Origin of the sequence: Paenibacillus rhizophilus (genome assembly GCF_003854965.1) — a bacterium.
Classification (GTDB): domain Bacteria; phylum Bacillota; class Bacilli; order Paenibacillales; family Paenibacillaceae; genus Paenibacillus_AQ; species Paenibacillus_AQ rhizophilus.
Map to the genome: position 1 here is coordinate 230,687 of NZ_RQPI01000005.1, position 57,671 is coordinate 288,357.

48 protein-coding genes and 1 other annotated feature (2 of these 49 running past the window's edge) are annotated in these 57,671 nt (G+C 52.9%); of the genes, 13 read left to right on the forward strand and 35 right to left on the reverse strand.

What is annotated here, in order from left to right; genetic code table 11:
* From grpE to gpr, 9 genes are all read right to left on the reverse strand, one after another.
* Positions 1-59: the beginning of a nucleotide exchange factor GrpE gene (gene grpE, locus EH198_RS11845; RefSeq protein WP_124695746.1), read on the reverse strand. It extends 532 nt beyond the left edge of the window; only the first 59 of its 591 coding nucleotides appear in the window; the start codon lies at positions 57-59; its stop codon lies beyond the left edge, outside the window.
* Between the two features lie 48 nt (positions 60-107).
* Positions 108-1,139, reverse strand: a complete 1,032-nt coding sequence (gene hrcA / locus EH198_RS11850) for a heat-inducible transcriptional repressor HrcA (protein ID WP_124695747.1) — start codon at positions 1,137-1,139, stop codon at positions 108-110.
* Between the two features lie 257 nt (positions 1,140-1,396).
* Positions 1,397-1,903 carry an N-acetyltransferase gene (locus EH198_RS11855; RefSeq protein WP_124695748.1) on the reverse strand — a complete coding sequence of 169 codons (507 nt, stop codon included), beginning with the start codon at positions 1,901-1,903 and terminating at the stop codon, positions 1,397-1,399.
* 77 nt (positions 1,904-1,980) lie between these two features.
* Positions 1,981-3,162 (reverse strand): radical SAM family heme chaperone HemW, encoded by a 1,182-nt coding sequence (gene hemW, locus EH198_RS11860; protein WP_124695749.1) that lies wholly within the window; start codon positions 3,160-3,162, stop codon positions 1,981-1,983.
* Positions 3,163-3,236: 74 nt separating this feature from the next.
* Positions 3,237-5,051 (reverse strand): translation elongation factor 4, encoded by a 1,815-nt coding sequence (gene lepA, locus EH198_RS11865; RefSeq protein WP_124695750.1) that lies wholly within the window; start codon positions 5,049-5,051, stop codon positions 3,237-3,239.
* Positions 5,052-5,239: 188 nt separating this feature from the next.
* Entirely contained in the window at positions 5,240-5,731 is a 492-nt protein-coding gene (locus EH198_RS11870; RefSeq protein WP_124695751.1) for a hypothetical protein, read from the reverse strand.
* 57 nt (positions 5,732-5,788) lie between these two features.
* Entirely contained in the window at positions 5,789-7,069 is a 1,281-nt protein-coding gene (locus EH198_RS11875; RefSeq protein WP_124695752.1) for a stage II sporulation protein P, read from the reverse strand.
* A gap of 171 nt (positions 7,070-7,240) precedes the next feature.
* Positions 7,241-7,756, reverse strand: a complete 516-nt coding sequence (locus EH198_RS11880) for a hypothetical protein (protein WP_124695753.1) — start codon at positions 7,754-7,756, stop codon at positions 7,241-7,243.
* Between the two features lie 155 nt (positions 7,757-7,911).
* Complete coding sequence (gene gpr / locus EH198_RS11885; protein ID WP_124695754.1) at positions 7,912-8,913, reverse strand: GPR endopeptidase; 1,002 nt, start codon at positions 8,911-8,913, stop codon at positions 7,912-7,914.
* Between the two features lie 178 nt (positions 8,914-9,091).
* Here gpr and rpsT point away from each other — a divergent pair, with 178 nt between their 5' ends.
* The 3 genes from rpsT (at position 9,092) to EH198_RS11900 (ending at position 10,918) form a co-directional block, all read left to right on the forward strand.
* Positions 9,092-9,364, forward strand: a complete 273-nt coding sequence (gene rpsT / locus EH198_RS11890) for a 30S ribosomal protein S20 (RefSeq protein WP_124695755.1) — start codon at positions 9,092-9,094, stop codon at positions 9,362-9,364.
* A 184-nt stretch (positions 9,365-9,548) separates the two neighbouring features.
* On the forward strand, positions 9,549-10,142 hold the full coding sequence (locus EH198_RS11895) for a TetR/AcrR family transcriptional regulator (RefSeq protein ID WP_221621516.1): 594 nt from the start codon (positions 9,549-9,551) through the stop codon (positions 10,140-10,142).
* Between the two features lie 14 nt (positions 10,143-10,156).
* Positions 10,157-10,918: a glycosyltransferase gene (locus EH198_RS11900; protein WP_124695756.1), complete on the forward strand. Its 762-nt coding sequence runs from the start codon at positions 10,157-10,159 to the stop codon at positions 10,916-10,918.
* 25 nt (positions 10,919-10,943) lie between these two features.
* Here the strand turns inward: EH198_RS11900 and holA are convergent, their stop codons facing one another.
* Positions 10,944-11,975 (reverse strand): DNA polymerase III subunit delta, encoded by a 1,032-nt coding sequence (gene holA / locus EH198_RS11905; protein ID WP_124695757.1) that lies wholly within the window; start codon positions 11,973-11,975, stop codon positions 10,944-10,946.
* A 216-nt stretch (positions 11,976-12,191) separates the two neighbouring features.
* Here holA and EH198_RS11910 point away from each other — a divergent pair, with 216 nt between their 5' ends.
* Positions 12,192-14,894: a tetratricopeptide repeat protein gene (locus EH198_RS11910; RefSeq protein WP_185702852.1), complete on the forward strand. Its 2,703-nt coding sequence runs from the start codon at positions 12,192-12,194 to the stop codon at positions 14,892-14,894.
* A gap of 88 nt (positions 14,895-14,982) precedes the next feature.
* On the opposite strand, the gene EH198_RS24360 is transcribed toward EH198_RS11910, so the two are convergent.
* The 3 genes from EH198_RS24360 to EH198_RS11920 are packed head-to-tail and all read right to left on the reverse strand — an operon-like array spanning position 14,983 to position 17,032.
* Positions 14,983-15,210: a hypothetical protein gene (locus EH198_RS24360; protein ID WP_148091500.1), complete on the reverse strand. Its 228-nt coding sequence runs from the start codon at positions 15,208-15,210 to the stop codon at positions 14,983-14,985.
* Between the two features lie 44 nt (positions 15,211-15,254).
* On the reverse strand, positions 15,255-16,487 hold the full coding sequence (locus tag EH198_RS11915; RefSeq protein WP_124695759.1) for an anti-sigma factor family protein: 1,233 nt from the start codon (positions 16,485-16,487) through the stop codon (positions 15,255-15,257).
* Complete coding sequence (locus tag EH198_RS11920; RefSeq protein WP_124695760.1) at positions 16,484-17,032, reverse strand: RNA polymerase sigma factor; 549 nt, start codon at positions 17,030-17,032, stop codon at positions 16,484-16,486. The genes EH198_RS11915 and EH198_RS11920 overlap by 4 nt, the downstream gene beginning before the upstream one ends.
* Before the next feature lie 987 nt (positions 17,033-18,019).
* Between EH198_RS11920 and EH198_RS11925 the strand changes: the two genes are divergently transcribed.
* Positions 18,020-18,973, forward strand: coding sequence for a sugar kinase (locus tag EH198_RS11925; RefSeq protein WP_124695761.1), 954 nt, complete (start codon positions 18,020-18,022; stop codon positions 18,971-18,973).
* 123 nt (positions 18,974-19,096) lie between these two features.
* Here the strand turns inward: EH198_RS11925 and EH198_RS11930 are convergent, their stop codons facing one another.
* On the reverse strand, positions 19,097-20,119 hold the full coding sequence (locus EH198_RS11930; protein ID WP_124695762.1) for a LacI family DNA-binding transcriptional regulator: 1,023 nt from the start codon (positions 20,117-20,119) through the stop codon (positions 19,097-19,099).
* A 282-nt stretch (positions 20,120-20,401) separates the two neighbouring features.
* On the opposite strand from EH198_RS11930, the gene EH198_RS11935 reads away from it, so the two are divergent.
* Genes EH198_RS11935 through EH198_RS11945 form a run of 3 tightly spaced genes read left to right on the forward strand, consistent with a single transcriptional unit; the run spans position 20,402 to position 24,909 of the window.
* Positions 20,402-21,391, forward strand: a complete 990-nt coding sequence (locus EH198_RS11935; protein WP_124695763.1) for a LacI family DNA-binding transcriptional regulator — start codon at positions 20,402-20,404, stop codon at positions 21,389-21,391.
* Positions 21,392-21,413: 22 nt separating this feature from the next.
* Entirely contained in the window at positions 21,414-23,153 is a 1,740-nt protein-coding gene (locus tag EH198_RS11940; protein WP_124695764.1) for an ABC transporter ATP-binding protein, read from the forward strand.
* Positions 23,107-24,909 (forward strand): ABC transporter ATP-binding protein, encoded by a 1,803-nt coding sequence (locus tag EH198_RS11945; protein ID WP_124695765.1) that lies wholly within the window; start codon positions 23,107-23,109, stop codon positions 24,907-24,909. Before EH198_RS11940 ends, EH198_RS11945 begins: the two co-directional genes overlap by 47 nt.
* A 101-nt stretch (positions 24,910-25,010) precedes the next feature.
* Here the strand turns inward: EH198_RS11945 and EH198_RS11950 are convergent, their stop codons facing one another.
* The 3 genes from EH198_RS11950 to EH198_RS11960 all read right to left on the reverse strand — a co-directional run bounded on the left by EH198_RS11950 (position 25,011) and on the right by EH198_RS11960 (position 29,095).
* Positions 25,011-27,713 (reverse strand): ComEC/Rec2 family competence protein, encoded by a 2,703-nt coding sequence (locus tag EH198_RS11950; protein ID WP_124695766.1) that lies wholly within the window; start codon positions 27,711-27,713, stop codon positions 25,011-25,013.
* Between the two features lie 162 nt (positions 27,714-27,875).
* Positions 27,876-28,394, reverse strand: coding sequence for a deoxycytidylate deaminase (locus EH198_RS11955; protein ID WP_124695767.1), 519 nt, complete (start codon positions 28,392-28,394; stop codon positions 27,876-27,878).
* 104 nt (positions 28,395-28,498) lie between these two features.
* Positions 28,499-29,095, reverse strand: coding sequence for a ComEA family DNA-binding protein (locus EH198_RS11960; protein ID WP_124695768.1), 597 nt, complete (start codon positions 29,093-29,095; stop codon positions 28,499-28,501).
* Positions 29,096-29,249: 154 nt separating this feature from the next.
* Here EH198_RS11960 and comER point away from each other — a divergent pair, with 154 nt between their 5' ends.
* Positions 29,250-30,092: a late competence protein ComER gene (comER, locus tag EH198_RS11965; protein WP_124695769.1), complete on the forward strand. Its 843-nt coding sequence runs from the start codon at positions 29,250-29,252 to the stop codon at positions 30,090-30,092.
* 228 nt (positions 30,093-30,320) lie between these two features.
* Here the strand turns inward: comER and leuS are convergent, their stop codons facing one another.
* The 7 genes from leuS to EH198_RS12000 all read right to left on the reverse strand — a co-directional run bounded on the left by leuS (position 30,321) and on the right by EH198_RS12000 (position 39,757).
* Positions 30,321-32,768: a leucine--tRNA ligase gene (gene leuS / locus EH198_RS11970; RefSeq protein WP_124695770.1), complete on the reverse strand. Its 2,448-nt coding sequence runs from the start codon at positions 32,766-32,768 to the stop codon at positions 30,321-30,323.
* Between the two features lie 67 nt (positions 32,769-32,835).
* Positions 32,836-33,125: a binding site (T-box leader), on the reverse strand.
* 62 nt (positions 33,126-33,187) lie between these two features.
* Positions 33,188-34,255: an AI-2E family transporter gene (locus EH198_RS11975; RefSeq protein WP_124695771.1), complete on the reverse strand. Its 1,068-nt coding sequence runs from the start codon at positions 34,253-34,255 to the stop codon at positions 33,188-33,190.
* A gap of 189 nt (positions 34,256-34,444) precedes the next feature.
* The gene (locus EH198_RS11980; protein ID WP_124695772.1) at positions 34,445-34,654 is read right to left on the reverse strand and encodes a hypothetical protein; all 210 of its coding nucleotides are present in this window, start codon (positions 34,652-34,654) and stop codon (positions 34,445-34,447) included.
* 13 nt (positions 34,655-34,667) lie between these two features.
* On the reverse strand, positions 34,668-35,189 hold the full coding sequence (locus EH198_RS11985; RefSeq protein WP_124695773.1) for a PRC-barrel domain-containing protein: 522 nt from the start codon (positions 35,187-35,189) through the stop codon (positions 34,668-34,670).
* Between the two features lie 107 nt (positions 35,190-35,296).
* Positions 35,297-36,442 carry a cysteine desulfurase family protein gene (locus tag EH198_RS11990; protein WP_124695774.1) on the reverse strand — a complete coding sequence of 382 codons (1,146 nt, stop codon included), beginning with the start codon at positions 36,440-36,442 and terminating at the stop codon, positions 35,297-35,299.
* Positions 36,443-36,655: 213 nt separating this feature from the next.
* Positions 36,656-38,344, reverse strand: a complete 1,689-nt coding sequence (locus tag EH198_RS11995; RefSeq protein WP_124695775.1) for a glycoside hydrolase family 13 protein — start codon at positions 38,342-38,344, stop codon at positions 36,656-36,658.
* Positions 38,345-38,371: 27 nt separating this feature from the next.
* Entirely contained in the window at positions 38,372-39,757 is a 1,386-nt protein-coding gene (locus tag EH198_RS12000; protein ID WP_124695776.1) for an MFS transporter, read from the reverse strand.
* Between the two features lie 328 nt (positions 39,758-40,085).
* Here EH198_RS12000 and EH198_RS12005 point away from each other — a divergent pair, with 328 nt between their 5' ends.
* The 3 genes from EH198_RS12005 (at position 40,086) to EH198_RS12015 (ending at position 43,715) form a co-directional block, all read left to right on the forward strand.
* Entirely contained in the window at positions 40,086-41,099 is a 1,014-nt protein-coding gene (locus tag EH198_RS12005; protein WP_124695777.1) for a LacI family DNA-binding transcriptional regulator, read from the forward strand.
* 151 nt (positions 41,100-41,250) lie between these two features.
* Positions 41,251-42,135, forward strand: coding sequence for a glycosyltransferase family 2 protein (locus EH198_RS12010; RefSeq protein WP_124695778.1), 885 nt, complete (start codon positions 41,251-41,253; stop codon positions 42,133-42,135).
* Positions 42,136-42,359: 224 nt separating this feature from the next.
* Positions 42,360-43,715, forward strand: a complete 1,356-nt coding sequence (locus EH198_RS12015; protein ID WP_124695779.1) for an RNA-guided endonuclease TnpB family protein — start codon at positions 42,360-42,362, stop codon at positions 43,713-43,715.
* A gap of 292 nt (positions 43,716-44,007) precedes the next feature.
* Here EH198_RS12015 and cymR read toward each other — a convergent pair whose 3' ends face one another.
* The gene (cymR, locus tag EH198_RS12020; RefSeq protein WP_124695780.1) at positions 44,008-44,427 is read right to left on the reverse strand and encodes a cysteine metabolism transcriptional regulator CymR; all 420 of its coding nucleotides are present in this window, start codon (positions 44,425-44,427) and stop codon (positions 44,008-44,010) included.
* A 280-nt stretch (positions 44,428-44,707) separates the two neighbouring features.
* On the opposite strand from cymR, the gene mnmA reads away from it, so the two are divergent.
* Complete coding sequence (gene mnmA / locus EH198_RS12025) at positions 44,708-45,826, forward strand: tRNA 2-thiouridine(34) synthase MnmA (protein ID WP_124695781.1); 1,119 nt, start codon at positions 44,708-44,710, stop codon at positions 45,824-45,826.
* A 129-nt stretch (positions 45,827-45,955) separates the two neighbouring features.
* Here the strand turns inward: mnmA and EH198_RS12030 are convergent, their stop codons facing one another.
* From EH198_RS12030 to dtd, 10 genes are all read right to left on the reverse strand, one after another.
* Positions 45,956-47,260, reverse strand: a complete 1,305-nt coding sequence (locus tag EH198_RS12030; RefSeq protein ID WP_124695782.1) for a replication-associated recombination protein A — start codon at positions 47,258-47,260, stop codon at positions 45,956-45,958.
* Positions 47,261-47,454: 194 nt separating this feature from the next.
* Positions 47,455-49,644, reverse strand: a complete 2,190-nt coding sequence (locus tag EH198_RS12035) for a HelD family protein (RefSeq protein ID WP_124695783.1) — start codon at positions 49,642-49,644, stop codon at positions 47,455-47,457.
* Between the two features lie 170 nt (positions 49,645-49,814).
* The gene (locus EH198_RS12040) at positions 49,815-51,113 is read right to left on the reverse strand and encodes an NCS2 family permease (protein ID WP_124695784.1); all 1,299 of its coding nucleotides are present in this window, start codon (positions 51,111-51,113) and stop codon (positions 49,815-49,817) included.
* A gap of 121 nt (positions 51,114-51,234) precedes the next feature.
* Positions 51,235-51,990 carry a tRNA threonylcarbamoyladenosine dehydratase gene (locus EH198_RS12045; protein WP_124695785.1) on the reverse strand — a complete coding sequence of 252 codons (756 nt, stop codon included), beginning with the start codon at positions 51,988-51,990 and terminating at the stop codon, positions 51,235-51,237.
* Positions 51,991-52,002: 12 nt separating this feature from the next.
* Positions 52,003-53,778 (reverse strand): aspartate--tRNA ligase, encoded by a 1,776-nt coding sequence (gene aspS, locus EH198_RS12050; RefSeq protein ID WP_124695786.1) that lies wholly within the window; start codon positions 53,776-53,778, stop codon positions 52,003-52,005.
* A gap of 63 nt (positions 53,779-53,841) precedes the next feature.
* Positions 53,842-55,104 carry a histidine--tRNA ligase gene (gene hisS / locus EH198_RS12055; RefSeq protein ID WP_124695787.1) on the reverse strand — a complete coding sequence of 421 codons (1,263 nt, stop codon included), beginning with the start codon at positions 55,102-55,104 and terminating at the stop codon, positions 53,842-53,844.
* A 712-nt stretch (positions 55,105-55,816) separates the two neighbouring features.
* Positions 55,817-56,245 (reverse strand): hypothetical protein, encoded by a 429-nt coding sequence (locus EH198_RS12060; protein WP_124695788.1) that lies wholly within the window; start codon positions 56,243-56,245, stop codon positions 55,817-55,819.
* A gap of 39 nt (positions 56,246-56,284) precedes the next feature.
* A complete protein-coding gene (locus tag EH198_RS12065) occupies positions 56,285-56,809 on the reverse strand; it encodes a type 1 glutamine amidotransferase domain-containing protein (RefSeq protein WP_124695789.1) in 525 nt (174 codons plus the stop codon).
* Between the two features lie 226 nt (positions 56,810-57,035).
* Complete coding sequence (locus EH198_RS24630; RefSeq protein WP_185702853.1) at positions 57,036-57,188, reverse strand: hypothetical protein; 153 nt, start codon at positions 57,186-57,188, stop codon at positions 57,036-57,038.
* A gap of 189 nt (positions 57,189-57,377) precedes the next feature.
* On the reverse strand, positions 57,378-57,671 hold the 3' portion of the coding sequence (gene dtd, locus EH198_RS12070; protein WP_124695790.1) for a D-aminoacyl-tRNA deacylase. 150 nt of this gene lie beyond the right edge of the window; 294 of the gene's 444 nt are visible here — the last part of the coding sequence; the start codon falls outside the window, past its right edge — the gene reads right to left on this strand; the stop codon is at positions 57,378-57,380.

The window sequence follows — 57,671 nt, forward strand, 5'->3', positions numbered from 1 at the left end:
TCCTCGTTGATGGCGTTATCTTCGGTCACACCTGATTCTTGAACCTGTTCCTCTTTCAAGTATGTTCACCTCCTTAAGATTATCACGGTAATCGTTTTGCACTAAACTCACTTATACCAGTGACCCAGCAGCGCTGTCAAATCCCGGGACAAAACGCCCAGAATGCCCATCACTTTCGCATATTCCATTCGGGTCGGCCCCAATATGCCTATGCTTCCCAGCGCTTCACCGTCAACCGCATAAGTTGCTGTAATCAAGCTGCAGTCCGAAAAAGCTTCATGCTTATTCTCGGTGCCGATGCGCACCTGAATGCCCGTTCCGCCGGCGGCCGGCGCCAGCATTTTGAGCAGGGTGGGCGTCTCTTCAAGCAGATCAAGGATATCCTTGACCTTGTCGACATCCCGGAATTCCGGCTGGGTCAGCATGTTCGTCGCGCCGCTGAGATAAATGCGCTGTTCCGGGTCACTTTCGAGCGCCGCATCAAGCACATGCATCAGTTCCTCATAATGGGAAATATGACGCTGCATTTCCTGTCCGAGTTCGGAATAGAGTCTGGTCTTCAATTTGTATAGCGGCACATTGACCAGCTTGCTGTTGAGCAGATTGACAACCTTCTCCATTTCCGAGACCGAAATCTCCGGCGGAATGCTGACTTTCCGGTTCTCAACCTGTCCGGTGCTGGTGACGATAATCGCCACGGCGGTTCGATCATCCAACGGCAGCAGCTGAAAATGGCGCAGTGAAGTATGAAAAACCTCCGGTCCCAAAAGGATGGAAGTATAATTCGTCATCGTCGATAAAATCATGGCCGCATGTTGAATCAACTGCTCCATCGCATTCAGCTTCTCGGCGAAAAAAGCGCGGATCGTTTCCGTTTCGGTCGATCCTTCTGAATTCCACGGCACAAGATGATCCACATAGTAACGGTAGCCTTTATGGGACGGAATCCGGCCTGCCGACGTATGCGGCTGCTCCAAGAATCCCAGGTCCTCCAGGTCGGCCATTTCATTGCGTATCGTCGCGGGACTGTATTTGACATCTCCCCGTTTGGATATGCTGCGCGATCCTACCGGCTCGGCCGAACGGATATAGTCATCCACAATGGCATTCAATATCATTCTCTGGCGTTCGGTTAACATGTCATCCCCTCCTGTCCGCCTGTGGAATTCGTTCGTTAGCACTCATCTACATAGAGTGCTAATCACTAATACAAAAATACCAAACCGAACTTAACATTGTCAAGTCAGTCGGCAATGCAGAGCAGGCCATTTTGTGTACGGATATGCTGCCCCGCGGTCACATTCATGGTTCAAAACCCAAAAAGTCAAACAACCACTCCCCGCCGGGTTGGACAAGCATCCGGCAGGCGAGTGGTCGGTTTATGAAAGCAATTAGATTAGTTCAGCATTTTGAGAACGGCGATTTCGTCGCAGGCATGTTGCTTGGAGCAGTTGACGCAGTCGGTCCATACCTTTTCGGGGAAAATCTCCTTGTTAACGACCTGAAATCCGTTCTTCAAGAAGAAGTTGACGGCATAGGTAAGAGCCATAATCTTCGGAATCTTTTGGCGTCTCGCTTCCTTGGTCAGTTCCTCCACGATCATGGAACCGATGCCTTGGCCCTTGCACTCATCGCGCAGGCCGAGCGAGCGAACCTCGACAAGATCGTTACCAAGACGGCACAATGAACCGCAGCCTACAACCCTACCGTTGATTTCCGCTACGACGAACTGATCTATCTGCCTCTCCAGCACCTTCCGGGAACGGGGCAGCATGATCCCGCGCTGCGCATACTCTTCTATCATTAAATACAGCGGCTCGACATCTTCCAAAGTAGCGCTTCTGCAAATGGCAGCGGTTGTTGGTTCCGGCTCTGCGGGTTTCAGTTTCGGCTTGGCTAGCACTGTGCTTCACTCCTCCATCAATAACTATGAATAAATATACAACACAGTGAATTAGGATTCAATAGTTATTTTAAAAATTAACCTTCTGTCAACGCTCCGACAAATTCTCCGAACACATCATTTCCGAACAAAATCCCCTGACGGCTTAACCGGTAGTTTCCGCCTTCCCGCTCAAGCAGGCCTGCGTTCAGCATCTTTTGCAGCGGCTTGCCGAACACGTCCTCCAGCTGCCGGTCGAACTGCTCCCGGAAAGCCTTATCGTTGATTCCCTCCCGCATCCTCAGTCCCACCATCATGAAATCTTCCATGGCCTCTTCCTTCGACACAGGATAAGCATTCAGCCGGGGCAGGCCGGTCTTTGTCGCTTCGATGTACGGACTCACGCCCTTCACATTCATATGCCGCATACGCCGCGCATATCCGTGCGCTCCGGCGCCGAGCCCGTAGTAATCCTGATTGCGCCAGTAAGTGATATTATGACGGCTCTCCATTCCGGGCTTGGCGAAATTGCTGATTTCATACTGCCTGTAGCCCGCCTCTTCCATGGAAGACATCAACAGCAGGTACATGGCCAGTTCGTCCTCTTCGGCGGGAAGCGGAAGCTGGTTCTTGTTAAAAAGTGTATGGAACAGCGTGTTCTCCTCAACCTTGAGGCTGTAGATGGAATAGTGGGGCAGGCCTAGGTCAAGCGCCCGCTTGATACTTTCGGCCAGCATATCGACCGTCTGGTTCGGCAGACCGAACATCAGGTCGATGGACAGGTTGGACAGCCCAGCTGCGCGGGCATTGTCAAGGCTGCGGTAAACATCATCGGTGTTGTGTATGCGGCCGATCCCGCTTAGCAGCTCATTCTGGAACGCCTGAACTCCAAAGCTGACGCGGTTCACGCCGCCCGCCTTCATAACCGCCAGCTTGTCCGGATCAGTCGTACCGGGATTCGCCTCCATCGAGAACTCGATATCCTCTGCCCAGTTCGGGAAGTAGGTGCGCACCGTCTTCAGAAAATACTCCATTTCATCCGGTTTCAGCACCGTAGGCGTGCCTCCGCCCACAAATATGCTTTGGATGACGCCCGGCGGATTGTCGCGAACGGTGAGTTCCATCTCCCGCTCCAGCGCGCGAAGATAGTCCATTACGGGCTGATCCTTCAGCACATAAGAATTGAAATCGCAATAAAAGCACTTGTTCGTGCAGAAAGGAATATGAATGTATACCGCCTCGGGCGGACGGCTCCCTTGCAAGCCTGAATGGTTAGTCATCAAGCTGTCCTCCTTAGAATGAAAAGGGAAGCCGGAAGGCTTCCCTGAATAAGCTGCGATATTTGCCTGAATGTCTACTCGTCGATCTTGAGCACCGCCATAAACGCTTCCTGCGGCACTTCGACGCTGCCGACCTGCTTCATGCGCTTCTTGCCTTCCTTCTGCTTCTCCAGCAGCTTCCGCTTCCGTGAAATGTCGCCGCCGTAGCATTTCGCAAGAACGTTCTTGCGCATCGCCTTCACCGTCTCGCGGGCAACGACTTTGGTTCCGACGGAAGCCTGAATCGGCACCTCGAACATCTGGCGCGGAATGATGCCGCGCAGCTTCTCGCAAATGATGCGGCCGCGGTTATAGGCGCGGTCGCGGTGCACGATGAACGACAGGGCGTCGACCTGTTCGCCGTTAAGCAGAATGTCCATCTTCACCAGGTTCGACTGGCGGTAACCGGACAGTTCATAATCGAAGGACGCATAGCCCTTCGTCCCCGATTTCAGCTGGTCGAAGAAATCATAGACGATTTCCGACAGCGGAATCTGATAAGTGATCGTCACCCGGTTCGCGTCCAGGTATTCCATGTTCACGAATTCACCGCGCTTGTTCTGGCACAGCTCCATGACCGTCCCGACGAAATCGTTGGGCACGATAACGGCAGCCTTGACGTAAGGCTCCTCGACATAATCGATCTTGCCGATCTCCGGATAGTTCGACGGGTTGTCAATCTGAATCATTTCACCGCTCGTCAGCATAATGCGATAAATAACGCTCGGCGCCGTCGTAATGAGCGGCAGGTTGAACTCCCGCTCGATCCGTTCCTGGATGATCTCCATATGCAGCAGGCCGAGAAATCCGCAGCGGAAGCCGAAGCCGAGCGCGCTGGACGTCTCGGGCTCGAAGCTCAGCGAAGCGTCGTTGAGCTGCAGCTTCTCCAGAGCCTCGCGCAGATCATTGTAATCCGACGTCTCGATCGGATACAGGCCGCAGTATACCATCGGATTGATCTTCCGGTAGCCGGGCAGCGGCTCGGACGTCGGGCGTTTGGCGTCCGTCACGGTATCGCCGACCCGGGTATCGCCCACATGCTTGATGCCGGCCACGATAAAGCCTACATCGCCTACGTTCAGCTCGTTCACGATGCTCATGCGCGGCATAAATGCGCCGACTTCAATAACCTCGAACGTCTTGTCGGTCGCCATCATCTTGATCTTCGAGCCGGCGCGGATGCTGCCGTCAACAACCCGGACATACACGATTACACCTTTGTACGGGTCGTAATGGGAGTCGAAAATCAGCGCCTTCAGCGGCTGATCGGGATCTCCCGTAGGCGCCGGAACCTGCTTGACTACCTGCTCCAGAATCTCCTTGATGCCGATTCCCGCCTTGGCGGAAGCAAGCACCGCCTCGCTAGCGTCCAGGCCGATGACGTCCTCAATCTCCTGCTTGACCCGTTCCGGGTCGGCGCTCGGCAGATCGATCTTATTGACGACCGGCAGAATTTCCAGATTGTTGTCCAGCGCCAGATACACGTTGGCCAGTGTCTGGGCTTCGATTCCCTGGGCCGCGTCCACGACGAGCAGCGCACCTTCGCATGCCGCGAGACTGCGCGAAACTTCATAAGTGAAATCGACATGCCCCGGCGTGTCGATCAGATTGAGCAGATATTCTTGCCCGTCATCGGCACGATACGTGAGGCGAACGGCCTGCAGCTTGATCGTAATGCCCCGCTCGCGCTCAAGATCCATCTGGTCGAGCACCTGTTCCTGCATTTCACGCGAGCTGAGCGCCCCGGTGTATTCCAGAATCCGGTCGGCAAGCGTCGACTTCCCGTGGTCTATATGTGCAATTATCGAGAAATTGCGGATTTGTTCTTGTCTTTTCTTAACGTCAGTCATTCCTTACCCCCACAAACAGCCTGTTGTTAATCATCTTATTATAGCAGTACATGTTCTCACCAGCAATCCGGCTCCTGCATTCGAGCGCATTATATTTTAAAATAGAAGGTTTTGGCTGCGGAAACGGATACCGCCCCCTGAAGGGCGGAGAAGCCGTTCCTTCAGGGGGCGGGAACAAGATAAAGCGTTTATTCGGAGGAGTCAAACAGCGAGACTACCCAGCGGATTCCTTTTTGCGACGCATGCTGGAGCAGGCCCGCCGTCTTGTCCGCCAGTGCGTCCACCGTGGATTTATGCTCTCCGGGAATGAGAATCTGACCCGGCGTAAGCGTAGTGTTGTTTGGGACAGTCTGCTGCGGAAGGCTAGCCGGGGACGAAGGGGTACCTGCAGCAGGCTGTCCCGCAGCCGGAGTCTGGACTTGCGGGGCGGACGAGGGAGCCAGCGTTACGGGGACGTAGATGTATCCCCCTTTCCCGTCGCTCTGCACCTGAAGCCCGGTAACCGCCCCGGACTGGGGCTGGGACACAGGCGCTGCGTTCTGAACGCCGCCGGAAATTACGCTCCAGCCCGGAACGGGCGAGGCGGTGGTTTCGCCGCTCCCGCCGAACTGCATACCCACCAGCACGCCGATGCCGGCCCAAATGCCGACAGCCACCATCTTTTTTCCGAATCGAGACATGGATACCCACCCTTTCTTTCCATTCTTGCAGCGGCCCCCGCAGGGGAGCGCACGATATTATTGGGCAGCCGGTTCCGTGCCCGTTCCGCTATTGGCCGTTCCAGCCTCGGCGTTTGCTTTTTCTGCCCCATGACTGCTCCAATATAAATCCGCGATGGCGTCCGCCAGCACATCGGAGGTTGCCTTCAGTTCGGCTTCGGTGCTGTCTATTCCGCCCACCTCGATCAGGACGCTGTTCGGCGATATCGACTGGTTGTACTCCCCGTTATTGCCTTTGCCCGACGATTTGCCCCAGATGCCGCGGGAAACACCCGGATACCGTTTCTCCAGAAGCTGATGAATTTTATTTGCGAATTCCTCATTCTTTTTCCAGTCCTTGTTTGAACGCCCGAGAATAAAATACACCTGAGCGTAGCTTTTTCCGCCGATAACCGTAGTCGTCTTGTCATGCCGCTGAGAGTCGCGGTGGATGTCGATCAATTCGGTCATTTCCTCATTCTCGGTCATCGCCGCCTTGACGGTCACCCGGGAATATTTATAGGAAAAGTTCCAGTTATAATCGGCGACTTTAGTAGCATAGTCCACTTCCGAGTGGAGGGTGCCGATGCCCCGTTTCTCCAGCCGCTGGGCGATGAAGGACCCCACCCGCATGACATTTTTGGAAGGATCGGCGGAGCTTGGATTGTCGCTCTTCGCGGAGAGCAGCGGATTATACGCTTCGCGCGGATGGGAATGGTAGATCATAATCCGCTTCATGTCCGTGTCCGAAGGTTCCGTATCCTTTGCGGGAGCGGAGGACGGCGCCGGAGCGTCGCTGTTCTCCGGCAGCTGCGACTCTTGCACGCCGCCGCTTCCCCCTGAAGTCGGCGCCGGCGTCGCCAGCTCGTCCGTTCCGGGATGATAGTCGACCGGGGCGCCCTCCACTCCGCCGGAACCTTTGCGGAGCAGCACGGCGTCGTCGGCGGCCATTCCCGGCACCTCGCGGGACAGCAGGCTTTTTGGGTCCCCCGGGTTCACGCTGGTCAGAAGCTGAAAGACAAAGCTTGTGACTTTCCCTCCCGACAGCGCGGACGCTTCCGTGGTCTTGGGCAGATGTGGAACCTCCATCCCGAGAAGCTCCTTGAATAGTCCGCCGGAGAGGGAAGCCGCAAGACCTTTCATCGAAGGAAGCGGCGAATTATCCAGTTTCTCTCCCGCCATGCCTCCGGTTCCCAGCAGGATGAAGAAGACCAGGGAACCGCAGGCGAGCAGCAGCATCGTCCTGCCGAGCGCCAAAGCGTCAAGCGCTTTTGAACGCAAACGGCCGATGTTCCACAGATGAAACCATTTTCTGTTCATTATTGTTATGTCCTCCTCAAGCTCTCTGTAATCTCTTATACTTCAAATCTATGAGAGGAAGAGAGACGGTAGAACGAAAGGAAGACAAAATCTCCCACAATATCCGGTCAAGGCTTATTTTCCAAAAAAAGAGCCGACCCAGTAAGGCCCGCCCAATTGAAACACATTCACCTAATGATTCCCGGATGTTACCCTGATCTTGAATACGCAAGAAGTATCGCCCGTGGAATACAAACCATCCTCCGTCTTCCAAAAAGCCGAAACTCCGTAGTAGTATACGCCGTCTTCGAGAGGTGCTGTAAAAAAATTACCGATCATAGCAATCTGCGTTTGTCCATCCCCGGTGAACCGGACGAGGTTCATTTGAACAGGCTGCTGCTGATACGGAAAAACAACCGAGATTTGTTCCCCGGGGCGGATAAGAGCAGGCGGCGTCTCCTCCATTCCCTGCATCCCCCCTATATAATCGGCGCAGCCCAGCTTTCCCCAGCAGTAGGACCGCTGTTCCGACGGAATTTCGTCTCCGCTGCCTTCGGCGGTAATTATGGGAGTCGGCACTTTGTCATCGGTAACGGATGGATAAGCGGTTTTCCCGGAGTCTGCGGATAACGTCCGTGTTCTGTCGCAGCCATTCAACAATACTGCTATCACAATGAACAATATAGCTGAAGTTAAAACCTTGCTCATGCGTTTCCCTCCTTTTTCTATTAGACGGTTCGTAGAACAAGGCGGTTGCAGGAGAAGCGCGATTTCATTAAAAAAAGGGAACCGGCAGGAGGAAATGTCCCTCGCCGATTCCCACTCGTATATTCATAATCCGCACCTGCTGCGCGCGGTACAGGTCAGTGAGTATAAGCGCCGACGTTGCCGGGATCGACGGCGTCATGCAGCGCCGCATTCAGTCCGGTTGCCACAACGTTGGCGATATCTTCAATAAATTCGTCAATTTCCTTCGGCGTTACAATCAGATCATGGCCGAGCGGCTCAAGAACCTCCTTAACCAGAGCCAGCCGCTCCTGTTCGGAAATGCTGTCCAGCAGCCCCATAATTTCCTTGGTGCGTCCGTCCGCCCCGCCGAAGTGGCTTCTCATCATTTCCAGTACATTGCCCACAATGGTGGAGGCATAGCATACCGTCGGAACGCCGATGGCGATACAAGGGACGCCCAGCACCTCATGCGTCAGCCCGCGCCGCTTGTTGCCGATGCCGGAGCCGGGGTGGATGCCGATATCGGCAATTTGAATCGTCGTGTTGACCCTCTCCAGCGAACGGGAGGCCAGGGCATCGATGGCGATAATGGCATCCGGCTTCGTTCGGTCGACAATCCCCTGGACGATCTCGCTCGATTCGATTCCGGTCAGTCCCAGCACGCCGGGAGCTACCGCGCTGACATTGCGGTAGCCTGGAGATACCTGGTCCGGCATCAGCTCATAAAACTGGCGGGTAATCAGGGCGTTCTCCACTACAAGCGGCCCCAGCGAGTCCGGAGTCACGTTCCAGTTGCCGAGCCCGACAATGAGCACGGAAGAGTTTTTGCCGATTCCGATCCGTGACATAAAGCCTTCGAACTCGCGGGCGAAAGCTTCGGACACTTTTTGCTGAAGTCCCGTATCTCCGCCCCGCAGTCCCGGAATTTCCAGAGTGACATAATTGCCGATCGCGCGCCCGATTCTCTGGGAGCCGGCATCATTGCTCACGGCAAGCCGCGTAATTTTGATCCCGTCCGATTCCTCCACTTCCTCGCTCACCCCGGGAATCGGCATGTTGTTCAAGCCCTGGGCCATTTCCTTGGACTCTACCGCTAAGTCGGTACGCACTGAATAAAGCTGCAGATCCAGTTCCATACGTTATTCGCCTCCTATCCTTTTATTCACTAGTGTGCGGGAGGAGAGGCAGGATTATACAAAAAGGAATAGGGAATTTACACGGTTTCTTGTTGCATTTTGCTGATCTGCATGCTAAACTATTTTAAGTTGTGAATCATTTTGATGATTTCCGAATGCCTTACAGGAGGTGAATGCAATGCCAAACATTAAATCCGCGGTAAAACGCGTTAAGACAACGGAAAAACGCCGCGCGCTGAACGTTTCCCAAAAGTCCGCGCTTCGTACAGCTGTTAAAGCTGCCGACCTCGCGCTGGAAGGTACGGAAGTAGAAACTGCCAAAGCCGCTTTCCAAGTTGCTTCTCAGAAGCTGGACAAGGCCGTAACGAAAGGTCTGGTTCATAAAAATGCGGCTGCCCGTAAGAAATCCCGCTTGGCTAAGAAACTGAACGCTCTTTCCGCTCAAGCGTAAGAGCTTCCATAACAAGCAATTGAAGAACCTGACCGCTCCCGAACGATGCGGTTCAGGTTTTTTTGTTTTTATTTTCCCCCTATCCTTCCATTCACAAACTCTTCACTGGACATATTTCGATGGAAAATATATCCTCTAAACATACCGAGCGTTCGGTATGTCAATGAAAGGAGGCATCCCGGGTTTGACTGCTAAACAACGTGCCTATGATTCGGTTCAGACCAAAGAAACCATACTCCTGCATGCCAAAGCCCTATTTTCGAAAAAAGGATACAAGGGCGTTTCGATCAGCGATATTTGCGCGGCGGCGGGTCTCAGTAAAGGAAGTATCTATCATCATTTCAAGAATAAAGAGGACCTTTTTGTCCAGTTGGCCGAACTATCGTTCGCGGATTCCTGGAAAGATTGGGACAGCCGCTCCGTACGGTTTTCTTCAGCGACCGACAAGCTGTATGCTTACAGCGAGCTTTATGCGGACAACGTAGATCTTTCGCTTACCAAAGCCGGCGAGGATTTTATGGCGACCACCGGGGCCGATTCCGCTGCGTTTCAACAATTTGGCGCCATTCTTACAGACTATGTGCGGCGTTTCGAGGATATTATTCGAGAAGGAATCGAAAACGGAGAATTCAAGCCGGAGGAGCCCGGCGAAATGGCTTTTGCCCTGCTCAGCTCTTATTCCGGGTTGGCGAACAACTCCCGTTATCTGGACAAAGAAAATGTAAGACGGCTATTTCGCAAGATGACGGACATGCTGCTTGACGGCATCCGCAAATAGGAGATGAAATCTTAATGGAAACAATGTTTACCGGGCCGGAGGAAGAAACGGAAGAGATCTTGTTCTCCGTCCTGATTCCCGCGCATAACGAAGAAAAGTATATCGCAAAATGCCTGGACTCCATTGCTGCCGCCTCGGAGAACTGCGTCGGCCGGGTTGAGGTCATTCTTATTCTGAACCGCTGTACCGATAAGACGGAAGAAATCGCAAGCTCGTATAACTGCGTTATTGTACACGACGACCGCAAAAATTTATCGCAAATCCGAAACAGCGGGGCGGCGGCTGCCAGAGGAGAAATTGTCGTGACAATCGACGCGGACAGCCGGATGACGGCCAACATGCTCTCCGAAATCGAGTGGCTTCTTTCCACAGGAAAATACATAGGCGGCGGCACCACCGGGAGATTCGAAAGGATGAGCCTTGGTATCGTCGTATCCGCACTGGCGCTTCTCGTGCCGATGGCCATCAAATACGGAGCGATCTCAGTCGGTATATTCTGGTGCCGCAAGAGCGACTTCGACGCCATCGGCGGCTTCAATGAAGATATGCTGATGTCTGAGGATGCCGACTTTGCCCGGAGGCTCAAAACTCACGGAAAGCGCTGCGGGAAAAAATATGGGACGTTGACCAAAGCCTATATGATTACCTCCTGCCGAAAGTTCGATCGAGAAGGAGACTGGTTTCTTGTCAAGCATCCGAAGCTGATTCTCGCCTACTTGAAGGGTACCGACCTCCGGCATGCGGACCAGGCCTATTACGAGAACCAAGGAAGATAGTCTTCACCGGGAGCGGACCTAAACCCTAAGCCGGTCTTCCGGCACCAAGCCGCAGCATGAACAGCTCCAGCCCCAGCACCTTATCGATTCCGCCCGTCTTCATCTGGTAATCCAAATCGGCCAGGCGGCTCAAAATTTCTCTAAGCTGTTCCCCGCCGAACTTGCGGGCCTGCTCTCCGGCCAGCTTGACGGCATAGGGATGAAGCCCGAGCTGGGAGGCGATTTGCCCCTGGGAATAGCTCTGTGCCGACAAGTCCTTGACCTGCAAAATAATCCGGAACTGCCGCGCGAAGAGCGCGGCGATCTTGATCGGCTCCTCCCGCTGCTTCAGCAGTTCATGCAGCGTTCCCACGGCCTTGTCCAGCCGCAGGTTTGCAATATCCTCCACCAGCGTGAACACATTCTGCTCCGTTCCGCGCGGCACCAAGCTCTCAATAGCCGCCGTATCCACCGTTCCTCCGGAGCCTGCAAACAGGCACAGCTTGTCCATCTCCGCTGTCAGCCCCTGGAGTCCCGTGCCGGCGCTGGCGATGAGCGCCTCCGCCGCGCCGTTTGCGGCTGTGCAGCCGCGGTCGCGGATGCCTTTCTCCACCCAGCGGAGCAGTTCCTCCGCGCCAAGCGGGTTGAAAGACAGCACGGTGCCGGCCGATTTCAGCGCCTTGACGATTTTTTTGCGCTCATCCAGCTTGTCGCTGTTCACCAGAAAGACGACTACGCTGAATTCGGCGGGACGCGTTAAATACTCCTGAAGAACATCGACGCGGTGCTCCAGCTTGGCGTTATCCTTGCCCGCCGTAAACAACGAGGCGTCCCGAACCACCAGCAGCTTGCGGGGCACCATAAACGGCACGGTCTCCGCCTCTTCCACTACCGACTGCACCGGCGTCTCGGATAGGTCGAACGGAATCACTGCGAAATCGCGGTCCTCCTTCGCAATCAGCTCGCTCTCCAAAAAAGCCGCAAATTCGTTCATGCGGAATTTTTCGCTTCCATATAAACAATAGACGGGGGAGAAATTCCCCTGCTTGATTTCCTTGGCCGCCGTTTTGGCATCCATGCTGCGCCACTTCCTTCTTCATATCTGCCGTAATCTAGAGGTTCTATTGTGACCATACCCTTCTATTATACTTAATAACCCTTCTGCATGTACATGGCGGCGAATGCGACAGACAGATATGTCACAGCCACAAAAATATAGTGAATCTCTTCGGAAAGAATGGTACTATATTCAAAATATGCAGCCTACTATTACCTGGAAATTGAGGAGATTTTATTGAGTATTGACCAGAAAATATTAGAGAAGATAAACGAAATATTTTATACCGACCTGGAAAAATGCCTGAAAAAGCTCAATAAGCGCATTCACCTGAAGCTGTTCACCCTTGTGCATGACGGAAATGGAGGCATCGCCACGCGGATCCGCGTCAAGAAAACGGTCTCGCTAAACGATGACAAAAACAGGTACTCGATAATCCAGCATAACTTCCCCAGCTTGGAAGATGTCTGCGAGGAACTGCAAATTGCACCGCTTGCCACCGAGCATATTTCCAGTCCGGACGGATTAAAGGATTACTTTGAACAAAGACCTCATTTTGCTTTTAGGGGCATTAAAGAAAAAAAAGATTCAGGAACGAATATGGACGGGGATGTAGTACCCGCGACTTTAACTAATCGGGAGAACTGCATTTTGTACTCCAACCATCTAAGCCTCAATTCCAATGGTAAATCCACTGAGATATCATACATTCTGGAAATATGGAATGTGGATCCCGTGTCCCGCAGCTTGTTCTATGAGAACCCCGACTATTCCTATCTGCGCATGACTTTGGACTATTTCTGCCAAGACTATTTCGCCGTTGACGTCCTCTTGAGAACCGGTACAGACCCCGACAGTGGTTTGAACAGCAAATATAATGAGAATCCGGTATTGTTCAATAGAAGAATTGCCCGGCTGTTCTTTGGGAAAATGCAGCAACGTCTACTTGAAGCCGAGGGAAGCGAATCAACCGATTATGAAAACGGCCAACCTTTCAGCCACACTTACTACATCAATAATCTACTGGAATATATGGACGACATCTCCGGTTTGACATATGAGAACGCCAACCCATTCGGTTCTATACTGTTCATGCACAGTTCAACAATTCTTCATTCCCGTTTTATTCGTTTCAGCATCCGGTTCAAGGAAAGCGGCCGCATTTCGCTTGAGGATTCCAGACGCATCCGCAAGCTGCTGGAGCTGACAAATGGAGACAGGGATCTTTATCTCATTGCCGATCACAGCCATATTTACGGCCTTGGAGAAGCAAACTGGAATTTCCAAAGAGATGCGCTTGTTCTTCGTCTGGACTTTCGCGGACTGTCCAAGTTCAGACTGTCGTTGATTCGCACAGACGAGGAGCGGTCCAAGAGCGGAGCCTTGATGGTGGAGGACGAGCGGAAATTTTACAGCTACGATCTTGCCCTTATGGAGCACACTCTCCTGTCCGTAACATCCAAAACGCCGAGATTGGGTGAAGAAGGCTACAGTTCGGAGAGGTTTGTCAATCTTTTGCAAAATGTATTTTGGAATAAAGAAATGAATGAAACTGTCAAACTTAAGAGCAAGGTCCTTGATCTCATTGTCCGCAAAGCCCGTGAGCAGAAGCATGGAACCATGGTCGTCATTGCCGAACCGGAAACGGCAAGAAATGAACTGGAAATTTTGCAGAAGCAGTCCACACTGATTGATCCCAACCCGATCAACCCAGAGCACATTCAATTTCTGACCTCCATTGACGGGGCCATCTACTTCGATACCAGCGGTCATTGCCATGCCATCGGAGTCATTCTGGACGGCATTGCCAAAGTGGACATCGGCGATGCCAGCCGAGGCGCCCGGTTCAACTCCGCCCACCGCTATCTTCAAAAACTTAAAGACGACGGTGCCAAGAAGTGCGTGATAGCCATAATATCCGAAGATGGAATGGTCAATTTGATCCCAGAAATTGAAAATGAGGAACAATTGCTGACGATTACCTATGAAATCATTAATTTGATAAACGACAAGAATTCAGATTTCGATAGTTTATCCGAAAAAGAGGACATATTGCTGAATTCCTCAATCGCTGATAGCGAATGGCTGCTTCAGGTAGGAGTGGCTTACAGCCAACTAGAAAATTATGGACGAGCTTTGGTTTTTATGGAACAGGCCTTGGAACAGGCTAAAAACGAGTTTGTCTCCTCTTATCTCTACAATTATTTTGGTTATTGTTTAGTGCAAAATCATTTCGAGGAACAAAATGATGGCTTCAAACTGGAAAAAGCAATAGAAATGTTTGAAAAGGCTGTAAGTACCCCTGATAAAGAAGAAGATATTAATGTTTACTACAGTAACCTTGGAATGACTTGCAGCTTTTTGGCCTCTTACTATAATCAAGGAATACCTAAGAATCTAAAACAAGTGGAAAATTATTCAGAAAAGGGAATTGTTTCTCTGACTGAAGTGATCAAAATAAAAATTCAAGAATCAGTTGCTGTTGAAAGTTACATCTATACCAATAGGGCAAAATGCTTTAGTGATCTAGGAAAGATGAAAGGTAATAAAGAGAAGAAATTAGCTTTATTCCGAAAAGCAATTGCCGATTACAACCTTGCTATAGATGCAGACCCTAACGACGAAGACATTTATTGGGAGTTATCATTGATTCTCATTGATCTGAAAGAATATGTAGATGCCGCCAAAAGATTGATTGAGGCATTGAATATTCAGAACGAACAAAAGTATTGGGACAAACTGCTGCCCCTCTTTGATATAGAACCTAAACTTGTTGCCGAGGCTGTCTCTCATTACAAGGAAATAACCGGAAAAACAGAAGTTCCCGAACAGTTGAAACAACCGTTTGAACTCTATCGCAGCCAACTCGAAACAAACGAATTGGAAAGCGCAACGGCAAAGGAGCAACAGCAAAACCTAGAGAATACAGATACAGACTAATCCAGAATCTTTATTGTAAGGCCATATGTCACTAAGAAAAGGGCTGCACCAGAAGGTGAATTTCTGGGACAGCCCTTTGCCATACAGATCACCAATCCGGCAGCATGTCAAACTGAAGGAATATATCACTGACATTACGGAATCCTTTAAAAAAGCAAAAGCGGAGAAGCCCCGGCACCCATGCCAAAGCCTCTCCGCCCTTACGCGGCTCATCTATATAAACGGCGGGACGGGAAGCCCTAGAAACTTCCTTGCCGCCGGTCATACCGATGTCTTCTGCGGGGAACTGCCGCTCCATGACAATTCCTGTCCTCATACTTCATTGTATTCGGCAACTCCGCAAAACGTGCCAACTTTTCACTATTTTGTTGAAGCTCCCGGCGATGAAGACGGCGATGGAGACGGAGATGCCGGCGCTGCCGAAACCGACGGGGTGGCAGACGGGTCCGGAGTCTCCTGATGTACGGTATAAGCGCTGTGCTGCTCTTTCCCTTCCACTGCCGTTATATAAGAAAACTGCCGGCTGTCCGCCGTCCATTCTCCCGATACCCATGTTCCTTCAAAGGGAATCGTATCAACAGCCTGTCTTCCTTCTGAACCATCACCTGCGGCGCGGTAAATAACCAGTTTCTGCCCGTCGATCACCGCGGTATACAGACCGTTGGGTGACGTCCAGGACGGGGAACCGGGCGGAGTCTCCATAGGAGCTATGCGCATAATCCCCATATCTCCGCCTTTATAGGCAGGCGCTTGCAGCGACATTGCCGGATCGCTTGGACTATCGGCCTTATCGGTCGGACCTGCTTCCTGCGATGCAGGCGTCTTGGCGGATGGTTCAGGAGATGCCATTTTCTTGGAAATCCCACTGCGATTCTTATTTGGCGACACACTCTTCGCAGGCGCGCTTGCCCGGCCGTCCGGCGTTCGTTCGGTTGGAGCGGCTGTGTCCGGCGCAGAGCCGCCGCCCTGTGCAGATTGCCCGCCGTCAGTCGGCGAAGAACTTCCCGGTGCATCCATGGTCGACATTCCGGTATCGACTGGCGTGCTGTTCGCTTCTCCTCCCGACGAGGCTCCGGCTTCAGCGCCAAAAGTTGATCCCGTACCGGCATTTGCTCCGCCGATGTCCGCAGCCGAATCATTGCTCCGCTTTTGCTCCGCACTGCTGTTCATAATATCGTCCACCTGTGCGCCCGGCAGCTTCTCCGGCATATTGAAAAGCGCGATGCCGAGCACCACCGCCGCAGCGGCTGCGCCTATTCCGAAACGGGACGCCAGGGAGGAATTCCGGTTCTTGGCCCGTGACGCCTTACGGCTCATCGGCTGCACCTGCTGTTCTTCTGCGGGCAGGGCTGCCATAACGTCAGCCTCCCGGTCGATGGCCTCAAGCTTTGGTTGAATCGAATCCACCAGACTGAAAGGCGGGCTTACGTCGGGGAGCTGCTCCAGTTCTCTAGAGAGCGCGTTCAACCGTTCGAACAATTCCGCGCAGGAAGGGCAATTGTCGATATGACGGAACATTTCAAGACTCTCATCCCGGCTTAAATCATGATCTAAATAACGGTGCATCCATTCAATCACCTCCGCGCAGTTCATCCCGATACACCACCTTTCTGATACTCCTGAAGTCTGTTTTGCAGCTGCTGCCTCGCCCTGAACAGATAAGATTTCACCGTATTCAGCGGCAGATTCAGGCAGTCCGCAATCTCGTTGTAAGAAAAATCCTGCAGATAGCGCAACACGATAACCGTACGGTGATGCTCGGGCAGCTGGTCGATCGCTTCCCGGATATCCTCCGCCAAATAGGAGGACAGCACTTCCCGTTCGACATTTTGCTTGTCTTTGAATACCAGTTCATGCTCGTCAATGGAAACCGTCGGTTTTGTCTTTCTGAATTTATCAATGCATATATTGGTCACGATCCGCTGAACCCATGTTTTGAACTGGGCCTTCTCCTCATAGGAGCCGATTTTGGTGTATACCCGGATCAATGCCTCCTGCGAGGCGTCCAGCGCATCCTGTTCATTATGCAAAATGTAAAAGGCCGTCTTGTACACCTGGCCTTCAATTTCTCGCAATAGGGTGATTAGAGCGTCGCGATCGCCCGATTGAGCGGCTCTGATGAGTCCCTGCTCCACCACGAAGGTTCCCCCTCTCTATGCAATCTTACTGACGCGCAAGATCGCTTAATTGTTGCAATCTGTAACAACATTTTGGAATACCAGATTTTGATAACTGCGGCATTGGAATAGTAAGCGTTTCAATTAAGAGCCTGTTTTCAAGGCGCACACTTTTCTAAGCATACAAGGAATCCTTAAGGCAATCAAACGTTCCGCAACCCAATTTTATTACAAAAATGACATAATGCGCCGCTTTTGAGCTGCGCGTTTGCCCCTTGTGGAAAGATTCGGATAAGCGCACGTCAAAAAGCCGCCTCCCAAGGAAAGTGGCCCGATCGAAACCGGAATTATTTAACGGAGTTTGCACGCTTCCGACATGCGGAAAGCATCATCGGCATTGTCCGCACGGATGACGGGTTTCGCTATCATAAGTCTTTGGTATTGAAAGACTGAAAATATTTTTTTAAGTCCTGCCTATATAATTCTGTGTAGGTATCACTCGTGTACTCTGTAATCACACTTTGCCAAAAAAGAAGAGCAGGTTGAATAAAAAAAGGATTCCATCGAGGGTCTTGCCAGTAGTGTTCCAAATTAACATATCAATTCGCCTAAAACGGATGATTTCCTTTTCATTTCATTTTTGGATTTTTGTTGAATTAATTAAAAGCTTTTTCAATCGTATACTTTCTCTCGCATTAGAGAAAAAGTTTATAATTCAGATAAAATATTTTATCTGAATTTAGTAATATATTAATGAAATAGACAAATAAAATAGTTATAACAATTACATAAGGAGTCAATTTCTTTTTAAACCGCTCCAGTAGAAAGTATTTAAATCAGGGAAAAATCGTTGATATATAAAGATTTGTTTGACTATTATCATCGTTTCTTCGAATGATTCAGCGAATCCAAAGTTCTTGTCATTGTACAAAACCGATTTATGTGATACCTTCAAAACAAAGCATAACAAATCCAGGATGATTCCCTATACCCTAGGAGGTGCCCGCAATGAATAAACGATTGGACGCAGTGACTTTCGGAGAACCGATGGCAATGTTCTACGCCAATGAGACCGGACCACTGGACGAAGCGATGTCTTTCTCCAAAGCTATGGCCGGAGCGGAGAGCAATGTGGCTGCCGGCTTGTCGCGGCTGGAGCATAAGGTCGGTTATGTAACCAAGCTTGGAGAGGACAGCTTCGGAACATTCATTATGAAAGCGCTAAACAAAGAAGGCATTGATACCTCCAGCGTCACTTACTCAAGCGAAAACCCGACCGGAATATTAATCAAATCGAAGGTAACCACCGGCGACCCCAAGGTGGAGTATTACCGCAAACGCTCGGCGGCTTCCACACTGGGACTTGCCGATTTTGACGAGACCTACTTCGCTTCGGCGGGACATCTGCACGTTACCAGCATTTCCTCGGCACTCTCCCGGGAATGCCACGAGTTCTCGATACACGCCATGGAATTCATGAAGCGCAGCGGCAAAACCGTATCGCTCGATCCCAACCTGCGCCCGTCTCTTTGGTGTGATACCAAGACAATGGTGGACACGATCAACGATCTGGCCGCCCGATGCGACTGGTTCCTCCCGGGCCTCGGCGAAGGCCGGATTCTGACCGGACTTACATCACCGGAGGAAATCGCGTCCTACTATCTGAATCTGGGCGTCTCTCTGGTTGTCATCAAGCTGGGACCGGAAGGCGCGTACTACAAATCCTCCGATTCGGAAGGCTTTGTGCCGGGATTCAAGGTCGATCAGGTCGTTGACACGGTGGGCGCGGGCGACGGCTTTGCCGTCGGTGTGATCAGCGCGCTGGTGGAGAAACTCACCGTGCCGGAAGCGGTGAAACGGGGCAATGCCATCGGTGCTTTGGCGGTCATGTCGCCGGGTGATATGGATGGGCTCCCGACCCGGGAGCGTCTAGAACAGTTCATGAATGCGGGCGCGGTATGACCTGAACGCTTCAATTTGAACGCTCCAACCGAATGATTGGACCTGAATGCTTTAATTTGAACACAAGGACATCTCTCCGTAAGAACGGACGATGTCCTTGGCTTTTTTATATAAACCGTTTTATTAAGATTTTGGCGCGGATTGAACCGAATGCCCCTGCTGAAGGGCCGGGGTAAAACGGTAGGTTATCGGCACGGAAGAGCCAGTGTCTTCTATGCCGGCGAGGATGATTTTGGCGGCTTGCATCCCCATTTCATACGCGGGCTGGCGGATCGTCGTAATCGCTGGGTTGTAGATCGTTGCAAATTCCGCGTCGTCGATGCCGATGACCGATAAGTCCCGCGGAATGGACAAGGCATGTTTATTCGCATACTTCAGCATTTCGGCAAGCGCGATATCGTTGGCCGCCAGCAGGGCGGTCGGAGGCTGCGGCAGAGACAGCAGACGCTCAAGCGCTTCGGACATTCCTTCCCTGTGGGCGCTGCACACATACTCCTCCCGCCATTCCTGCCCCGCTTCCTCGACCGCCTTCCGGTAACCGCTGACCCGTTCCTTACGCGGCGTAATCGCATAGCGTCCGACGGGCAGCGTCAAAAGGGCGATCCGCTCATGACCGTACCGGATAAATTCTTTAAAGGCCGTCTTGACCGCCATCTCATTGTCCAGCAGCAGGCTCTGTGTCGCGATTCCCTCCATAACCCGGTCCAGGAACACCAGCGGATACCGTTCGTCAAGCAGGCGTTGATAAAGAGACGGATTGTCCCCTGTGGGAAAAACGATCAGGCCGTCCACCTGCCGGGCCATCAGTGTTTCGATGTATTTGGTCTCCTTATCCGGATTCTCGTCCGCGTTGCATATAATCACTTGATTTCCGCTGAGCTGAAGCTCGTTCTCAATGGCATGGATGCACTGAATGGACAGTGAATAATTGATATCCCCCACGACGACGCCGACCGTGTTCGTCCGGTTCCGTTTGAGCCCCCGGGCCAGGCCGTTCGGCTGATAATTCAGTTCGTCGATCACCTCGGAGATCCGCTTCCTCGTCGCCTCGCTCATATACTTATAGCGTTTGTTCAAGAACTGCGAGACCGTGCTTTTCGACACGCCCGCCTTCTGCGCCACATCTTCGATTGTAAACTTTTTCATCTTGTTCCGCTCCATACATCGACTTAAATAACAAACCTTTATCAAAAGTATAGCTTTTTTTTAGTAAATTTACTACAAAAGGATCTTCATGAACGCGATGCCTCATTCACAAGATGAACGTGGGTGCGCTACGATATCTTTCTTTTTTTCATATACTTAATTTACGCAAAAAATACATTTGTTTTTCGTTATTTTTTTCGTCAAAATTCCATAAAAAGTGTTATTATAGTAGCTGCACACAGATTATGCACCAGGATACAGCGCACGAAGCGGGGGATTGGATTGAAAAATAAAAAAGTAACGATTACCGATATTGCCGAAGCTATGGGCCTCTCGCCGGTATCGATCAGCCGAGCCTTGTCGGACCAGACTGGCATCAGCGACGAATTGAAACGGAAGGTCGTCCAAAAAGCGGCGGAAATGGGCTATGTCAAATCAAAGAGGAATGTGTCCGCACGCATTCTCGTACTTCATCAAACGCCTTACCGCGAAGATAACAGCAATTTCAGCCACATGATGCAGGGGATCGAGAAGGCGCTGCAAAAGGAAGACGCCGACTACAGCATAGAATTTCTGGATAAGGAAACCCAGAACCGAATGATCCTTCCCTACCGGCTCAGCAAGGGCTTCGTCTTCGACGGCGTCATTTTGATCGGCAGGTTCAACCTGGACTATGCCGCATTGATCAACGAAAAGATACCGAATTTGATTTTTCTTACCGGTTACTCGCCGGCTTACGACTACGACAGTGTGTGGTTCAGCTTCATCAATGCCGGTTACAAGCAGTGCCAGTATTTAATCGACAGGGGCCACACCCGGATCGGCTTTGTCGGCAACCGGAAAGTTTACCGGAATAAGGAGAAACAAAACGGTATTGCCTTCGCGCTCGAAGAGAACGGGCTGCCTGTCGACGAAGCTCTTTTTTGGGAATCGGATGAGGACTGCTCTGCGAAATTGCGAAATCTGGTCGCGGACAAACGGCTGCCGACCGCCTTTATTTGCGATCATGATTTCACCGCTATCGAATTCATCCGTGCGCTTCATCAGCATGATATAAAAGTACCGGACGATGTCTCGATTCTCAGCAGCGGCAATACGGAAGTCTCCGCTCTAGCGCAGCCTCCTCTAACCACGATGGATTTAAATATCGAGTACTCTTGCCGGGTGGTTGTATCCACTCTGCTCAAACGGATTGCCGAACCCGGCAAACCCGCCGAAAACATCGCGGTACTGAGCACTCTCGTGGAAAGGGAATCGGTCCGGCGCATTTGACTTGGCATAAGGTGGGATGATTATGAAGGCTTTTTTTCTGCTGCGGTTCTTCAAGAGCCGCAAATTCAGTTACGCCGCCGGCTTTGCATTTATGTTCGCCGCTTCGTTTATCCAGACGCTTTTTCCCAAAGTGCTCGGCAGCTCCGTTGACCTGATGAAGGAGAGGGGCTTTGCGCTTCACCCGGTGCTGATGAATGTGCTGTGGATGGTGCTGATCGCCTTCGCCGTCTTCGTTTTCACCTTTTTGTGGCGGAATATGATTATCGCGAATGGGCGAAATTTGGAATGCTATATTCGGGAAGAGCTGTTCCGTCATTTATTGACCCTGTCTCCCGCGTTTTATGGAAAGCGCAAAACGGGCGATCTGATCGCCCATGCCATCAACGACATTTCCGCCGTTCGCATGACGTTCGGACCGGCCACGGCGATGTCCTTTAACGGTATCGTGATTTGCATTTCCTCCATTTATTTTATGTTTGCCGCCGTGGATGCCCGGCTTGCTCTTCTGACGCTCGCGCCCCTGCCGTTCATCATCGCTCTGATGCTCTACATTGGCCGCAAGATCCAGAGCCGGTTCCGAATCGTTCAGGATCAGTTCGGGCTCGTATCCGACAAAGTTCAGGAGAATATTTCCGGTATCCGGGTGATCAAAGCGTATGCCCAGGAGCGTTCCGAAATAGAAAAGTTCGGCGCGTTAAGCAGCGGCATGGCCCAGTCGAATGTAAATCTTATCAAGGTATCCGCCGCGCTTCCCCCATTGATCGAATTCGGATTTGCGGTTTGCTTCGTGATCAATCTGTTCTACGGAAGCCGCATGGTGATGCGGGGAGACATAAGCGTCGGAGATTTCGTGGCGTTTAACGGATATTTAAGCCTGATCGTCAGCCCCATCGTGTCCATAGGAAGAGTCGTCACCATTTTCCAGCGCGGCATGGCTTCCCTCGGGAGGCTGTATGACATTATGAGCGTCCAGCCGGACGTCACCGATTCCCCGCACGCTCTGCGGCTTCGCCCGGAAGGCGAGATCGAACTGCGCCATTTAACCTTCTATCATGACGGCGCCCGCGTTCCCGCGCTTTCGGATGTCTCGCTGCGGCTTTCCAAAGGACGTACGCTGGGCATCATCGGACCTACCGGCGCCGGCAAAAGCACGCTGGCCGCTCTGCTGCTGCGGCTGTACAATACGGAGCCGGGGCAAATCCTGCTGGATGGCCGCGATATCGGCGATTATTCGCTTACGTATTTGCGGGAAAGCTATGCTTTTGTGCCGCAGGATACTTTTGTATTTGCTTCCTCAGTCAAAGACAATATCGTATTTTTCAAGGACACTTACGGCGATGAAGAGGTTGAGGCGGCTTCCCGGCTCAGTCTTATCGCGGACAGCATCTCCCGTTTCCCGGACGGTTACGATACCCTTCTTGGAGACCGCGGGGTCAATCTTTCGGGCGGCCAAAAACAGCGGATGGCCATCGCCCGCGCTCTGATCAGGAATCCTGCCGTCCTCATTCTGGACGATGCGCTTTCGGCGGTCGACACCGTCACGGAAGGGCGTATACTGGAAAGCCTGCGCCGGGCGCGCAAAGGCAAAACCAATATTATCATCTCGCACCGGATTTCCGCCTTGATGGAAGCGGACGAAATTATTGTCCTGGATAAAGGCTTCATTCGCGAACGCGGGACACATGAAAAGCTCCTGAAGAAGGGAGGAATGTATTATGATCTCTACACGGCTCAACAGGAAGACGGCCAACCCCAGGCTTGAGAAGAAGACGACGTCCGGTCCGGTAAAAGAACTGCTCCGGCTGTCCGCGCCGTATGCCGCGCCGCTCACAATTGCTTGTCTCTGTGTGGTCATTGTAAACGCAGCTTACCTCGTTCAACCGCTGATTCTTCAGCGGGTAATCGACCACTTCCTGATCGGGCATGCCGCTCCCCGCGGCCTTGATTCCATCGGGGGTATGGCGCTGCTGTATCTTACCGTTTCGGCGGCAGGCGGTGTCTTCTCATACATTCAGTCGCTGCTCGTCGCCAGAGCGGGACAGGGTCTGATTCATAACCTGAGGGTCAAGGTGCTCTCGATTATTCAGCTGCTCCCTCTTTCCTATCTGGACCGGACACTGCCCGGCAGGCTCATTACGCGGGCGACCAACGATACATCAGAAATCAGCGATCTGTACACCGACGTTGTCGTTATGCTGATCAAGGATGTACTGCTCCTTGGGGGAATCGTGTACGTTATGCTTTCGCTCAGCCTGGAGCTAACACTCGTTTCTTTCATCGTTATTCCGGTTATCATCTTCCTGGTCGTCTATATCAAAAACCGGATTCAAAGGAACTTCTTTCATATGAAGCATTTCATCGGCAGAATCAACGGCTTTATCGCGGAGAGCATCTCCGGAATGCGGGTAATCCAGATTTTTCGCGCGGAACGAGAGAAGGAAGCGCAATTTCTCGAACTGAACGGTCAATATTTCGCAACCACACTGACCCAAGTGCGGCTGAACAGCATCTTGAAGCCCGCCTCCGATCTGTTTCAAAACCTTTCCATCGCCATACTGGTCTGGTACGGAGCGGGCAAAATCTTCGGCGGCTCGCTGCAAATCGGCGTCCTATATGCGTTCACTACGTACATTAAGCAGTTTTTCGCGCCGATCTCCGATCTTGCTGACAAATATACTTCGATCCAGTCGGCGCTTGTCTCCACGGAACGGATTTGCGAGCTGTTCCGGGAACAGGACCGGCTAGAAGCTCCTGAGGAGGGACTCCCTGTAGAGAGGCTGGACGGAGCCATCGAATTCAAGCATGTATGGTTTGCATATAACGATGCCGACTGGGTGCTGAAGGACGTAAGCTTTGTTATCAAAAAAGGCCAGACCGCCGCCTTTATCGGCGAGACCGGTGCAGGCAAAACGACGATCATCAGTCTCATTAACGGCTTCTACCGTGTGCAGAAAGGCGAGATTCTGATCGACGGCATCAACGTCAACAATATCCGGCTGACCGACCTTCGGCGGAACGTATCGGTCGTACTCCAGGACGTGTTTCTGTTCTCGGGCAACATCCGCGACAATGTTACGCTTGGCGACGACATCGCAGATGAAGCCGTACGGGACGCTCTGCGGGCGTCATGCGCCGAGACGTTTATCCAAGATCTTCCTGCCGGCATGAACGAGCCCGTCACGGAACGGGGGGGCAGTCTGTCCTCCGGCCAGCGGCAGCTGATCTCCTTTGCCAGGGCGCTTGCGCATGATCCCGCGATCTTCGTGCTGGACGAAGCGACCGCCAATATCGACACGCATACGGAGAAGCTGATCCAGCAGGCGGTCGACAACCTTGCGCGCGGGCGCACCACGCTGATAATCGCCCACCGCCTGTCGACGATCGCAGGCGCCGACATCATCATTGCGATGAAGAACGGCAGGATCGCCGAATCGGGAGACAGCGCGGAACTCTTGAAGCGGGGCGGATATTACGCGAAGCTGCTGGAGGAAAGCCGCAGCCATGCCGCATCCTGCTGAAGGTTTTTTACAAGCGAGGCGGCGGGAATGGGGCGATCCGCCGGGAAGGTTAATCATCCGGCGGGTATGCGGGAATATAGCGGGAAATGCGGCGATCCACTCTAAGGAGCGGGGGATTTTCCTCCCCCCGCTTCGAGCATATGCCTTACCTCAATATCCCCGTGATAGACCCGCATTTGGATCTCCCCCTGCCGGTCGGTTCTGTATGCAACAATGCCCGCGTCTCTGAAACGTTCCAGCGTCTCTTTGCTTGGATGGCCGTACAGATTATTGACACCGGCGGAGACTACGGCGGCGGAAGGCTTCCAGTACTCCAGCCATGCTGCGCCGTTCGAGGATTTGCTGCCATGATGGGCGGCTTTCAGCACATCGACGGGGGAGGCAGTGTCTCCCGATGCCCGGATAGCCGTTATCATGCGGCCCTCACTCTCCGTATCAATATCCCCCGTAAATAAAAAGCTTCTTCCGCTCATGTCGAGGCGAAAGACGACCGAAGCCAGATTCTGTTCCTCCAGAACCGGAATTTCTTTTTCCCCCGGGTTCAGCGGCTCCGGCCACATGAAGGACAGTTTCGTCGAGTCGTCCGGTGACAGAGTCATCCCCCGATGAACGCCGTACAGCTTAACGCCTCGCTCCACCGCCGTCTTCATCAGCTTGATATATTCCTCCCGCTCCGCCAACGTTCCGTTGAACAGCAGCGCCGAGACCGGAATCTCTTCCAGAACGGCCTGAAGGCCGCCAGCGTGGTCCTGATCCGCATGTGTCAAAATCACCGCATCGAGCCGGTGGATGCCGCGCTTTTTGAGCAGGGGAACCAGCGTCTTGGCGCCGACCTCATAAGGACTGCGGCGAATGCGCCACTCCTCCTTGCTGCCGTAACTCACCGTTCCGCCGCCGTCAACGAGAATGTGGGCGCCTTCCGGCGTGGTAACCAGTATGCTATCACCCTGTCCCACATCCAGAAACCTGACGGAGCCCTCGGCTGACAGTTTCTCCGGGCGGTACCCCGTATACAGCAATAATGCGAAGCTCATAGTAAGTGCCACGGCGGTGAGACGCCAGCGAATCGTCGTTCTGGGCGGCTGTACACTGCCAGGATGCGCAGTGCCGTAATGCCGCGTCTTGGAATGCGGGTGCAGACCTTCAAGCGGCCTTGTCTCGTCTTCCGCATACAGCGGCGCATTCCGCATTTCCGCGTAATGCTTTATAACCCGCAGCAGAACGTACAGCAGCGCATAATACAGAGCGATCCATAAAAGAGATGGCGAGCGCCAAATCGTTATTCCCGCATAGCGTCCGGTCCATTCAACGGCATTAAACGTCGCGTCATTCATCATTTCAACGGCATGGGCCAGAGCCTTGGCACAGGACGGCCATATCTTGCCGAGCAGCAGCGCGGCCGTCCCTGCGGGAAGTACAGCAAAGGTGATAAAGGGAACCAGCGCCAGATTAGCCGCAAAAGACAGCAACGCAAACTGGTTAAAATAGTAAATGGTCAGCGGAAAGGAAACAAGCTGCGCAACCAGCGTGACGGCCACCGCGCTTCCGAGCCTGCGGGGCAGAAAAGTAACCAGCGGCGTGGCAAGCGGAACATAGACCATAAGTCCGGCCGTGACGAGAAAAGACAGCTGAAAGCTGACGTTCAGCAAAAAATACGGCTCCCATACAAGCATCAGCAGCGCGGATGCGGCTAAAATATGCATGCCGTCCTTCAGCACACCCATGCGCGCCGCATACAATGCAATCATGCTCATCATCCCCGCCCGGACAACGGACGGGCCCGCGCCGGAAAGAATCACATATGCCGGAACCAGCAGCAGCGTAACGGTCAGCGTCGTCTCTCTGGTGAACCTCAGCCGTGACAGAACAAACAGCAGGAAGCCCGCGTACACCGCGACATGCATTCCGGAAATGGCGAGAATATGCGTTAGCCCGAGCCTGGAAAACTCACGGTACGTCTCCGGATCGAGCTCATCCTGCATCCCGATGATGAGCCCCTTCAAATAGCCTGCGTCTTTCTTGCGGAACAGGGATTCCAATTCAGCGCCCAGCTGCGCTCTAATCTCATCGTTCCAGCGTAGAACCGTCCGAAAACTCCACGAACCGGGAGGCGAGACATCGATTTGCCCGGTCCCGGAAATTTTCAACAGCCAATGAATATGCCGGTTCCGCAAATACCCGCGGTAATCGAAGCCTCCGAAATTCCGTGCGCCGGAAGGAGACGATAGCGTCCCCTCCATTGCTACACGGTCTCCTCTTCTCCAGGAGGCCGCGACGGCGATTTCCTGCTCGGCTTGGAGCTTCAGCTGTACGGCGATTTTTTCCCCATGGGCCGGTTTGGCGCCTTCTTCGACTAGGCCGCTTGTTCCGTCCGGGCTCAGCGGCGGCGCTGACTTCTCCTCTCCACTATCGGACAGAGAACCGTCCTGTACGCCAGATGATCGGATTCCATCAAGTTTAACTGTAAAATCGACCCGATCGCCGTCCCGTTCCACGGTTGAAACAATCGTCCCCTCCGCGTAAACGGCCAGTTCTTCCATCTGAACAGAAGACATTCCAAGCGCCTCTGGGAGGATGCTTGCATTTCGGTGGTCATTCCATTCCCAGTACAATCCGCCCAAGGCAACAGTCATCCACAGCATGATCAGTTGCTTCCGGCTCCATCGGCCGGATATTATGGCCGCCGCCAGCAGCAGCGACACCCCGGCCCAAGCCATAAAAAGCCTTCCTGCGGGCAGCATGCTTGCCGCCGCGTTTCCTGCTACCCAGCAGATGACAACATAAAGCTGCGGTCTTCTTCTCATCGACCTGCCTCCTTTTCCGTCCAATCTAACTACATCGCGGAGCACAATCAGCCCCGAAAAAGGCAAAAAAAGAACCCCTGCAAACGCATAATGCGTTAGACAGAGGTTCTTCCTCCCGTTTCGGTACTTTGTTCTGAATTTCATTGATAAACTGCGTCCGCCTTAGTCGGATACGCTCAGCACCGTCTCACGCGGAGGCTCATACCCTTCCAGCCGGCGGAACTGGATGCCCTTCGAGGCCATCATCAGCCGGACCTTTTCCGTGTCCTTTGGGTAACTGCGAAAATACACGATTTCGACGACGCCGCTGTTCGCCAGCATATTCGCGCAGGTCCAGCATGGCTCGTCAGTTACATATACCGTGCTGCCTTCACGGTCAATTCGGTCCGTAAAGAGCAGCAAATTCTGCTCCGCATGGATCGTCCGGATGCAGCGCTGCTTCTTGACCATTGTCTCCGTCCCATCCACAATCTCCAGTTCATACTGCTCGGAGACCATGCATCCCTCTTCGGAGCAGTCCGGCACCCCCATGGGAGCACCGTTATAAGCCGTGCCAAGCAGCTTCTTGCCCTGGACGAGTACGGCTCCAACATGGCGGCGCGGACAGCGCGAACGGGTCGAAACCATAAAGGCGATGTCCATGAAATAGGTATCCCAATCTTTGCGGTAGGCAGTGGTCATTGTCGTTCCCCATTTTCTCCAAGATCGTTGTTCACTATTGTAGCATATCCCCCCGTCCGCGGACTATAACAACCGTCGCTTACCGAATAAGGCGTCAGGCACCGCTATTTGCTATAAAAAACGTAGGGTTTCAGCTTCTCCAGCATCTTCGGACCGATTCCTTTTACATTCTCCAAATCGGACGCGCTGTGGAAAGCGCCATGCTGCTTGCGGTAATCCAGAATCGCCTGCGCTTTCTTTTCGCCGATGCCGGGCAGGCTTGTCAGTTCGGAGATTCCCGCTGTATTGACATTGACCTTGCCCTTCGCCGAAGCCTGGTCAACCGCCGCCTCGGCTGTTGAGGCAGCCGGCTCACCGGCGCCCTGCCCGCCGCCCTGCACCGCTCTGCCGCCCGCTGTCGCGGCGTTCTCCTCCGGTGCGGTTGCGGCCTCCCAAGCGCCTTGACTGCGGCCCTGCTCCGTGCGATCTGCTGCCGCCGCGGCGTTCTCCGCTGCTGCGTCCTTCCCGGCGGCTTTCCCGCCATCCCTGTCCGGGCTGCCTTCAGCTTCTACCCCCGGCCCGCTTCCAACCGCCTGCGCCACCCGGGCGTTCAGCGTTTCCCAACCCGCTGCCCCTATATCCCGGCCGCTTCCGGCGTTCCAGAGCAGACCGCCTCCGATAATAGCTGCGGCGATTCCGCCGATTAGCTTTGTCTTTTTCATAACCGCTCACCTCGTCCTTCTTGTCTTCTGATAAATCTGTTACCGGTTTCCAGGTTTCACCTAAATATTAGGCATGAGTCCAGGACTACAATGCATACATATAACGAAGAACATTACTGCCAATGAGTAAAGCGCGAAAGGAGGGAACCACAGGATGAAAGTGGGTTTTATCGGAACGGGCAGCATGGGCGGCCTGTTGATCGACGCCTTTCTTTCTTCCGGGGGGCTTCTGGCCGGTGACGTGATTGCGAGCAACCGCAGTCCGCAGAAGTTGGCTCGGCTCGCGCAGCTTCACCCCGGGATCACGCTGGCGGAAAGCAACGGCGAGACTGCGGTCCGAAGCGATATTTTATTTTTATGCGTCAAGCCAATGGAATTTAAAGCGCTGACCGATGAAATCGGCCATTGTCTCCGCAGCGAACAAATCGTCGTCTCCATTACCAGCCCGGTTCAGATCTACCATCTGGAAAGCGCGCTGCCGTCAAAAATTGCCAAGATCATTCCCAGCATCACGCACAGCGTATACAGCGGAACCTCGCTCTGCGTGCTCGGCAGCCGGCTCGGGGAAGAAGATAGGGCGCAGCTGCTTCAGCTGATGTCCCATATCGGCACTCCGGTGGAAATTTTCGAGCATCATACCCGTATCTCTTCCGATTTTTCCAGCTGCGGTCCGGCGTTCCTAAGCTACTTTATCGAACGCTGGATTGAGGCCGCCGCGGAGGCGACCGGAATCGACCAGCTGCTTGCGGGAAAGCTAGCGGGCGAAATGCTGCTTGGAACGGGCAAGCTGCTGACCGAAGGTGAATTTACGCCGCAGGAGCTGCAGGACCGGGTCGCCGTGCCCGGCGGGATTACCGCCGAAGCGCTGAACCACCTGCGGTGCAGTCTGGACGGCGTGTTCGAGCGGCTGATCGCCACGACGCACGGGAAGTACGACGAGGATGTGGCCAAACTCGATTCGCTGTTCGGACGGGACGGGATAACCCATAGGAAATGAGGGACATCCTTGCGACATGATGGCCTTGGCCGCATAGCTTAACCGGGATATTTCGCATAAAAAGCCCAAGAAGAAACGCCTGACGGCGTCCTTGACAAACGCAAGTACGTTTCTCGTAGAAATATAAGGCCTTTTATAAGCGTGAAACTTATAAATTCTTATATTTGCAAAAAAACGCAAAAACCCCGCAGCGGGATAAACTCCCGCCGCGGGGTTTGGCGTGCTTCGCTAACCCGCTACGATATTGACCAGCTTGCCCGGAACCGCAATGACCTTGCGGACGGTCTTGCCTTCGATTGCCGCGCTCACATTCGGAAGTGCCAGCGCATGCGCCTGCATTTCCTCTTGTCCCATGTCCTGCGGAATCAGGCTGCGTTGAACGATTTTGCCGTTCACTTGAACCACGATTTCCACCTCTGCGTCCACAGTCAGCGCCTCGTCGTAACTCGGCCACTCCACATAGGAGATGGTGCCTTCATGTCCGAGCAGCTGCCACAATTCTTCACCAAGATGGGGAGCGAGAGGCGACAGCATCTGCGCGAAGTTCTCCATCGCCTTGACCGGAAGCGTATCCTGCTTGTAGGCGTCGTTGATAAAGATCATCAGTTGGCTGATCGCCGTATTGAAGCGCAGATTTTCGAAATCATCGGTCACTTTCTTGATCGTCTTGTGCCAGGTGCGCTTGAATTCTTCGGTGCCGCCGTTCTCGGTGATTTTGGCGCTCAGACCGCCCTCTTCATTTGCGAACAGACGCCATACACGGGAAAGGAAGCGGTGAATGCCTTCCACGCCGTTTGCGTTCCAAGGCTTGGTTGCCTCCAGCGGACCCATGAACATTTCATACACGCGCAGCGTATCCGCGCCGAATTCGCCCACAATCTCGTCGGGGTTGATGACATTGCCGCGCGATTTGCTCATTTTCTCGTTGTTCGTGCCGAGAATCATGCCCTGGTTGACCAGCTTGTGGAACGGCTCCTTCGTATTAACAACGCCGATATCGTACAGCACCTTATGCCAGAAGCGGGCATACAGCAGGTGAAGCACCGCATGCTCGGCGCCGCCGATGTACAGGTCGACCGGCAGCCATTCCTTCTGCTTCTCGGGTGAGCACAGCTCCTTGTCGTTATGCGGATCGATGTAGCGCAGATAGTACCAGCAGCTGCCAGCCCACTGCGGCATCGTGTTCGTCTCCCGGCGGGCTTTCATGCCGGTCTCCGGGTCGACCGTCTCAACCCAATCCGTCACGTTGGCCAGCGGCGATTCGCCTGTGCCCGAAGGCTTGATTGCGTCGACATCCGGCAGAACCAGCGGCAGCTGGTCTTCCGGGACCGTCTTCATCGTGCCGTCTTCCAGATGCAGAACCGGGATCGGCTCGCCCCAATAGCGCTGGCGGCTGAACAGCCAGTCGCGCAGGCGGTAGGTAACCTTACCCTTACCGAAGCCTTTTTCCTCAAGCCAGGCGATCATGGCAGGGATGGCCGCCGCGTTGTCAAGTCCGTTCAGGAAATCGGAATTGACATGCGGACCGTCGCCGCTGTAGGCTTCCTCTTCCAGATTGCCCCCTTGGACAACCTCAATGATGTCAAGCCCAAACTGCTTGGCGAACTCCCAGTCGCGCGTGTCGTGTCCGGGAACCGCCATGATTGCACCCGTTCCGTATCCGGCCAGGACATAGTCCGCAATCCAGATCGGCAGCTTGGCGCCGTTGACCGGGTTGACCGCATATGCGCCCGTAAACACGCCGGTCTTCTCCTTCGCGAGATCGGTCCGTTCCAAATCGCTCTTGCGCGCAGCCAGTGTCTTGTATTCCTCCACGGCCAAACGCTGGGCGTCGGTCGTTATCGACGCTACCAGCTCGTGCTCGGGCGCGAGCACGCAGTAGCTTGCCCCGAACAGGGTGTCGGGACGGGTTGTGAACACGGTCAGATCCGCATCATGCCCGTCGATGCCGAAGGTGACTTCGGCGCCTTTCGATTTGCCGATCCAGTTGCGCTGCATGTCCTTGATGCTCTCGGACCAGTCCAGCTCTTCCAGATCCTCCAGCAAACGCTCGGCGTATTCGGTGATCTTCAGAATCCACTGGCGCATCGGTCTGCGGATGACGGGATGCCCGCCGCGCTCGCTTTTGCCGTCGATGACTTCTTCGTTGGACAGTACGGTGCCAAGTGCCTCACACCAGTTCACCGGCACTTCCGCTACGTATGCCAGGCCGCGCTTGTACAGTTGAATGAATATCCACTGGGTCCATTTATAGTATTTGGGGTCCGTCGTGCTGATCTCGCGGTCCCAATCATAGGAGAAGCCTAGCGATTTGATCTGGCGGCGGAAGTTATTGACGTTCTTGATCGTGATGTCACGCGGATGCTGCCCCGTATCCAGCGCATGCTGCTCGGCAGGCAGACCAAAGGCATCCCAGCCCATCGGGTGAAGCACATTGTAGCCGCGCATCCGCTTGTAGCGGGAGACGATATCCGTCGCCGTATATCCTTCCGGATGCCCTACATGCAGACCGGCTCCCGAAGGGTACGGAAACATGTCGAGTGCGTAAAATTTAGGTTTGCCCGGTTCCTCTCCGGTCTTGAAGATGTGATGTTCTTCCCAATATTGCTGCCATTTCGGTTCCAGTACCTGCGCCCGGTAGCCCTGGGCGGCTGTATTTCCCTTGCTGTCACTCATTTCCTATTCCTCCTTGAATTGCTGCGAACCTCCAATTAAAAAAGCCCCCCATCCCTAGCGTATACACGCTAGGGACGAGAGGCTGAATTCCCGTGGTACCACCCTAGTTAGCAGGCGGACATTTACGTTGTCGCTTGCTCACTCTAACGCCCTATAACGTGGGCGGGCCGACGGCGGTTAACGCTTGGGAATCTTCTCCGGTCAGAAAAGCTCCTCTTTCCGTTTCGGAAGTTGCCCCGCGGTTTACGCCGTTTCTCAGAGGCGAGTTCATTTCGCTGTCGTCAACCGGCTTGCACCAAGTACACCGGCTCTCTGCATGACACAACTGAAATTAATGCTCCTCATCACTGAATCTTTTGAAATTTATATTCCCTAATATTATATACAAAACCTGCCGCTCCAGTCAATGCGCATTCCCCTCATACCGGTTTCCGCTTCATATAATAGGTGATCAGATGCTGTATGACGACCTTGCCAGCCGCGAACACCGGCACCGCCAGAATCAGGCCGACAATGCCGGCGATTTCTCCGCCCACAAGCAGCGCAAAAATAATAAGCAGCGGGTGCAAATGCAGTGTCCGGCCGACGACCTGCGGCGAGATGACATTGCTCTCCAGCATCTGGCACAGCGTATTCACAACGACGACAAGCAGCACCAGGCGAAATGAAATCGTCGATGCCATCACGATGGCGGGAGCCGCTCCGAGAAAAGGTCCCAAATACGGAACGATATCGAACACCGCCACAAGACTTGCGAACAGCAGCGCGTAGGGCATTCCGATCAGCGCATAGCCAATATAGGCGAGTATGCCGATCATCAGACAGACCAGGAACTGGCCGCGGATGTAATTGCCGAGCGCCTCGTCGATGTCTTTCAGCATCGTAACGATCGATTTGCGGCGGGTGCGCGGGAGACAGGAAACAAGCGCCCGTTCGAACACATCGAAATCTTTTAAAATATAGAACACCAGAAATGGAACGATAAAAGCGTCGAACAGGACGCCGATCGTCGTGCCGATATGGTCGAGAAAATTCGAAATTCCTTTTGCAAGACGGCTTTCCAGCTGAAAAAACCAGTTGTTCATCCCCATCTCCACACCCGGCGGGATAAGACGGGTATTCATGCTGTGCATAAGCCCCTGCGCCCTAAGGGTCATCTCCGGCAAATGCTCGTTAAGCTCTTCCAGCTGTTTAATGAGCATCGGTATAAGGTTGACGGCGATGACTGCAAGGGTGGTCAGAAATACGGCATAGATCAGCAGTACGGCCACACCGCGCGGCATCTTCCTTCCGGCCAGCATGCTGACGACCGGATTGAGTACATACGAGATAATCATGGCGGCAAGAAAGGGGGCAAGGACCGCCTTCAAAAAGGTGAAAATATGCTGCAGCATCGGATGAAGCAGCCAGACAAAATACAAAATGATCAGAGCGAGCAGCACCCCGACCATCGACCGAAACCATTTGCTTCCGAGCCATTGCTCCATGGCGTTACCTCCTGCGGCCAAACTGGACTGGCTTGTAAAGTAAGTATATGTCTGTCCGCCGAAAAATAACCGCCGTTTATCGCAAACAAAAAGAAACGCCCAACCACCCCTGCCGCATAATCGCAGCAAGGAGATTGGACGCCTATCCATCTTATGTAACCGCCTCTTGAGACAAGCGATCAGCTTGCCTCAGGAAGTGGCGTGAATTTGCGGAAACTCCTGGACCATTTCTTCTCCGCAGAACAAATCGTCCAGCGAACTGAGCGTGCCGTCTTCTTCAACCTGATAGACCGACATTTTCTCGCCGTTCACCGTCAGTTCGATGAAACATCCCCAGCAATAAAATTGATGGGAACCGATCTTACCGATATCCTTGGACCCGCAGTTTGGACACTTCATACATACATTCCACCTATCCGTTGACGATATTAATATTTTTTTCCAAGCGTTCTTCACTAAGTGCGGGAACCAGAACCGCGTTCTCCCCAATAGTCATTTCCGGCAAACAAGGCAGCCATTTACGGCCTTCCATCAAATCGGTCACCAGACCGTCGCTGATTTCCAGTGCTACTATTGTGTTTCCCAACTTTTGGTCAAAATAAACATCGGACACTTTTCCAAGGATCGTTCCGGTCTCCGTCACGACCTGCAGGTCTTTCAGTTTGCTCTTGCCCTCCAAGAAGGTGTGGGGTATGCTGCCTACGTCCATCTTCCGAATGGACTCCTCACTCTGTATCATCACGGCATCCTCGCCATAGGCGACAATGTCTTCCCATGCCACAACTTTCACATGACCGCCGAAAAAAGATTTGCTTTCCAGTTCAATACCCGTAATGTTCCAGTTTGAATCCAAAATACAATCGACAATTTTGCCGATTTCTTTACCTTCCTCGACTCCAAATACGTTAAGACCGACAAAATCTTGGAGTTTCATGGCCGTAGATCTCCTTACATTAAGGGAGTCTAGGAGAATTCAGGCAAGCCATAACGCCGCCGAAGCTCCTGAAATGAAGGGAATACCTTCCCCGGCGACAAAAGACTCTAGTCTTTATTACGCAGCCGTTTGACAATAGTTTCAATTTTCCGGGCAACATGTTCCATTTCTTCCGTAGTATTACCCAAACCGGTGCTGAATCGAATCGCAGAGCTTAAATGATCACCCCGAAGATTCATCGCCTTCAGCACATGCGAGATTTCGAGGGAACCGGAGGTGCAGGCTGATCCGCTCGAGGCGGCTATCCCCTCCATGTCGAGATTCATCAGCATGACGTCCGAGCGAACACCGGGAAAGCTGATATTAGTAATATTCGGCAGTCCATGCTCGATATCCCCATTAATATGATAGGCGTCCCGTCCAATTCCCCGGTCCAGTCCATGAAGCAGCCGGTCCCGCAGCAGCAAGGATTCCTCATGCTTGTCCGCTTGACCCTCTACGGCGAGTTCAACCGCCTTGGCAAATCCGGCCGCACCGGCCAGATTCTCCGTCCCCGCCCGGCGCCCCCGTTCCTGCAAGCCCCCGTGCAGCCGGGGATGAAGCGGCGCGCCGCGCCGGACATAGAGGCCGCCGATTCCCTGCGGTCCGTTGATTTTGTGAGCGGTAAAGCTCATGTAGTCCACCGGCAGGTCGGACAGCGAAATCGGAACCGAACCCAGCGCCTGCACGGCGTCCACATGAAATAATATGCCCCGCTCCCGGGCCACCCGGCCTATTTCTTCAATGGGCTGAACCGTTCCCACTTCATTGTTGGCCAGCATGATGCTGATCAGAAACGTGTCTTCCCGAAGCGCGGCTGCGAGGTCTTCCGGAGCAACCCGGCCCGTTCGGTCGACGGGAAGATAAGTTAAGGAATATCCTTCCTTCTCCAGTTCCCGGCAAGCGTGCAGCACCGCGTGATGCTCAATGGCCGTCGTAATAATATGACCGCCTTTGCGGGAATGAGCCGCGCCGAACAGCGCCAGGTTGTCGCTCTCCGTGCCCCCGCCGGTAAATATCCATTCATCGGAGAAACAGCCCAAAGAGGCGGCGATGGAATCGCGCGCCCCGTTAACCGTCTTTTTGGCGGAGCGCCCGAACGTGTGCACGCTGGAGGCATTGCCAAACTGTTCCGACATTATCTTCATTATGACCTCTGCTACCTCCGGGCGAACCGGCGTTGAGGCGGCATGGTCCAAATAGATCGGCTTCATATATAAAACTCACTGTCCTTATCTGTAAGTCTGTCCATAAAATTGTATATCATCCGGCATACCTATAGGTTACCATTAATTAACAAAATAAATACAATCTTGTGTCCGTGCTAAGAGAGCATACCGCAAAAAGACAAGACCGGCAAGAGCTTCGCCCAAATAAGGCAGCCTGCCGGTCTTCATTTTTATTAAAAAAATAACTACTTAACAAAGTTACTGCTTTAACGAGAATACCAGTGCCTCATAAGGTCGTAATTGGAAAGAAGCGATATTCCTTCCGCTTTCAGGGTAATTCCCGATCACCCATGCCGCAGAAGTATAAGAAGCAAGAGATACAGGCAATTGAAACAATGGGGTACTGTCGCTGAAATTACAAATGACCAGCCACTTCTCATCATTCCAGGCTCTCGTATAGGCATAAATCTCCTCGTGCTCCTCCAGAATCAAGTCATATTTGCCGTAAACCACAATGTCATTATTCTTACGAAGCTGAATCAACTGTTGATAGAAGTAAAATATAGAATTGGGGTCAGCCAGCACGTTCTCCGCGTTAATCGCCGTATAGTTCGGATTGACTTCAATCCACGGCGTTCCGGTCGTAAACCCGCCATGCGGTTCTCCATTCCACTGCATCGGAGTGCGGGCGTTGTCCCGGCTTCTGTGATGTATCGCGTTCAGCATGGCGTCATGCGCAATCAGGCCGCTTCCGCAGAAATCCCGATATCCGTTAACCGTCTCAATGTCTCTGTAATCTTCAATGCTAGGGAAATGGACATTGGTCATTCCCAGTTCTTCCCCTTGATAGATATAGGGGCTTCCCTTCAGCATATGCAGGCAGACGGCCAGCATTTTGGCTGAGATAACGCGGTATTCTTCGCTGTCATTGCCAAAGTTTGATACCGCCCGCGGCTGGTCATGGTTGCTCCAGTACAGACTGTTCCAGCCCTTCTCCTCCAGCCCATACTGCCATTTGCTGAAGATCGTCTTCAGTTCGGTCAGCTTCCAATCCTCTACCGACCAGCGGCCATATTCGCCATAACCCAGATTGACATGATCGAAATGAAACACCATATTCAGTTCGCTCCGCTCATCGCCTGTATAGAGCATCGCCTCTTCAACATCCACAACCGGCATCTCGCCTACAGTCACAAGATCATACCGGGACAGCACACGAGAATTCATTTCCTGCAAAAATTCATGAATTCGCGGACCGTTCACGAAATAGGGCGCACCGTTTCCATAGACCAAGCCCTTCAGAATTTCTCCATCCGGCAGAAGCGGAACCTTGGAGATGAAATTGATGACGTCCATGCGGAACCCGTCGACGCCCTTGTCAAGCCACCAGGTCATCATCTCGTAGATTTCATTCCGCAGAGCAGGGTTCTCCCAGTTTAAGTCCGGCTGCTTCCTGCTGAACAGGTGCAGGTAATATTCCCCGGTTGCCGGATCAATCTCCCAGGCCGAGCCGCCAAAGAATGAGGCCCAGTTATTCGGCTCCTTCCCTTCTCTGGAAGACCTCCAGATGTAGTAATCCCGGTAGGGGCTGTCCTTGGAGGATCGGGATTCCATGAACCAAGCGTGCTCGTCCGATGAATGATTGACGACAAGGTCCATCATGATTTTGATTCCGCGTTCATGCGCCGCATCCAGCATCTCATCGAAATCTGCCATCGTACCGAATTCCTTCATAATATTGCCGTAATCGGAGATATCATATCCGTTGTCGTCATTGGGAGACTGATAGACCGGAGACAACCAGATCACATCAATTCCCAGCTCCTGCAAATAGTCCAGCCGTGAAGTAATACCCTTTAGATCGCCAACCCCGTCCCCGTTGCTGTCCTGAAAACTGCGTGGATAAATTTGATAAAATACAGCTTCTTTCCACCATTTCTTTTCCATTTGCTGACCTCCGATTTATAGATGACTTTATTTAGCGGTTTTCACGAATTGAAGTTCTTTTACAATACCCGGAAATAATTTATCGAGGTTGTAAAATGCCAATAGAACAATTTGCAGGACAGCCAAAATGATTGGAGCATATATAAACATGAAATGAATGGAGGAAAGCGCGGATGCACTGATTGTAGCTTGCCCGCCGACATATCCTCCCATTGCCAGCCCCCAGCCGATTAGCGCCGCTCCGAAACCGCCTCCCGCCTTTGTGCCGAAGCTTCCCGCGCTGTATACCAGTCCTTCGGTACGCATACCCGTCTTCCATTCGCCATACTCGATGGTATCCGCCAACATGGCAAAGAAGGTACCGAGTATAGCGGCATGCCCGAGCGCTTTAATAACCAATCCCAGGCAGACAATCGTGAGACTTTCGGGACCGTAGGCAATGACAAGCGACCCCAAAATCAGGAGGAGACTTCCGATAATGGATGAATTGCGTTTGCCGATTCGCTTGACGACCGGGGACAATAACGCATAACCAAGAAGGGAAGGAGCGAGCAAAGACAAGCCCAACAGTCCAACCAGGTCGGCATCTTTTAGCACATATCGCGCATAGTAAATATTCATGCCTGAGCCCATTGCGTTATTTATGAAGTAGACTACAGCAAATCCAAGGATCAATTTCCAGTATTTATTCCGCATCAACGCTCCAAAAGCGCGTCTAAACGGGATAGGCTTCTGCACAACAGATGGAGTAACCGTTTCTTTGGTACTGAAAAAAGTAACGAGAAAAAAGAAGGTTCCGAGCAAACCGAACAGAATAAAGGCAAAAATCCAGCCTTTTTGACCGCCGCCAAATGATTTCACCAACGGGAGGGTAAAATAATTGATTAACAAGGCTCCTATAGTCGCCAAAGTCATACGAAAAATATTTAGCAGGGAACGCTGGTAAGCATCCTGCGTCATCATGGAATTGAGCACGCCGTAGGGGACATTAATGCCGGAGTAGATAAAGTTCATCAGCAGGTAGGTAACGTAAACGTATACAATAGTGACCGTCATATTTCCTCCGGGAACAGTGAACAAAAGAACCCCAGACATCGCAAATGGACCGGACATCCACAGCAGCCAAGGACGGGCCTTCCCGTGTCTGGTCTTCGTTTTATCGACCAATGCGCCTATTCCGACATCAACAAATGCATCCAGCACTCGAGCAATCAGCATTAAAGTGCCAATGATCCCGGCGCTGATCCCAATTACATCCGTGTAAAAGTAGGACAGAAAAGTCATTGCGGCGGCAAACAGCAGCTGGCTGGCAAAATCGCCGAAACCATAGCCGATTTTCTCTTTCAGCGTAATGCTTGAATCCGCTTTCAATAAAGGCTCGTTTCCTTTTACAACAATATCGCTCATGCTCATGCTCCTTTTCCATTTTTATTCTCTAAAATCCATTTCCATCGAGAAAACGTTTTCTAATATATCAAAAAATAAACCTAAAAATCTTAAATCAGCCACTAATATATATAAAAATGGGCTGATTCAGGTTTTTTATCTGCGATATACGAGAAAACGTTTTCTGTAACTGATTATACTCCTCCCTATCTAACAAGGTCAAGCGCTTTCTTTTCTCCGGGATTTTGTTAGCTTGATAAATAAATCAACAAAAACTGATATAATAAACTAACTTGCAGTAAACCTTTCTTCCAGAAAACCTTTTCCAATATTAGCTTGAAAGTCGGTGTGCCTAATGAAAATTACTATAAAAGATGTGGCTCGAATGGCCAATGTCTCCATTTCAACGGTTTCCAGAGTAATCAATAATAGCCAAACGGTGAACAGTGAAATCCGCAAACGTGTTCTGGACGTCCTTGAAGCCACTCAATTCCGTCCGAATGCCATAGCCCGAACGCTGGTCAAGAATAACACTTCCCTGATCGGAGTGCTTCTGCCCGAGATTAAAAACAACGTTCTGGACGACATGGTCGAAGGCATCAATCAAGTGGCGCATCTATACGGCTTCGACGTCATGATTGCGCTGTCGGGGGGGAACCCGGACTCTGAAATGCACTATTACAACCTGTTCCGTGAAATGCAGGCCAGCGGAATTATTATATCGGCAAGCGGTATCCGGGATTCGCTGTTCGAGCTCATTGAAGCGGCGGGGATTCCCTGCATCCTTGTAGGCCGGGATTCTCGCGAACAATCCATTCCTTCCGTACATGTCGACAATACATCGGCCGCTTTTGAAGCGGTAACTTATCTGATTCAGCAGGGGCATCGGGATATCGCGATGCTGCGGGGAGCAGCCGGGGATATTTCAGCAGGCAATCAGCGCTTTCTGGGCTATGAACAGGCATTGAAGGCCGCTCAACTGCCTCTGCGTCCCGAACTCGTATTGGAAAGCGGTCTTTCGGTAGAAGACGGCACAACCTCAATGAGAAAGCTCTATCTTTCAGGCCCATTGCCTAGCGCGGTGTTCTGTGCAACGGATCGAATGGCCATTGGCGCTATGAACTTTCTGACCGAGAATGGGGTAAAAGTACCCGAACAGGTCTCCTTCTTCGGATTTGACGACATTGATATGGCTGCAATAATCCGGCCAAAATTGTCAACGGTCCGGTATTCAGCATCCGAACTCGGCATGGTCGCCGCCCGTAATCTCATTAAGCTAATAAAGGGAGAGGAATTGGCAGCTGTCCACTGGTCCATATCGCACCAGTTGGAAATTCGAGACAGCATCGCCAGGTTGGTTAAGCGATAATATTTGCTCTGCATCGCACCTATCAACGAAATTGCTTTAATCTGTCTCTTGAACACTCCGACCATATGCCTTTTTTCTGTTCTTCTATCGCGCATTAGTGTGTCTCATCATAACCTGTTAATGAGAGACAAGGACTTAGGAGGAATGCCGGGTGCCAAGAATATCTGTAATAATGCCGGTCTACAATAACGCTATGTATTTACAGGAAGCAGTTAACACAATCTTATTGCAAACGCTAAACGACCTGGAATTGATCATCATCGATGACGGATCAACTGATGGATCAGCAGGAATCATACATGAAATAAGAGACACTAGGGTTAGGAAAATATTCCATTCCGAGAATATGGGTATTGTAACTTCTCTGAATCAAGGTCTCGATCTGGCTCAAGGTCAGTACATCGCACGTATGGACAGCGATGATATAGCTGCACTAAACCGCTTGGAAGTGCAGGCTTATTTTATGGATCAGAATCCAAGCATAGATATTTGTGGAACAGGATACACAACTAACTATCTTGGACCGGTCAGGTTAAATCCTATGAATCACGAAGAAATAAAGGTCTGGCTATTATTTTACTGCTGCATATTGCATCCTTCCGTCATGATGCGCCGAAGTTCAATAGATCGTCTTCACATTCGTTATGATTATAATTACCCCCACGCCGAAGATTACGAACTGTGGAATAGGCTTTCCACATGCGCGCAATTAGCAAATATCCCTCATAATTTAATGTATTATCGACTTCATGGGGGACAAGTATCCAATACGCACCGAGCAATACAAGATGATTCGGCACGGAGAATCCGTCAGAGACAACTTTCTGGGCTAGGCATCCAATTATCGGATGAGGAATACGCAATATTGGTTAAATTAGCTGAGTTCCGGGTTAATGCTGAAGATTTTGGGGACTATCAAGCAGCAGTAGGTTTTGCTAATTGGCTAATTGAGCATAATAGACAATCCCGTGTATTCGATGAAGAACTTTTAACAATGGCTTTATCCAGATGTATATCAAGAGTTCCGCCATACTAAAAAAATGATGTAATAAGGACAAAAATTGGGAGGCATAATTATAACCCGCCAGGCCAGGCCTGAAGAGATTGTTTTTTTACTTCGCAGAAACGAATTGAACAGATTTAGTGTCGCAGTCCCCCTCTAAGCCACCAGCGAAGGTGGGGGTTAGACACGTTCGCTTCACCAAACATACGTTCTTGTGTTATGCTAGATCCATCAAACTTGCGATGGAGGCGTATCTCATGAAGGTGGTCAAAACACTCAAACATACGATTACGTCTCACCGCCGCATGCTAGATGCGACTCTTCATGTGTATCAAGAGGCGCTGTCGTTCTTGATTACGGTCATTCAAGAGCAGTTTATGGCCTTGGAATCGTTATCCACCCAAGCGGTTGTGACGGCGGTAGAACGGCTGACTCACCGTACCAGGCACAATCCGAATCCGTTCTACACCGAATTCGATCAACGCTTCTATAAGTTTCCTTCGTACTTCCGCAGAAGTGCTATTGCGGAAGCGTTTGGCATTGTGAAAAGTCATCATTCCCGTTTTCAGCTTTGGCAAGCCGAGCGGCAACACGCTGGGCAAGAAGGGAAACGCTTTTCGAAGAAACCGCCGACACTCCAAGCTCAGCATCAGGCGTTCCCTTGCTTGTACAAAGGCAATATGTTCAAACGAACCTCCGATACGACAGCCAACATCAAGGTATTTCATCAAGGCGATTGGGTCTGGCTCCCCATTACCTTTAAGGAGCAAGACCTATTCAAACGTAACGTGTGGAGCATGAAAGAATGCAATCCCACATTGGTCCAAAAAGGAAAACGCTATGCCCTTCATATCGCCTATGACGGGGATGTGAAGTTGACTCAGGCGGAAATTTCCAAGCAGCGGGTGTGTGCCGTTGATTTGGGGTTAACCAATTCCGCAGTCTGTTCCGTGATGGACGCTAACGGCACTGTCTTGGCGAGGGCATTTATCAACCAAGCCAAAGAAAAAGACCGGATGCGCCAAATCACAGGCAAACTGAAACAAGCCCAGCGTCAATCCGGTCTAGGCGCAAAACCGAATTTCTGGCGGCGGATGAACGGCTTACAGACGCATATCGTTCACGATACCGCGCATCGAATCATCGCCTTTGCCCAAAAGCACAGCGCAGAGGTCATTGTCATGGAGTTTTTAGGCAAGATGCGTTTGCTTAAAGGAACGTGGGGAGCCAAGCGGCTTCGTGCCAAACTCCAGTTTTGGGCGAAACGGCGCATCCAAACGAAAGTGAGCGAAATGGCGCATTTTCTAGGGATGCGGGTTTCCATCATCAACCCTGCAAATACAAGTGCGCTTGCTTTTGATGGCAGTGGATTTGTAAAACGAAACACGAAGCGTGATGTTGCTGTATTCACAACAGGCAAAACGTATCACGCGGACCTTAATGCCTCGTATAACATCGGCGCACGGTACGTGTTGCGCAGTATACACAAAGCCACATCTGAAATGAAGATGTGGTTGTCCTTGGAGGCAAAAGACCCTTCATTGGCAAAACGAACGTATTGGACGTTGGCTTCCCTCATTCGGGTGCAACAGGCGCTGAGCCTTCAATCATGAAGCTCGCAAGCGTGTGCAACCCTGTATCGATGCCAACAGAAGCCCCCACTTCATGCGTAAGCTAAGTGGGGGAGAGTTCACTAACTCCAATGGATACTAATAATAAAAACACGCCTAATATGATCCAAATTAACGTTCTGAGTTAATTACGCGAGGTTGGACGATTCATCTTACTCTCTAATTCGGTCACACGTCCGAATCTTCGGGTTATTTTCTTCTTGTAAAAAAGCCCCCAAATGGGGGCTAAAACATTGATACACCAACGTTTTTACTACCTTAGATAAAACTGAAGTTAAATATAGAACATATAGTTGTCGATATGGCTCTCTTCCTTGAAAGTGATCAAATCGGCGAGGGTGGTGGAGTCCAGCACTTCGGCGATGCTGTCGCGGATACGCAGCCACAGGTCGCGCTTGGCCGGATCATCTTCTTCCGTAAAGTCGACGGGAGAGATCGGACCTTCCAGCACGCGGATAATATCCCCGGCCGTAATATTTGATGCTTCACGGGACAAAATATAGCCGCCGTAAGCGCCGCGAATACTCTTAACGAGGCCCGCGTTGCGCAGGGGGGCAATCAGCTGCTCCAGGTAATGCTCGGACAATCCGTTTTTTTCAGCAATGCTTTTTAAAGATGTTGGGCCTTCGCCAAACCTGACGGCGAGCTCCATCATGATTGTTAATCCGTATCGGCCTTTTGTCGATATTTTCAAAGGGGCACCTCTTTCAATATTATAGCTGGGTATAGTATAATTAGTAGTTGGTCAAAACAGCAAGAATAAATCAGCGTATTCCGATGACTGCTCTTGATTTTATGTTATCATATCCGCAGACCGATTTGAAACACAAAACGTAATTTTTTTTACAAATGTGTTCTTCCAGGGTGGACAGTGATGACATTGGATGAGATGGTTTGGGAACACTAACCCCGCCGCTGTTTCGGGCAAGACCGCTTTAAGCTTTATCAATCTATATAAAAGATGGTGATCCAGGGTGGCAAAAGCAAATGAAAATACCCGCGTCGTTGTCGGCATGTCGGGGGGAGTGGACTCCTCCGTTACGGCGCTGCTGCTGAAGCAGCAGGGCTATGACGTCATCGGCATCTTTATGAAGAACTGGGATGACACCGATGAGTTCGGCGTCTGCACGGCTGAAACCGATGCTGAAGATGTTCGCCGCGTATGCGAGCAGATCGACATTCCTTACTATACCGTAAACTTCGAGAAAGAATACTTTGATAAAGTGTTCACTTATTTTCTCGACGAATATAAGGCCGGGCGCACGCCGAACCCGGACGTCATGTGCAACCGGGAAATCAAGTTCGGCGAATTTCTGAACCGGGCGCTTCAGCTCGGCGCCGATTATGTGGCGACAGGCCACTACGCACGCGTCGTGGAGGAAGGCGGAGAATTCAAGCTGCTCCGCGGCGTTGACGCCAACAAGGATCAGACCTATTTCCTGAACGCCTTGAACCAGCAGCAGCTCTCCAAAGCCATGTTCCCCATCGGCCATCTGCCGAAACCGGAGGTCCGCCGGATCGCCGAAGAGGCAGGACTGTATACGGCGAAGAAAAAGGACAGCACCGGCGTCTGCTTCATCGGGGAACGTAATTTCCGCGAATTCCTGAGCCAGTATCTGCCGGCCCAATCTGGCGACATGGTGGACATCGCCACCGGCGAGGTCAAAGGCCGCCACGACGGGCTGATGTACTATACGCTCGGCCAGCGCCAGGGCCTCGGCATTGGCGGCTCCGGCACGGGCGAGCCGTGGTTTGTCGCGGATAAAGACCTCAGCCGTAATATTCTGTATGTCGTTCAAGGAGACAAGCACCCGAGCCTGTATTCCACGGGCCTTGTCGCTTCCGGCGTAAACTGGATCGACGGGCGCGGGCTCGGCGGCGAAGCGCTGCGCTGCACGGCGAAGTTCCGGTATCGCCAGCCGGATCAAGGCGTCACGCTGACGAAGCGCGAAGACGGCACTGTGCATGTCGCCTTTGATACGCCGCAGAAGGCGATTACGCCAGGACAGGCCGTCGTATTTTATGACGGCGAGCTCTGCCTCGGCGGCGGAACGATCGAATACGCCGAAAAGGTTGTGCCGCAGCCGCAATAACCGTACGGCTTAAGCGGGGAGCAAGAGCTTCAACGAGTTTTTAAAGCATTAGAGCCTTTGCCAGAGTGTGCCAAGCGGCACGCGGGCGAGGGCTCTTTTTCACGGAAAAATCCGGCTTGAGACCTTTCCTTACTGTTCCCGGCGCAGCGCCTGGTTATGGCGGATCTTCACTTCGCTGCCCTGCTCTGTTGCCTGGTAAAAGACCCGGCGCGAAATCGCCTTGGGCAAATACTCCTGCTTCACATAATGGCCCGGGAAATCATGCGGATATTTATAACCTCCATGTCCCAAAGCGGCGGAGCCTTTGTAATGCGTATCCCGCAAATGCAGCGGAACCTCGGCCGATTTCAACTCATCGATCGCCGACATCGCCCTGGAAATCGCCATATACACCGCGTTGGATTTCGGGCTCTCGACCGCGAACAGAATCGCCTGGGCGATGTTGAGCTTCGCTTCCGGCCAGCCGTTGTTGCGGTATGCCTCCAGCGCGCTGACCGCCTGCACCATCGCCTGCGGGTTCGCAAGTCCGATATCCTCGCTCGCGGCCGCAATTAGACGACGAATGAACACAATCGGGTCCATTCCGAGCTTCTCCACGGCGTAGAGGAACCAGAACAAGGCGGCGTCGCTGGAGCCGCGGATGCTTTTGTGAAAGGCGGAGAGCACATCGTACTGCGTCGACTCGTCCGCTTTGACGGTCGGCCTGCGGATGGAGTCCTCCGCCACCTCAAGCGTCACATTAACGGTTCCGCCGCTGTCGGGCGGCGTTGTCAGCGCGGCCAGCTCCAGCGCGTTCAGCGCCCGGCGGATGTCTCCGTTCGCCATCGTCGCGATATGGTCCAGCGCGGCCTCGTCGACCTTCAGATCCATAAAGCCGAGCCCTTTGTCCGGGTCCTCCAGCGCCCGCCGCATCGCGGTCAGGCTATGCTCCTTGTTTAGTGGCTCCAGTTGAAACAGCGTGGACCGGCTCATGAGGGCGCCGTTCACATAATGGAACGGGTTCTCCGTCGTCGCCCCGATAAAAATGATCGTTCCCTTCTCCACCGCCGGGAGGAGCGCATCCTGGCGCGAGCTGTTGAAGCGATGCACCTCGTCCAGGAACAGGATCGTCTTCGTGCCGTACAGGGCTCTCGCGTTCTGCGCCCGTTCGATCACTTCCCTTACATCCTTAACCGTCGCTTCCACCGCGTTAAGCCTTACGAACTCTCCCTTGGTGTGGTGCGAGATAATGTGAGCGAGCGTCGTTTTGCCGCAGCCCGGTGGCCCGTACAGCAGAATCGACGAGACCTGATCCGCCTCAATCGCCCTCCGCAGCAGCTTGCCTTTGCCCACAATATGCTCCTGGCCTATATATTCATCAAGAGTCTCCGGGCGCATGCGGTCCGCCAGCAGCCGGCCGTCGCCTGTCTCATTCCCGAAAGAGAATAAATCCATATCTACACTCCTTGCGTTAAGCTGTATTGCTCTATCATACCATTTCATAGGATATAGAGCACAGCCTCGAAGTTATATAGAACCGGCCGCGCCACCTCAACGCCCCACTCATTCAGGGCTCATCTTGTTAAGTCAGGCACGAAAAATACAGCCCGGAACCCGTTCCAGGCTGTATTTATATTCATCCTTTCAAGCTATTCCGTCTTCGCCGCCGACGGGGCTACCCACCATCCCGCAGCCGTCTCCCCGCCGTTCGCCGCTTCGCGCAAATAGTCCGGCATTCTGCCGTTATGCAGCAGCCAAAGCTCATGCAGCGCCCGGGTGCAGCCGACATAGAGGAGCTTGGCGTCCCATGCCGTTTCGCCATAAGAGTCCAGATCGGCGTCGGCCACAATGGCGGCATCGAACTCCAGTCCCTTGGACAAATAGAGCGGAAGCACCGAAAGCCCTCCCTGGTATTCCGCGATTCCGCCGTCGATCAGATGGATATCGTCAAAATGCGCCGACAAAACTTCGTAGAGATGCGCCGCTTCCGCCAACGTCCGGGTCAGGACCGCCACGGTGCGGTAATCTCTTCCGGACAGGTCTGCAAGCGCCGACCGGATATCGCTTTCCCGGCTCTCACCGTATTGAATCAGCCGAACGGGGCTGCCGCTGCGGAATACAGGGACGGCAAGCAGGTCGCTGCGAACGCCCGCCGACAGAATCCCGTTGGCAAAATCAATAATTTCCATCGTGGACCGGTAGCTTCGCGTCAGCGCGTGATACGATGTATGCTCCGGCGCGAACAGGGACTGCATTTCGTTCCAGCCATGCACCCCTTTGTAGGCATGTATTCCCTGCGATAAATCGCCGAGAATCGTAAAGGAATGACCGCGCACATACAGATCGAGCACCGCTATCTGAAACGGCGAGAAATCCTGGGCCTCGTCGATGACGACATGGTCGAATTTCTGCACGCCTTCGTCCCCGTTTAGAAGGTAATGAATATAGAGCAGCGGCGGTAAATCCTCCTCCAGCACCATTCCCTTCTTGAGCTGACTGCGCGTCTCCTTCAGCACGGATACAGGAATGGCCTCGGGGTCTTCGGCCGGCCAATCCGCAGGCGTCTTCACAGCGCGGAAGATTTGCTTGTAGATCGTCAACGGATCGTATTTGGGCCATTTGGCGCTATACGCCTTCTCGCGCTGCGCCCCTTTCTTCTTCCGTTCTTTCAGCGCCGCGGCGGAAGGGCTCTTCTTCAGCTCCATTTCGATCCAGCGGTGAATCCGGGCCGTTACCCTTTCCTTTCGTTTGGCAGGCGGATAAGGGGCGTATTCTTCATTATGCCACCTGAGAATCGTTCTGCGGGGCAGGACCGCCCCCTCCCACGGAGAGAAATCTCCTTCTGGAACAGAACTTGATTCCAGCCGCCGCACCGCATCTTCGATGATCCCCATCAGCACCGTCGACCCCTTGAAACGTCCGGGTGTCTGTTCCGTGATTTCCGGCATCCCGCCTGGCGCCTCGAACCAGCGGTTCAGCGTCTCCATGGCGTCATTTTGCGGCAGCTCCAACCCCAGCATATCCGCCGCCCAGTCGGCAAAGGTGCTCTGCTGAATGTTGCCGACGCCAAGCTCGGGCAATACATCGGAAATATAGTCCAGAAACATCCGGTTCGGGGCAAAAATAATCATCCGCTCAGCCGCCACCTGCTCCTTGTACTGATACAGTAAAAAAGCGAGCCTGTGCAGCGCCACCGTCGTTTTTCCGCTGCCGGCAACGCCCTGGATGATGAGCGCCGTGTTTTTTACCGCCCGGATAATGCGGTCCTGCTCTTCCTGGATAGTCGATACGATATCTCTCAGCCGGTTATCCTTGTTCTCTCCCAGGCGGTAGACCAGAAATTCATCCGACACCGCCGGACCATCGCTCTCGCGGTCGAAGGTGTCCGCAACCCGTTCCAAAATCCGCTTGCGGATCACCACGTTGCGCTTGAGATACACAAGCCCTTCGACAATACCCTCCGGTGATTCGTAAGAAGCCGGCTCCATGCCCCCGGTAAACGAATAGAACAGGCTCGCCACCGGCGCGCGCCAATCGATGACGAGCGGACGGTCGCTAACCTGTTCGCGGTCCACGCCGATTTTGCCGATATAGAGCGCCTTGCGTTCCCCGCCGCCGTTCTCCTCGAAGTCCAGCCGTCCGAAGTAAGGCTCCTGCCGGAGCTTGGCCAGACTGCCGCGTCGCTGCTCCCTCGATGCCTCCAGAATCTGTTCCGTGTAATCGTTGCCCGTGTACACCGGTGTGTTCTTCAGCGATGTCAGCTGCCGGTCGATTTCCGCAAGCGCTGTGGTCAGCCTTTCCTGCTCCTCTTGATAGGCACTTTGAAAGTTGTCCTCCAATTTCAGTTACCTCCTAAAAGTAATATGGGGGAAAGCCTTCCCCCGTCCATGTTAAGGCAAAACCGGTCCAAAGGAGCTTCGCTCCCTGTCGCCATGCTCGCACAAAAAGGATATTCATCATAGCACAGGTAAGGAGTAATTACCATATCCCGGAATGTGAAACCTGCATTTCAAAGGAAGGCATGAAGAATAAAATTCGCTGTAAACAGACCGGCAATGCCATACAAAGCAGGAGGAACCTCGCTGCTTCTGCCGAGCGCAAGCTTTGCGACGGGATAGGCGATGAATCCGAAGGCCATGCCGTCGACAATGCTGTAGGTGAACGGAATCATAACCATGATCAAAAAGGCGGGAAAGCCTTCGCTGGGATCGTTAAAGTTCATCAGGCGCACGCTCTGCACCATCAGGCCGCCGATAATGATCAGAATCGGCGCGATGGCGCTGTCCGGTATATAGGCCAGCGCCGGAATGAACAAGAACGTGGCGCCGAACAGCAGCCCGGCGATAAGCGAGGTCAGGCCGGAACGTCCACCGGCAGCGATTCCGGCGGACGATTCGGCGGCGGCCACGACCGGACTGCTGCCCAGCAGCCCGGCGGCGATGTTCGCGACCGAGAGCGCCCGCAGGCTGCTCTTGAAGCGTTCGGGATGTCCGGCCATCAAGGTCTGCGCGGAGACCAGGCCGATGTTCTCAAATACGACGATGAGCAGCAGCAGAAAGACGGCGATCCAGAACACGAGGCTGAGCACACCGGTCCAATCCATGCTGAGGAACACGTTCCCGTAGCCGGCGAAGAGAGGCCCCGTCTCTATCTTGTCCGGCCCGTGCCCTGCGCCGAGAAGGTAAGCAAGGCCGCTCCCGGCCAGCATGCTGATCAGGAGCCCGCCCCGCGTGCCGCGCAGGAAGAATACAATCGCCAGCAAAAGAGTGGCGCAGGATGTAATGACTGCGGGATCGCTGAAATGTCCAATGGCGACAAAGGTCGTCCGGTGGGCGATCACGATCTCGCTTTTTTGCAGGCCGATAAAGGTCAGGAACAGCCCGATTCCGACGGTAATCGCATGCTGAAGATTGGACGGAATCGCATCGCTGAGTATCCGGTAGAGCGAAGTGAACGCCACCAGGGCGAACAGGAGACCCGTGACGACGACAACCGCCAGCGCCTCTCTCCAGTCCAGCTTCATGGAATGAACCAGCGTATACGTATAAAAAGCGTTGATGCCCATGCCGGGCACTACGATAACCGGCGTCTTTCCGCCGAAGGCCATCAGCAGGCAGCCGGCGACGGCCGTCAGCAGCGTGGCCACCATCCCTGCCCGAAGCGGCATGCCCGCATCGTGCAGAATGGCGGCATTGACCATGACGATATAGACCGACGCGAAATAGGAGACGATGCCGGCTGCCCATTCCCGCTTCAGATTATGCTCCGGTTCAATCCCGAGGCTGCGGCGCCAAAAGTTGTTGTTCATGCAAGTTTACCTCCGGTATTACTAAGTATGCCAAAAATAACGCAAAATCCTTATGGTCAGCAAAAGAGCGAGCCGCCCGCTTTCGGCGCTCGCTCTTGCCTCATTCTGATTATAATCGTTTTTAAAGCTTGACCCCGCCGATTTCAAGCAGCTCGCGCACGGCGACGCTGACCATAATGAGTCCCGCCACCGGCGGCACGAACGCGTTGCTCGCCGGAGGCTGCTTCGCCTTCCGGATCTCGGGCGCGTTCTCCGGCACGATTTTGTCCGTCACATCCTGCCGGGGCTTCATCGGCTCCTCGGTCGAGAACACGACCTTAACGCCTTTTTTGATGCCTTCCTTGCGCAATCTCTGACGAATGACACGGGCGATCGGGTCCATCGTCGTCTTGGAGATGTCAGCGACCTGGAATTTCGTCGGATCCATCTTATTCGCCGCGCCCATGCTCGAAATCATCGGGATTTTGCGGGCGAGGCATTCCTTGATCAGATGGATTTTGTAATGAATCGTATCCGATGCGTCGAGGACGTAGTCGAGCTTGTATTTGAACAGCTCTTCATACGTTTCTTCGGTATAGAACATATTCAGCGCGATCGCTTCGCACTCCGGGTTGATCAGCTTGACCCGTTCCACCATCAGGTCCGCCTTCTTCTGGCCGACCGTTGTCGTCAGCGCATGAATCTGGCGGTTGATGTTGGTAATATCGACCGAATCCTTGTCGATCAGGATAATGCGGCCGACTCCCGTGCGGGCCAAAGCCTCCACTGCAATGGAGCCGACGCCGCCGATGCCGAGCACGGCTACCGTGCTGTTTTTCATAATTTCCAGACCCTCAGGTCCGATAGCCAATTCGGTACGCGAGAACTGATGCAGCATGATGTCAGCCTCCTATTTCTTGGCTTTTTCCTTGATAGCGACTCTGATGTGCAGTTCGTCCAGCTGCGCGTCTTTTACCGGTGACGGAGCGTCCATCAGCAGATCGGTCGCGCTGGCCGTTTTCGGGAAGGCGATCGTTTCGCGCAGATTATTGCGGCCTGTCAGCAGCATAACGAGCCGGTCGAAGCCGAAGGCGATACCGCCGTGAGGAGGCGTGCCGTATTCGAATGCGTCGAGAAGATAGCCGAATTTATCCTGCACTTCTTCTTTGGACAGCGAGAGCGCGTCGAACATTTTCTCCTGTACATCGCGCTTGTAAATCCGCATCGAGCCGCCGCCGACTTCGTAGCCGTTCAGCACGATATCGTAAGCCTGCGCGCGGATCGCGCCGGGATCGGTGTCGAACAGGGCTACATCTTCTTCGCGCGGACGGGTGAACGGATGATGCTCCGCCATATATCGCTTCTGTTCCTCGTCATAGCCGAGCAGCGGGAAGTCGGTTACCCAAGCGAACTTGTACACACTGTCGTCGATCAGCCCGAGCTGGCGGCCGATTTTGAGACGGAGGGCGCCGAGGACGTCGGCGACGACCTTCTTGTTGTCTGCGGAGAAGAGCAGCAGGTCGCCTTCCTCAGCTCCTGTGCGTTCTTTAACTGCTGCAATCTCTTCCTCAGTGAAGAACTTCACGATCGGACCGCGGAATTCGCCTTCCTTCACTTGAATCCAGGCAAGGCCTTTCGCTCCGTAGCGTGCCGCATAAGGTCCGAGATCGTCGATCTCCTTACGCGTCCAGGTGCCGCAGCCTTTGGCGTTCAGGCACTTCACTTCCCCGCCTTTTTCGATTACGGAGGCAAATACTTTCACGCCGCTGCTTGCGACGATATCGTTCATTTCGATCAGTTCAAGACCAAACCGCAGGTCCGGCTTGTCCGAGCCGTATTTCCCCATGGCCTCGGCATGAGTCAGGCGCTGGAACGGCAGGGCGAGATCTACGCCGATCGTCTCTTTGAACAGGCGCTGCATCAGGCGCTCCATCATGGCAAGCAGGTCGTCCTGGGACAGGAACGAGGTCTCGATGTCCACCTGGGTAAATTCCGGCTGCCGGTCGGCGCGCAGGTCCTCGTCGCGGAAACAGCGGGCGATTTGGTAATAGCGTTCCACACCGCCGACCATCAAGAGCTGCTTGTAAATCTGCGGCGACTGCGGCAGAGCGAAAAATTCGCCTTCATGCACACGGCTTGGCACGAGATAGTCGCGCGCACCTTCCGGCGAGCTCTTGGTCAGAATCGGCGTTTCCACGTCGATGAAGCCTTCTCCATCAAGGAAATCGCGGAAAATCTTGGCCGCTTTCGACCGGAGCAGCAGCGTCTTCTGCATTTCCGGACGGCGCAGGTCTAAATAACGGTATTTAAGGCGAAGCGACTCGTCCACTTCGACGCCGTCTTCAATGAAGAACGGAGGCGTCTTGGCTGCATTCAGCACCTCGATTTCGGTAACGCGCACTTCGATCTCGCCGGTAGGAAGATTAGGGTTCACGGTTTCCGGGTCGCGCTTGACTACCTGGCCGGTAACCGCAATAACATACTCGCTTCGCGTCTTGTCGGCAATTTCCAGCGCTTCGCCGGAATAATCCGGGTTGAAGACGGTCTGTACGATTCCGCTGCGGTCGCGAAGATCGATGAACAGAACGCCCCCAAGGTCGCGGCGGGTCTGTACCCATCCGCTTAATGTTACGGTCTGTCCAATATGTTCCGTCGTCAACTGTCCGCAGTTATGGCTTCTTTGCATGATATATCATACCCCTTTGTAATTAAAATCTAACTTTCATCGCCGTTCTGACAGACTCTTGGATCAAGCCTGCTCCGCCAGCACTTCTCCCAGATCTTCCAGTTTAACAGTGCGCTGCTCGCCAGTCGCCATGCTCTTGAGGGCGATTTCCCCGCGCTGCAGCTCTTCCTCGCCAAGAATAGCGGTATAACGCGCCGACATGCGGTCGGCGGATTTCATCTGGGCCTTCATTTTGCGTCCCAGGTAATCCCGTTCCGCCGAGAAGCCTTGGCTGCGCAGAATGAACAGCTGCTTGGTGATTTCGGCTTCCGCCTCTTCGCCGAGCGCTATGAGATACACATCCAGCGGCTTGGGCGCGTCCAGCTCCACCTTCTGGTTCTCCAGAATAAGCTGAATGCGCTCTAGTCCAATGCCGAGGCCGACGCCAGGCTGGTCCGGTCCGCCGATTTCGGCAACCAGGCCGTTATAGCGCCCGCCTCCGCCGACCGTGTCGATAGAGCCGATGCCGGCCGCCTTGTACTCGAATGCCGTGTGTGTATAATAATCGAGCCCCCGAACGAGCCGCGTGTTGACGGAATAATCGACGCCCATCGCATCCAGATGCGCCCGCACCTTGGCGAAGTGGACCGTACACTCTTCATCCAGGCTGTCCAAGATGGACGGGGCATCGACGAATTTCGCCTGATCGATCTTGCAGTCCAGCACGCGCAGCGGGTTGCGCTCCATGCGCCGCTGGCAGTCGCTGCACAGGCTGTCCTTCATCGGACGCAGGAAGCCGAGCAGCTTCTCCCGGTATGCGGCCCGGCTTGGAATGTTGCCGACCGAATTAATCTCGACCCGCACGCCGCTGAGGCCAAGGTCCTTGCAGAACTGGTAGCCGAGCGAAACGACCTCTGCATCGATCGCCGGATCGACCGCGCCGAACGCTTCCACGCCGAACTGGTGAAACTGGCGGTATCTTCCAGCCTGCGGACGCTCATAGCGGAACATCGGACCGATGTAATAGAGCTTGCTGACATCCGGTTCTCCATACAGCTTGTTCTGTACGTAAGCGCGGACGACTCCGGCCGTCCCTTCCGGACGCAGCGCCAGATCCCGGTCTCCCTTGTCTTTGAAGGTGTACATCTCGCCTTCCACGATATCGGTCGTCTCGCCGACGCCTCTTTCGAACAGCTCCGTATGCTCGAACATCGGGGTCCGGATTTCACGATAGTTGAAGCGCCGGCACAAATCTCTGGCTTTCTCTTCAACGAACTGCCATCTTTCCACCGCACCTGGCAGCACATCCTGCGTGCCGGTCGGCTTCTCGAATCTTTCTTTAGCCACAGCTGATCCCTCCTGAAAGTACCCTTGACCACTTTGAAAATTCCATAAAAAATCCCCCGCCCTGTTTGATCAACAGGGACGAGGGATTATCGCTAACGATCTTCACCCGTGGTACCACCCACATTCCGGCCGGAAACTCGAAGTTTCTGTCCGCTCCAAGCGGTTAACGCCCGCCTACGCGCAAACGGCTACTGACGCGGACATCCGCCGCTGTTCGCCGTGCGTTCTCGGGGAGGTCATTCATTCGCTCATCAACAGAATCCTTGCAGCCAAGTTGAATATTTACGTTGACCTCTTCCGAAGGCTTGGTAAAATTCAACGATGGGATTCCTCTCTGGGGTTGTGGGTGTCGAATTACTGGGTCCCGTCATCAAAACAAGATATTAAACCGTATATTGTTAGATTCTACTGAACCACTGCACTAAAGTCAAGGGATGTTTTCTCTCTCCAGCCGATTGGTTTCTATAGCTAACATCTCCACAAAAAAATGACCTGCAGCCAATTGCTGCAGGTCCAACGATATATATTATAAAAAAGGGGGTCATGGCTTTATTATAAACACAATATATTAAGCGATCATGATAGTAATATTACTCTTATATTACAGAAAAGAAAGCGTTTTATTTTTCTTGGATTACAAAAGCCTCCCGCGCTGTAAAGGCGCAGGGGCTTTTGTAAGCAAAACAATTATGCCGGCATGATGCCTAAGCTTTTAATCAAAAATTTCGACATAGGCATTCTTGCTCCGCAGGGTATGCACCACCGCGTTGAAATCCTCATCGCTCGCTTTGATTTCCATGACATAATGCAAATGATCCAAATCTCCGCCTGAGTACATCCGGTCCGCACGAAGATCATCCGTGCCAAGGGAATCATCGCCACTCAGCGGCGCTCTGTCGGCGTTATTGTCCGCCGTAACCACCGGCACGGCCGCTGGGGCAGCACCGAAGGCAGCAAAGGTAGAGCCGCTTCCCGCCAAATTATTCGGCGGCATCAGAGGAAGCAGCAACCGCCTGTCTTCCCCCAAAGGATCGGTTAACGCCCCTGCATTCAGCCCTTCTGCATCAAACGAAAGCAGCGCCGTCTTGGCGCCTTCCGCTTCGTCTTCCGTTCTGAAGTAAGCCTGAATCCGTCTGGTCATTCTTATCGCCTCCCATAATTTTAACTTAGGGTGATGCGCTTATTGGGTCACCTTGACTTGGAGCGCCTGCAACAATTCACGCACAAAGGCTGGCTCGTCTTTCGGTGTGCGCGACGTGATATAATTGCCGTCCACGACGACTTCATCGTCCTTGAACTTCGCGCCCGCATTGACCATATCGTCTTTCAGCGGCGGATAGGACGTAATGGTGCGGCCTTTCAGCAGTCCCGCGCTGATCAGGATTTGCGGTCCGTGGCAGATCGACGCGATCGGCTTGCCGGCGCTATCCGCTTCCTTCACGAATTTGAGAATATTGGCATCCAGCCGCAGTCCCTCCGGCGAGGAGCCCCCAGGAATAACAACGGCATCGTAATCGCTGGCTTTCACTTCGGAAATGGCCTTATCGGCCGTATAGGAGGCTTCGCCCTTTTTGCCTTTGAGCATCTCGCCCTTTTTCAGTCCAATAATATCAGCCTCATGTCCGGCTCCTTTAACCGCATCGTAAGGAACCTTCATTTCGGAATCTTCAAATTGAGCGGCAAGCAGAAAAGCAACTTTACTCATTGTAAAATATTCTCCCTTCTGTTGTTCTTGGTCTCGTAGTCTTATTACCCGAAATCGGCGTCTTTCTAACCCGGCACATAAGAAAAGCACCGATTGGTGCCCTTTCGAGATGTCGTCGAATCCTTCATTAGCGGTAGCTTTTCTTGCGATAAAAGAATGGTTCAGCTTAGCTGAAAACTTATACATTCTTTAATCTTCAAAAAAGCCGCCTGTTCCGGCCCTTCAGTCACGAGCGCGGCAGCAAATTGCGGCTTCTGCCTTTCAATACATGCTTGCTGAGCCATTCGTACTCCTTCACGCTTGCGGCGGCTTCCATGGGGCTTCCGACCGGAAGAGCCGCCAGAGTTCTCCAGGCCCAAGCTTTCGGCGGCTGTCTCATTCTTAGCACTCCTTGGCCTTTTGCTTGTCGTTCTTCACTTGAAGTTTGCCCCGGCCTCCAGCAGCCTATCCAGAAAATTGCCCCAACCCTATCAACAAGAAAACGGATGGTCCGAGAACTTATTTTAAGTTCTCAGCCATCCGTTTAATATCATACCGCCTCCGGCGACCCGCTAAACCTTAACTGCTTCTATCCCCTGCTGTCCAGAATCAGCGTAACCGGTCCCCAATTGATCAAGGACACATCCATCATCGCCCCGAAGACGCCTGTTTCGACTTTTAGTCCGGTTGCCGCCAATTCACGGTTAAAATAGTCATAGAGCCGCTCCGCTTCAGCCGGCGCAGCCGCCGCCATAAAGTTCGGGCGCCGCCCTTTGCGGCAGTCGCCATATAACGTAAACTGCGATACGGACAGAATCGATCCGCCCGTATCACTGACGCTGTGATTCATTTTTCCAGCCTCATCCTCAAAAATGCGCAGACC

Bases quoted from the DNA above. Each gene is read 5' to 3' on its own strand.
- hrcA (WP_124695747.1), bottom strand. From the start codon at position 1,139: ATGTTAACCGAACGCCAGAGAATGATATTGAATGCCATTGTGGATGAC.
- hemW (WP_124695749.1), bottom strand. From the start codon at position 3,162: ATGACTAACCATTCAGGCTTGCAAGGGAGCCGTCCGCCCGAGGCGGTA.
- lepA (WP_124695750.1), bottom strand. From the start codon at position 5,051: ATGACTGACGTTAAGAAAAGACAAGAACAAATCCGCAATTTCTCGATA.
- EH198_RS11870 (WP_124695751.1), bottom strand. From the start codon at position 5,731: ATGTCTCGATTCGGAAAAAAGATGGTGGCTGTCGGCATTTGGGCCGGC.
- EH198_RS11875 (WP_124695752.1), bottom strand. From the start codon at position 7,069: ATGAACAGAAAATGGTTTCATCTGTGGAACATCGGCCGTTTGCGTTCA.
- EH198_RS11880 (WP_124695753.1), bottom strand. From the start codon at position 7,756: ATGAGCAAGGTTTTAACTTCAGCTATATTGTTCATTGTGATAGCAGTA.
- gpr (WP_124695754.1), bottom strand. From the start codon at position 8,913: ATGGAACTGGATCTGCAGCTTTATTCAGTGCGTACCGACTTAGCGGTA.
- rpsT (WP_124695755.1), top strand. From the start codon at position 9,092: ATGCCAAACATTAAATCCGCGGTAAAACGCGTTAAGACAACGGAAAAA.
- EH198_RS11900 (WP_124695756.1), top strand. From the start codon at position 10,157: ATGGAAACAATGTTTACCGGGCCGGAGGAAGAAACGGAAGAGATCTTG.
- holA (WP_124695757.1), bottom strand. From the start codon at position 11,975: ATGGATGCCAAAACGGCGGCCAAGGAAATCAAGCAGGGGAATTTCTCC.
- EH198_RS24360 (WP_148091500.1), bottom strand. From the start codon at position 15,210: ATGAGGACAGGAATTGTCATGGAGCGGCAGTTCCCCGCAGAAGACATC.
- EH198_RS11915 (WP_124695759.1), bottom strand. From the start codon at position 16,487: ATGAACTGCGCGGAGGTGATTGAATGGATGCACCGTTATTTAGATCAT.
- EH198_RS11925 (WP_124695761.1), top strand. From the start codon at position 18,020: ATGAATAAACGATTGGACGCAGTGACTTTCGGAGAACCGATGGCAATG.
- EH198_RS11930 (WP_124695762.1), bottom strand. From the start codon at position 20,119: ATGAAAAAGTTTACAATCGAAGATGTGGCGCAGAAGGCGGGCGTGTCG.
- EH198_RS11940 (WP_124695764.1), top strand. From the start codon at position 21,414: ATGAAGGCTTTTTTTCTGCTGCGGTTCTTCAAGAGCCGCAAATTCAGT.
- EH198_RS11945 (WP_124695765.1), top strand. From the start codon at position 23,107: ATGATCTCTACACGGCTCAACAGGAAGACGGCCAACCCCAGGCTTGAG.
- EH198_RS11950 (WP_124695766.1), bottom strand. From the start codon at position 27,713: ATGAGAAGAAGACCGCAGCTTTATGTTGTCATCTGCTGGGTAGCAGGA.
- EH198_RS11955 (WP_124695767.1), bottom strand. From the start codon at position 28,394: ATGACCACTGCCTACCGCAAAGATTGGGATACCTATTTCATGGACATC.
- EH198_RS11960 (WP_124695768.1), bottom strand. From the start codon at position 29,095: ATGAAAAAGACAAAGCTAATCGGCGGAATCGCCGCAGCTATTATCGGA.
- comER (WP_124695769.1), top strand. From the start codon at position 29,250: ATGAAAGTGGGTTTTATCGGAACGGGCAGCATGGGCGGCCTGTTGATC.
- leuS (WP_124695770.1), bottom strand. From the start codon at position 32,768: ATGAGTGACAGCAAGGGAAATACAGCCGCCCAGGGCTACCGGGCGCAG.
- EH198_RS11975 (WP_124695771.1), bottom strand. From the start codon at position 34,255: ATGGAGCAATGGCTCGGAAGCAAATGGTTTCGGTCGATGGTCGGGGTG.
- EH198_RS11980 (WP_124695772.1), bottom strand. From the start codon at position 34,654: ATGAAGTGTCCAAACTGCGGGTCCAAGGATATCGGTAAGATCGGTTCC.
- EH198_RS11985 (WP_124695773.1), bottom strand. From the start codon at position 35,189: ATGAAACTCCAAGATTTTGTCGGTCTTAACGTATTTGGAGTCGAGGAA.
- EH198_RS11990 (WP_124695774.1), bottom strand. From the start codon at position 36,442: ATGAAGCCGATCTATTTGGACCATGCCGCCTCAACGCCGGTTCGCCCG.
- EH198_RS11995 (WP_124695775.1), bottom strand. From the start codon at position 38,344: ATGGAAAAGAAATGGTGGAAAGAAGCTGTATTTTATCAAATTTATCCA.
- EH198_RS12000 (WP_124695776.1), bottom strand. From the start codon at position 39,757: ATGAGCATGAGCGATATTGTTGTAAAAGGAAACGAGCCTTTATTGAAA.
- EH198_RS12005 (WP_124695777.1), top strand. From the start codon at position 40,086: ATGAAAATTACTATAAAAGATGTGGCTCGAATGGCCAATGTCTCCATT.
- EH198_RS12015 (WP_124695779.1), top strand. From the start codon at position 42,360: ATGAAGGTGGTCAAAACACTCAAACATACGATTACGTCTCACCGCCGC.
- EH198_RS12030 (WP_124695782.1), bottom strand. From the start codon at position 47,260: ATGGATTTATTCTCTTTCGGGAATGAGACAGGCGACGGCCGGCTGCTG.
- EH198_RS12040 (WP_124695784.1), bottom strand. From the start codon at position 51,113: ATGAACAACAACTTTTGGCGCCGCAGCCTCGGGATTGAACCGGAGCAT.
- EH198_RS12045 (WP_124695785.1), bottom strand. From the start codon at position 51,990: ATGCTGCATCAGTTCTCGCGTACCGAATTGGCTATCGGACCTGAGGGT.
- aspS (WP_124695786.1), bottom strand. From the start codon at position 53,778: ATGCAAAGAAGCCATAACTGCGGACAGTTGACGACGGAACATATTGGA.
- EH198_RS12060 (WP_124695788.1), bottom strand. From the start codon at position 56,245: ATGACCAGACGGATTCAGGCTTACTTCAGAACGGAAGACGAAGCGGAA.
- EH198_RS12065 (WP_124695789.1), bottom strand. From the start codon at position 56,809: ATGAGTAAAGTTGCTTTTCTGCTTGCCGCTCAATTTGAAGATTCCGAA.
- EH198_RS24630 (WP_185702853.1), bottom strand. From the start codon at position 57,188: ATGAGACAGCCGCCGAAAGCTTGGGCCTGGAGAACTCTGGCGGCTCTT.